This window comes from Roseiconus lacunae (assembly GCF_008312935.1).
GTDB classification, from domain to species: Bacteria; Planctomycetota; Planctomycetia; order Pirellulales; family Pirellulaceae; genus Stieleria; species Stieleria lacunae.
On the sequence record NZ_VSZO01000009.1, the window covers coordinates 346,028 to 403,698 of the forward strand.

General features: G+C 55.4%; 36 protein-coding genes (2 of these 36 running past the window's edge). 17 read left to right on the forward strand and 19 right to left on the reverse strand.

Going from position 1 to position 57,671, the window contains the following annotated elements:
* From FYC48_RS13995 to FYC48_RS14030, 8 genes are all read left to right on the forward strand, one after another.
* Positions 1-669 carry the 3' portion of a hypothetical protein gene (locus FYC48_RS13995; protein WP_149497319.1) on the forward strand. 660 nt of this gene lie to the left of the window's left edge, so 669 of the gene's 1,329 nt are visible here — the last part of the coding sequence; its start codon lies off the left edge, out of view; the stop codon is at positions 667-669.
* Positions 670-721: 52 nt separating this feature from the next.
* The gene (locus tag FYC48_RS14000; RefSeq protein ID WP_149497320.1) at positions 722-2,854 is read left to right on the forward strand and encodes a GAP1-N2 domain-containing protein; all 2,133 of its coding nucleotides are present in this window, start codon (positions 722-724) and stop codon (positions 2,852-2,854) included.
* Between the two features lie 7 nt (positions 2,855-2,861).
* Positions 2,862-5,735, forward strand: a complete 2,874-nt coding sequence (locus tag FYC48_RS14005) for a hypothetical protein (RefSeq protein ID WP_149497321.1) — start codon at positions 2,862-2,864, stop codon at positions 5,733-5,735.
* A 58-nt stretch (positions 5,736-5,793) separates the two neighbouring features.
* Positions 5,794-6,705 carry a DUF4339 domain-containing protein gene (locus FYC48_RS14010; protein WP_149497322.1) on the forward strand — a complete coding sequence of 304 codons (912 nt, stop codon included), beginning with the start codon at positions 5,794-5,796 and terminating at the stop codon, positions 6,703-6,705.
* 241 nt (positions 6,706-6,946) lie between these two features.
* Positions 6,947-9,655, forward strand: a complete 2,709-nt coding sequence (locus tag FYC48_RS14015; RefSeq protein WP_149497323.1) for a hypothetical protein — start codon at positions 6,947-6,949, stop codon at positions 9,653-9,655.
* Positions 9,652-10,731, forward strand: a complete 1,080-nt coding sequence (locus FYC48_RS14020; protein WP_160149518.1) for a lysylphosphatidylglycerol synthase transmembrane domain-containing protein — start codon at positions 9,652-9,654, stop codon at positions 10,729-10,731. Before FYC48_RS14015 ends, FYC48_RS14020 begins: the two co-directional genes overlap by 4 nt.
* Positions 10,732-10,987: 256 nt before the next feature.
* Entirely contained in the window at positions 10,988-11,650 is a 663-nt protein-coding gene (locus FYC48_RS14025) for an RNA polymerase sigma factor (RefSeq protein ID WP_230776818.1), read from the forward strand.
* Positions 11,643-13,238, forward strand: coding sequence for an anti-sigma factor family protein (locus FYC48_RS14030; RefSeq protein ID WP_149497325.1), 1,596 nt, complete (start codon positions 11,643-11,645; stop codon positions 13,236-13,238). Before FYC48_RS14025 ends, FYC48_RS14030 begins: the two co-directional genes overlap by 8 nt.
* A 123-nt stretch (positions 13,239-13,361) precedes the next feature.
* On the opposite strand, the gene FYC48_RS14035 is transcribed toward FYC48_RS14030, so the two are convergent.
* From FYC48_RS14035 to FYC48_RS14060, 6 genes are all read right to left on the reverse strand, one after another.
* A complete protein-coding gene (locus tag FYC48_RS14035) occupies positions 13,362-14,369 on the reverse strand; it encodes a PIN/TRAM domain-containing protein (RefSeq protein ID WP_149497326.1) in 1,008 nt (335 codons plus the stop codon).
* A 399-nt stretch (positions 14,370-14,768) separates the two neighbouring features.
* Positions 14,769-16,766 (reverse strand): c-type cytochrome domain-containing protein, encoded by a 1,998-nt coding sequence (locus FYC48_RS14040; protein WP_149497327.1) that lies wholly within the window; start codon positions 16,764-16,766, stop codon positions 14,769-14,771.
* A gap of 276 nt (positions 16,767-17,042) precedes the next feature.
* Positions 17,043-19,511, reverse strand: coding sequence for a DUF1549 and DUF1553 domain-containing protein (locus tag FYC48_RS14045; protein WP_149497328.1), 2,469 nt, complete (start codon positions 19,509-19,511; stop codon positions 17,043-17,045).
* Positions 19,512-19,590: 79 nt separating this feature from the next.
* Entirely contained in the window at positions 19,591-22,077 is a 2,487-nt protein-coding gene (locus FYC48_RS14050) for a pre-peptidase C-terminal domain-containing protein (RefSeq protein WP_235034252.1), read from the reverse strand.
* Positions 22,078-22,120: 43 nt separating this feature from the next.
* Positions 22,121-23,422, reverse strand: a complete 1,302-nt coding sequence (locus FYC48_RS14055) for a DUF1501 domain-containing protein (protein ID WP_149497329.1) — start codon at positions 23,420-23,422, stop codon at positions 22,121-22,123.
* A gap of 685 nt (positions 23,423-24,107) precedes the next feature.
* On the reverse strand, positions 24,108-25,001 hold the full coding sequence (locus tag FYC48_RS14060) for a hypothetical protein (RefSeq protein WP_149497330.1): 894 nt from the start codon (positions 24,999-25,001) through the stop codon (positions 24,108-24,110).
* 367 nt (positions 25,002-25,368) lie between these two features.
* Between FYC48_RS14060 and FYC48_RS14065 the strand changes: the two genes are divergently transcribed.
* Positions 25,369-26,892, forward strand: coding sequence for an arylsulfatase (locus FYC48_RS14065; protein ID WP_149497331.1), 1,524 nt, complete (start codon positions 25,369-25,371; stop codon positions 26,890-26,892).
* Positions 26,893-26,946: 54 nt separating this feature from the next.
* Here FYC48_RS14065 and FYC48_RS14070 read toward each other — a convergent pair whose 3' ends face one another.
* The 7 genes from FYC48_RS14070 to FYC48_RS14100 form a co-directional block, all read right to left on the reverse strand.
* Positions 26,947-27,240, reverse strand: a complete 294-nt coding sequence (locus FYC48_RS14070; protein ID WP_149497332.1) for a hypothetical protein — start codon at positions 27,238-27,240, stop codon at positions 26,947-26,949.
* A gap of 47 nt (positions 27,241-27,287) precedes the next feature.
* Complete coding sequence (locus tag FYC48_RS14075; RefSeq protein ID WP_149497333.1) at positions 27,288-30,389, reverse strand: valine--tRNA ligase; 3,102 nt, start codon at positions 30,387-30,389, stop codon at positions 27,288-27,290.
* Entirely contained in the window at positions 30,386-31,981 is a 1,596-nt protein-coding gene (cimA, locus tag FYC48_RS14080; RefSeq protein WP_149497334.1) for a citramalate synthase, read from the reverse strand. Before cimA ends, FYC48_RS14075 begins: the two co-directional genes overlap by 4 nt.
* 308 nt (positions 31,982-32,289) lie before the next feature.
* Positions 32,290-32,679 carry a hypothetical protein gene (locus tag FYC48_RS14085; RefSeq protein ID WP_149497335.1) on the reverse strand — a complete coding sequence of 130 codons (390 nt, stop codon included), beginning with the start codon at positions 32,677-32,679 and terminating at the stop codon, positions 32,290-32,292.
* A gap of 331 nt (positions 32,680-33,010) precedes the next feature.
* A complete protein-coding gene (locus FYC48_RS14090) occupies positions 33,011-34,660 on the reverse strand; it encodes a tetratricopeptide repeat protein (RefSeq protein WP_149497336.1) in 1,650 nt (549 codons plus the stop codon).
* Position 34,661: 1 nt separating this feature from the next.
* Positions 34,662-36,527 (reverse strand): exosortase U, encoded by a 1,866-nt coding sequence (xrtU, locus tag FYC48_RS14095; RefSeq protein WP_149497337.1) that lies wholly within the window; start codon positions 36,525-36,527, stop codon positions 34,662-34,664.
* A 95-nt stretch (positions 36,528-36,622) separates the two neighbouring features.
* Positions 36,623-39,151: a polysaccharide biosynthesis tyrosine autokinase gene (locus FYC48_RS14100; protein WP_149497338.1), complete on the reverse strand. Its 2,529-nt coding sequence runs from the start codon at positions 39,149-39,151 to the stop codon at positions 36,623-36,625.
* Between the two features lie 634 nt (positions 39,152-39,785).
* Between FYC48_RS14100 and FYC48_RS14105 the strand changes: the two genes are divergently transcribed.
* The 3 genes from FYC48_RS14105 to FYC48_RS14115 all read left to right on the forward strand — a co-directional run bounded on the left by FYC48_RS14105 (position 39,786) and on the right by FYC48_RS14115 (position 42,584).
* The gene (locus FYC48_RS14105; protein ID WP_149497339.1) at positions 39,786-40,781 is read left to right on the forward strand and encodes an NAD-dependent epimerase/dehydratase family protein; all 996 of its coding nucleotides are present in this window, start codon (positions 39,786-39,788) and stop codon (positions 40,779-40,781) included.
* Positions 40,782-40,973: 192 nt separating this feature from the next.
* Positions 40,974-41,633 carry a hypothetical protein gene (locus FYC48_RS14110; protein WP_149497340.1) on the forward strand — a complete coding sequence of 220 codons (660 nt, stop codon included), beginning with the start codon at positions 40,974-40,976 and terminating at the stop codon, positions 41,631-41,633.
* A gap of 6 nt (positions 41,634-41,639) precedes the next feature.
* Positions 41,640-42,584: a putative 2-dehydropantoate 2-reductase gene (locus FYC48_RS14115; protein ID WP_149497341.1), complete on the forward strand. Its 945-nt coding sequence runs from the start codon at positions 41,640-41,642 to the stop codon at positions 42,582-42,584.
* Between the two features lie 140 nt (positions 42,585-42,724).
* On the opposite strand, the gene FYC48_RS14120 is transcribed toward FYC48_RS14115, so the two are convergent.
* Positions 42,725-46,951: a beta strand repeat-containing protein gene (locus tag FYC48_RS14120; protein ID WP_149497342.1), complete on the reverse strand. Its 4,227-nt coding sequence runs from the start codon at positions 46,949-46,951 to the stop codon at positions 42,725-42,727.
* A 187-nt stretch (positions 46,952-47,138) separates the two neighbouring features.
* The gene (locus tag FYC48_RS14125) at positions 47,139-48,740 is read right to left on the reverse strand and encodes a BBP7 family outer membrane beta-barrel protein (protein WP_149497343.1); all 1,602 of its coding nucleotides are present in this window, start codon (positions 48,738-48,740) and stop codon (positions 47,139-47,141) included.
* 520 nt (positions 48,741-49,260) lie between these two features.
* On the opposite strand from FYC48_RS14125, the gene FYC48_RS14130 reads away from it, so the two are divergent.
* Both FYC48_RS14130 and FYC48_RS14135 read left to right on the forward strand, forming a co-directional pair.
* On the forward strand, positions 49,261-50,463 hold the full coding sequence (locus FYC48_RS14130) for a hypothetical protein (protein ID WP_149497344.1): 1,203 nt from the start codon (positions 49,261-49,263) through the stop codon (positions 50,461-50,463).
* Positions 50,464-50,566: 103 nt separating this feature from the next.
* Positions 50,567-51,829, forward strand: a complete 1,263-nt coding sequence (locus FYC48_RS14135; RefSeq protein WP_149497345.1) for a DEAD/DEAH box helicase — start codon at positions 50,567-50,569, stop codon at positions 51,827-51,829.
* On the opposite strand, the gene FYC48_RS14140 is transcribed toward FYC48_RS14135, so the two are convergent.
* Positions 51,792-52,571 carry a HisA/HisF-related TIM barrel protein gene (locus FYC48_RS14140; protein WP_149497346.1) on the reverse strand — a complete coding sequence of 260 codons (780 nt, stop codon included), beginning with the start codon at positions 52,569-52,571 and terminating at the stop codon, positions 51,792-51,794. The two genes, FYC48_RS14135 and FYC48_RS14140, sit on opposite strands and share 38 nt — an antisense overlap.
* 21 nt (positions 52,572-52,592) lie before the next feature.
* Positions 52,593-53,141: a DUF2617 family protein gene (locus FYC48_RS14145; RefSeq protein WP_149497347.1), complete on the reverse strand. Its 549-nt coding sequence runs from the start codon at positions 53,139-53,141 to the stop codon at positions 52,593-52,595.
* Positions 53,142-53,404: 263 nt separating this feature from the next.
* Here FYC48_RS14145 and FYC48_RS14150 point away from each other — a divergent pair, with 263 nt between their 5' ends.
* Positions 53,405-53,983, forward strand: coding sequence for an anthranilate synthase component II (locus tag FYC48_RS14150; RefSeq protein WP_149497348.1), 579 nt, complete (start codon positions 53,405-53,407; stop codon positions 53,981-53,983).
* A gap of 88 nt (positions 53,984-54,071) precedes the next feature.
* A complete protein-coding gene (locus FYC48_RS14155; RefSeq protein WP_149497349.1) occupies positions 54,072-54,896 on the forward strand; it encodes a hypothetical protein in 825 nt (274 codons plus the stop codon).
* A 69-nt stretch (positions 54,897-54,965) separates the two neighbouring features.
* Here the strand turns inward: FYC48_RS14155 and FYC48_RS14160 are convergent, their stop codons facing one another.
* A complete protein-coding gene (locus FYC48_RS14160) occupies positions 54,966-55,478 on the reverse strand; it encodes a hypothetical protein (RefSeq protein WP_149497350.1) in 513 nt (170 codons plus the stop codon).
* A gap of 222 nt (positions 55,479-55,700) precedes the next feature.
* The gene (locus FYC48_RS14165; RefSeq protein ID WP_149497351.1) at positions 55,701-56,237 is read right to left on the reverse strand and encodes a hypothetical protein; all 537 of its coding nucleotides are present in this window, start codon (positions 56,235-56,237) and stop codon (positions 55,701-55,703) included.
* A gap of 625 nt (positions 56,238-56,862) precedes the next feature.
* Here FYC48_RS14165 and FYC48_RS14170 point away from each other — a divergent pair.
* Positions 56,863-57,671: the beginning of a cytochrome c family protein gene (locus tag FYC48_RS14170; protein ID WP_235034253.1), read on the forward strand. The gene runs 1,375 nt beyond the window's last position; the window shows 809 of its 2,184 coding nt (coding positions 1-809); it begins with the start codon at positions 56,863-56,865; its stop codon lies off the right edge, out of view.

The following is a 57,671-nucleotide window of genomic DNA, read 5'->3' on the forward strand; positions in this document are numbered from 1 at the left end:
GGAGCCGACAAGACGGTCAGTCCAGTCACACGGCACCTCGCGAAATCAAAGTGCCTGTTCTTCTGTTTTGATCCAACGCAAGACACTCGGTTTCGCCGTGCTTGCGAAGGTAAATCTGAAGATCCCCAGATGGCTTCGCGAACGAGCCGCCTGGCTCGAGAAACGACCATCCGCCAGGACACGATCTTGCTCGAAGCGATCCAGCGGGTTCGTCGACACGCGGGCTTGCGCGACGACGAACTACATCAACGCCCGTTGATCATCATCGTGACGAAGTGGGACGCTTGGAAAAATTTGCTTCCGGATGTTTCAACCGACGAACCCTATTTGGCGATCGAAGGCTCAAAGCTGTGTTCGCTTGATAGTCAACGCATCAAGTACACGAGCGAACGTGTGGGTGAACTGATGGCAGACATTTGTCCTGAGATCGTCGCCGCGGCCGAAGGTTTCTCGACAAGTCTGACGTTCATTCCCGTCAGTGCCAGCGGTACCCATCCGACACTTGACCCGGCGACAGGGGCGTTGGGGATTCGGCCGCGAGATATGCAACCGTTTTGGGTGGAAATCCCGATGCTGATGGCACTCCACAACTGGGCGGGCGGATTAGTCGGAGCAACGGCACCGGGGTCTGGGATGGAAGACGGTCGCTGGATGCAAGAAAAGCTATAGCGCGCCGGGGTCAGGAAATTCCGGTGTCAAGAATTCACAGCGATCGCAATTGATGAGTACCGAGCTACTTTACACATCCGCTCCACATGGTCTGCGTCACGGCGCCAAAGGTTTCTGTACGGTGTTATCCACCGCCGGAATGTCGATCAACGTGATCAGCAAGCTAGAATCGATCTCCGGTTACCGCCAGTTTTTTTCTGCGGATCATCCACGCTATGCCGAAAACCCAATCGCATACGCCCATCAGATTTTCAGCGTCGGCGGGATCCAGGCGTCGGTCATCTCTCGGATCGGCCCCTACGGGATCGACTACACCGGACGGCCGAGTAACAAGATCGCTCATCATGTTGTGGTTGAACCGAACGAGATGCCCGCCGCCGGACCGGCGTGGCTGTTAGGGCAGTCGGTGATCCGATCGCAATGGCTCGGTCATTGCGAAACGCCTTCCTCCGGACCGGACATCCCGTCCGGCAATCAATCGTCGCGGATTTGCACCCAATGGAGAAACCTAGCCGGCGATGCGGGCTGGGGAGGAGTCGTTGCCGAAGCGGTGGCTTCGGCTGACCAAACGCCGCTTTGGATCATCTATTCACTCAGCCAGCGTGATCGACTGCTGGAGCTGATGGACGAATCAATCGCCTTGCTCCCGGTATCACTTCGCTGGCGAGCGACGTTTAATACGTTTGCGGTGAAGGTCCCACCGGATGTGCAATGCAAAATTCGCTTCGTGCCCGAGGGCACCGAAGAAGCCAAACTTGCGGCATCGGGAAAAAAAGCGATCGACCTGACAAAACCGCCCCGCATTACAACGGCGTCTCGCTGGGTCGAACTTGCGCGCGGTACCGCCAAACCGGATCCGGTCGCCCCGATTCAGGTCGCACCAACAGAAGAAACCCTTGAGGCACCGGCGGAAATCGAGACGGCTTGGAGCGACCCCGATGATGGGATGGGATCGCACCAGCCGCCACCAACCCCGGGACCGCCAGAACTCCCGCCGGAAGCGAGCATCGACAAGGGATCGAAGAAAAACATTTTGATCGCCGTTGGTGTCATCGGATTTTTGGGGCTCGCCCTAACGACATGGTTAGTCGCGACACAATTGTCGGACACCAACGCAGCCAAGCTGCCGCAACCGATTCCGCCCCCGATGGAGCCGGACGAACCGATCGAGACACCTGCCCCATCAATTATCGCACTCGAAACCGTTCAGCTAGACGTTCGCTACGATCAAAAACAAGCGGTGCGATTGATCCTAGCCGGTCTTGAGCCAGCTCGAACCGATGCAGCTCCAACAGAGTTACCGACCGCGATCGAGATGCGAGGCGTGGCAAGGCTGCCATCGTCGCGACGAGTGCCCGCCGATGACCAATCAGAGTCAACGGTGAACCCAACGATGTCGGATCCTGACGAAGACTCCGCAGAACTAAATCGCGTCGTCCCGTCTGCCCCCGACTCCATTGCCGATGATCAAGTGGAAAACGATTCGGCGGACACTATGATTCCGGCCGCCTTTGTTGCTTGGGGGGCCGATCCGTTTAGTCTTCCCGAAGCCGAATCGTACTTGGTCAATTCCACCAAACTTGTCAACGCACAACGCACGCTAGATGCCCATCCGCTGCCGACCGTTCCGCCGCAAGTATCATCGATCAAATTTTTCTGGGAACCAAAAACGCGGTACCTGATCGCGGACGCGTCATTAAGTTTGAAATCACCGCCCGAAAAATTTGCGGACCAAATCGCCGCCTACCAACGTTACGTTCGTTCGTTTTCCGTCTTGATGACCAAAATCGACACGATCCGTAAAGCAAACGCCGAGTTGCCGAACCGCTTGAAAATGATCGGCGATGACTTTCTGTTTCAAATGAAACAACCGAACGAGACACTGCGGCACCTTTGGCAAGAAATTCCCAGCGGCAACCGGTTTCCCGAACGCGTCAACGCCTTTCGTCAACAACTACAAGATCGATTGGACCAGTTGCGAGATCCTTTGACCAAACAACAGCAAGCGGCAACGATCTCAATCGTCTCTGTTTGTGGCGAAATCGTTTTGACTTCGAAAGACGCTCGAGAAGCATTTAGTATTTTGAAATCCGGACAGACGATCGACGTTCCTGAGTTAGTCTTCTTTGATGCGGACCGTGCTGTGATCGATCGCATTCCGCTACGCATACATTTTTCTTGGTGACAGAGTCATGCCCACTACCGTTGACAAGATTCGACGCGCCCTCGAAAAGCGAGACGGAATCGCGGAAGAAGAAATGCGCCCCTTGGCGGACTCTTTCAAAGTCGAAGTTCAGGCGGTCAACCAGCGTCTCGATGAAGCGGTGATGCTGCTGCGCAAAGGCCTGCGCAGCGAAGCGATCCAACGGGTCGAGATGACTCCCAACACCCTCGAAAAAGCGGCAGAGCTGGAATTTCCCGAATGGGACGAGTGGAACGAGATCCTGCAGTTCTTGGCGATCCCGTTACCGCCCAAATTAAACGTCGACTATGTCGCTCAGATCAATGAAGCGATCATCGATAGCCTGCCGCTGGAAGCTTTGCTACGGCGGCATCGTCGACTGGCCATCGCAAAAGCTCCGCTATCGGTTCGTCTACGAACCCTCCGCCAAATCGCCCGCGTCGATCCAGCCAATTCTGTCTGGGGCGACGACGTCGAGACTTGGGAAAAGATCCGGTTACAACAAATCGACTCGGAACTGCGTCAAGCCTTGGAGCGTGAAGACTCTCGCCAGCTATACCTTCTCAATGAAGAACTAACGTCCGATCAGTGGCGGGTCAAACCATCGAGTCGCCTAATCGAACAAAGCCAGTTCGCCGCCGAAGCTCATGTTCGACAAAACATGGAACGCGAACTGGGATTAATCGCGCCACAATTGGCGGAGGCTTTTGAAAATCGCGACGAAGCGACCGCGCGTTCGCTTCGAACCCAGTGGCAAGCGAGTCGCAGCCATTACAGCATCGACGTACCGGCGTCGTTACAAACGCAGGTGATGCCGACGTTGCGTTGGTTGGAAGATCTTGATCGTCAATCGATGATGGAAAGTGAACGATCGATTGCGGTCGACAGGCTGGAGTCCTGCCTTGATGGAAATCATTCGCCAGAAGAGATCCAAGATGCCTACGAACAAGCGACTCGCTTTGGCGAACCCGTTCCCGACGCACTGGCCGCGCGAATGCAAACGCTCGCCGACGAACCGGTCAAGCGTGCGAAAAAGAAATGGACCCTGATCGCCGCCGCGGCAGGCTTGTTGGTCATCGTCGGAGCGGTCACGGCCTACTCATTGATCGCTTCGGCACGTCAAGCCAAACAACGTGACGATTACGTTCGCCTGATGGAAGGGTTTGTAAGCGAAAACCGATATGACGAAGCGCTTTCGTTCTTCGAATCGGTTCGCGCAAACGCCCCAGAAGTCACGTCGCTTCCCAAAATGGTGGCCTTGCATTCGCAAGCCCAAAAGGCGGTCGAATCAGAAACGAAACGCGAGGAGCGATTCGAAACGTTGCTCGTACAAGCCAACAGTGACGATCCGGCGTTGATCGACGAATCATTGATTCCGCAACTCGAAGAACTTGCCAAAACAGACGGCGAACGGGCGAGAATCGATGATATCCGGAAACGCAAACAATCCTACATGGATTCCCAAGCCGTCGCCCAGAGCGATGAGATGATCGAAAAGATCGGTGAATATTGGACGACCTTTGGTGAGCTACAGTCACGCGGGAATACCAACGCCAACCGAACCGCACTCGAACAACTTCGCACGTCGGTGATCCGTTTATCCAATTCCTACCCATTGCGATCCGATGCCGCAACGACCAAGCAAGAACAGCTACGCAGTTCATTAACGGCGACGATCGATCAAATGAAACGCACCATGCAAGCCGAACGACAGCTTGCCGACGCACTGGATTCCTTGTCCGCCGCTCGATCGCTTGAACAGTACGCCGATCGCCTGCGTGAGTTGTCGACCCGGACGGTTGCCGACAGTGACTTTATTGAATTCGATACCGTGATCGACGAAGAAGACCACTGGGGAAACGTTGATCGGACCAACGAGTGGCTTGAGCGACTTTCACAGCGACTCGAAAATGGCGTGACCAGTGGCGAAGCGACGGAGCTAGTCGAATCGGCTGAATTGTTGCGTAACCGTGTCGCTCCGAATCCGGTGTTTGACGCGATGCCCAAATTCTCGGACTCCATGGAAGAAATTCGGCGACGAAACGCAATTCTCAGTGAGACGTTTAACGTCTTTCAAAAACACCCGCTTCGTGAACTTGTCACACTTCCCGCCGAAGGCCAAGACTTCCTGATCACCAAAACGTACGCCGAAGACAACGCGGACCGGATGAAACGTAGCGGTGGCCTGGGTGTGATGGTCGTCTCCAGTTCGACCGGCACCGTTCGCAACCGTGGCTTTGACGGACCACTCGACGACATTAAGAACGAACCGATGGCATCGGTCAATTGGTTGATCGCCCAGCAGAACGCACGGGCGATTGACTTCGCATCGTTGTGGGAACAAACGTTTTTGCGATTGGTTGTCGAAGTGATGACCCAGCGACCCGATCTCGACGCCCGTGTCAAAGAGTGGATGATCTTTCGGTTGCTCGATGGTGCCACCCGAGGTAGCGAGCGGCTCGCCGCCGCGATCCCTCAGACGATGGCGATGCTTAACCGAAGGGCCGATACGTTTAACCGCTGGTATGAACCCCGACCGTTCAATGGCAAGCTTCCCACAGAAGTCGAATCGACGATCCGAGCCGAATTGGGTACGGCGTACCCACGATTTAAGGACCCGCTTAGCGACTATTCCAAGGTTGCCGCATCGCGTCTGTCATGGATTGGTTTCTTGACCAAAACCGAAGGCAATCAGATCAGCTATCATCTACGCAATGAGTTGCCCGAGGTCGATGGCTCAATCTTCGTTGCGGCACCGTCACGAGACAACGCCGTCGAAACCTCGCTCAACAAAATTGGGGAGCTGAATCAGGGACATGTCCAACTGACATCCAACCCGGTCGACTTGATCGGCGGACGCCCCCTGTTTTTGTTCCCCAACTAATCGCTCCCGATGCTCGGCGTTCCAACGCTCGCACGCCTCCTCGCATGAATCAACCTGCATGACTCCGATTGAACGCGTCTACATTCGATTTCGAGGCCGTACGATCGGTCCGCTCGCTCCGGACAAAGTCAAAGAGATGGTCCGCCGCGGACAGGTGACGCGCATGCACGAACTTTCCGCCGACGGACTCAGCTGGACGAAAGCGGAAGAGTTCGGCAATTTTTTCCCGCGTGCGGCCCCCGCAGGTTCTACCGCAGGGGACATGGCGGCAGACGGATCTGTCGTGCCTCCGGGGGAATCTGGTGGCGCCATCGCACCGAATGAAAATGCCACCGCCCAGTGGTATGCCCACGTGCAAGGTGAAAAACAAGGCCCTGTGTCGCTCGATCAAATGCGGCTTTATGCCGAAGCCAAAGTCCTTAAGAAGGATTCATTGGTTTGGAAAAACGGCATGGAAACGTGGAAGGCTGCTTCCGAAGTCCTGCCGGAGCTGTTCGGTGGGAAAGCGCCCGCCGGTGGATCGGCCGCCGTCTCAAGCCCTCCGTCGGACGATTCGGACACCTCCGGACCGACCGGCACCGCCCTGTCGAAAGAAATCGCAGAAAACCATGGCTGGATCCTCGCCCTGGGGATCAGTCTACTGATCGGCTGTGCCGTGTTCTTTGTCGTCCAGATTTTGAAACTGAACGAAGGCGGTCAGAAACTACGCTCGGATTACCTCTCCGCCTCTCTATTCATTGTCACCGCGGGTGCCGGCAGCGCGGTCGGAATCTTGGCGATCCAAGTCTCGATGAAAATGAAAGCTGCGGCAGAATCTGGATCTCCCATTGCCACGATCGTGGGAGCGAAATCGCTCAGCCAATTCTGGATGGTCGGCGCGATCGCTAGCATCGTTTGGGTCGCTTTCGTACTCCTGATGCTCATCGCGGCGATCACCATGAGCTTGCCCCTGACCAAAGTTCTCGGATAGCGTTTTGTCAACTTCCGAAATCAGGACGAGCCGACTGGTGTTCGTTACGATTTCGATTGGACAAACCGAAACTTTCGCCGAGTGTCCGCTACCTTGAATTCTGATGGTAGCGTCGCGGCAATCGCCTCGCCGACTTTCATCTTTCTGAATTCTTTTAAAAAAATCGCACGGATCTTGGCGTTCGATGTCACTAACCATCAGACACCCCTCTTGCAAACAGCTCGCCCAAATGTGAACTGAAATGAGACTCACGCTACGCACCCTCCTGGCCTACCTCGACGACACGCTTGAACCACAAGACCGTGAAGTCTTGCGTGATAAACTCGAACGCAGCGGCCAGGCAACTCAGTTGGTCAAAGCGATAAAGATCTGTATTACTAACCCAAGTCTTTCCGCGCCGGCTCCCGATTCGGTTCACCCGATCGAAGACGCCAACATGATGAGCGACTACCTCGATAGCACGCTCTCGCCGGAACAGGTGGCCGAACTCGAAAAAGCTTGCTTGGATTCACTTCCCAGTCTTGGCGAGGCGGGGGCCTGCCATCAGATTTTGACGATGGTGCTCGGTCGCCCAGCCAAAGCGTCTGACGAGCTGAAAAATCGCATTTTTTCGATGGTCGACGTAAGTGGCAACATCACTCCCAGTGAAGGTCGTCTATTTGCCGATGGCGAGTCATCTTCCGCAGCGATCGCCGGTGAAATCGGCCCGCGTTACTCCGGGGTCGATCTCCCTGGCCCGGCGACACCGTCTCAGCCGGCTGGCCTAGAAAGCCCTGCGGTGACCGGCGCGACATCAGTATCGGAAGACATCGCCGCCCCAAACGAACTTGGCTCGCTTGATTCGGCTGCCCTCGAATCTTTGCCGCCAAGCGCAGAAACTGACTTGTCGAGTATCGACGTCTCGCCGGATGCCTTGACGAACATCCCGGCTAATCTGCCAGAACAAGCGACACAACTGCCCGGTGAAGTTCAACCGGTTGGTGTCGGCGATAGCGGTGTCTTTCAAGCGGCAACGAAGCTACGCGAACAATCCATCCAATTCGCCCAAGCCGGGAATTTCATGGACGATGGAAGCCCGATGGCCGGAGACCGCCCGCTGCGTGAACTCGAACGATCGGACTTCTATGAAGGAGACGTCCGGCCGTCTCGGATTACGCCTTGGTTGGTGTCTTTAGCATTGGTTGGCGTACTGCTTTTTGCGATCAGTCAGGTGTTCGCACCACTCGTTGGGCCGCAAGCTTCCAAAACAAGTGATGACGAAAACATGTCGGACGTCATCAGTGCCGATACCGATGCCCCCAAGTCCGTTTCGCCGACCACAGAAACAGAGACCGATCCAGCCGAATCGCCTTCGATTCCGTCGCCGACAGACCAAGCGCCTCCGGTTCCGGTTGATCGCGATGTCGACGAATCAGTACCTCCGGTTCCTTCATCGTTGGCCGAAGCTCCATCAAGCGATGAATCGCCTTCGCCGGTGGAAACCGAGACGATGGCAGACGCGCCTCCGGTACCGCCTTCTGATGTTCCCCCAGTTCCGGCAGGCGATTCACCTGATCCAAATGCACCGCCGATTCCGATCCCGAGCCAGACTCCGGATGTGATCGCCGCGGAAACTCCTGATGCATCGGTGGCAATGGCGGATGTCCGATCACCGACAGACGCCGCCTCGCCGGCAATGGAAACACCAGTCCCCGATCCGACGACGGTGGCACCTGATGCCACTGAAGATCCGGCCGATGCCCCTAAGATTCCGATCGCGACACTGAAATCCGATAACGCTTTGGTTGGCGTATTGTTTAAAAATGACTGGGTGCTATTGCCGCCTGACGCAACGATCAGCACAGGACAGACGATTGTCTGCGGCCCAGAATATCGAGCGGCCTTTCAGATCGGCGAAACCGAAGGTCGAAACTTGACGATGGTCGGCCCATCTGAAGTCACTTGGAAAAACAAAGCTCCCCTGACAATCGAAGCTCGATTCGGAAAAGGGCTGATCGAGTTGGGTTTGGCCGGTGACAGCGTTGTCTTGCAAGTCGGCGGAATCGCGTTGGTAGCGACCGCGGAATCAGGCCCGGTCACCTTCGGATACGAGATCATCCACCGGCGGCCGATCGGTCTGGATCCCTTAATTTCGACGAACCATCAAACAGCTTTGCAACTGGTCGGCTTGTCTGGAGACGTATCCGTGACCGGTCAAGCGGCGGTCGACACGGCCGACGGTGCGACAGGAGGTGACTGTATCGTTCCCGGAGCGTTCGTACTCTCGGAAGAAAACGCCGTGACATTGACGTTGTGCGATGAAAGCACTGCCGAACCGAAACCAGAGGTAGTGGAAGCCATGCCAACTTGGGTCGATGCCGAAGTTGACACCGGGTCGCTCGAAGCACAAGCGGCTTCGGATCTCTTGGAACTTGTCCGAGGAGAGAACTCCGATTCTTTGTTACTGTCGCTTCGCGTCGCACTGGGATTTCGCCGCAACGAAGTCGCCGCCTTAGCGGGCAAGACGATGCTCGCCTTTGGTGACGCGACCGCATTTTTTGGTGTCGATGGTTTGTTCAGCGTCGGTAAACAACGTCTCTATTGGTCATCGCATCTCGATGCGGTTCGTGATGTAATCGCGCGAGGCGCAGAAGACGCGGCCGCCGTTCGAACCTCGATCGCGGGACAGAACGAAGCGATTGACAACGCGGACGGTGACACGATCTTCCGGTTGCTCGTCGGGTATTCGCAAGATCAGTTGAAAACCGGTGGGGATGCGGAGTTGGTCAATGATTTGGAATCGGCGTCGGTTCCCGTACGGGTGCTCGCATCGGAGAACCTTCGCGACATCAGTGGAACAACGCTGTTCTTCCGCCCGGAAGAAATTGTTCAATCCAGACGCGACGAAGTCATCAAGAAATGGAAAGTGCGTCTGAAAAAGGAATCGATTCGATACCCGGAAACCGAATGAGATTGCCAGTCAAAGCGTTCGCGAAAGGAGCGATCGCGTTGGTCGTCATCGCCGGACTTGGTTTCGCGATCAAGAAGTCATTCGATTCGCTATCCGAACAACAACAGCGCACGGTCGATTTGATTACCCAGATCGATCGAAAGATTGAATCGGCGAAAATCGAATCAGAGCGACAACGGCTTCGACAAGAACGTCAAGACGTCATCGATCAGCAACCGTCATTTGCCAATGTCCACTGGTCAACGTTGGCCGCCGCCGCGTTGGTCTATGCGGTCGGCTTGATCCCGGGAGGCTTGGTATTGAAAGAGGCAAGCGGCTTGCTCGGTAAACCGATCTCGGTGCGGGACGCTGTCTCGATTCAAACCGTCGGACACCTTGGAAAGTATGTTCCTGGGAAAGCGATGGTGGTTGTGATTCGTGCGGGACGCCTACGTGAACTCGGTGCTTCGTGGCTGATCGGATCGACCGCAGTCTTTTTGGAAACGATCATGATGATGGCTGTCGGGGCTGCGCTCGCGGGTGGGCTAATTTTCTTTTTACCGGTCCCTCGCTGGATCGCTTGGATTTCGCTACTCGGTGGAATGTCTGCGGCGATGATAAGCGCGCCACCGATTCTCAGCCGGTTGCTTCAAAAGGCCAATATCCTCAAATCGGATTCGTCCCTAACGGATACCACTGTTTCGCCGACGCGGCACCTGTGTGATGGTTGGCGTTTCTTCTCGTTGGCATGGTGTTGGCATGTATCGGGATGGTTTTTGATTGGCGGCTCGTTTGCATTGGTGGTGCGCAGCCTCCCCGGATCCATTCAAACGGTCTCCGACGCGACGTTGATTATCGCTTCGGTCGCAGCGATGTCATTGGCGATGGTCGTCGGATTTGCCTCGTTGCTGCCGGGCGGAGCCGGTGTCCGTGAACTGACACTCACGATTGTCTTGGCGCCCGTTGCCGGACCGGCGGTCGCGTTGATGTCGGCCATCGTCATTCGGCTTGTCTTTATCGCCGTCGAAGTGTCACTCGCCGGATTGTTGGGCGGATGGCGAAACCGCCCCGAAAAAAGACCGCAATTGTCAAACTGAGATCACGCCGGACGGTTTACCAAACGTCCTCGTCGGATTTCTTTTTGAGAACGCGATTCGGCGAAACTCGATCGAAGTTTTGGGTTTCAACGTGATAGATTAGAATTCAGGTTGTGGGCCGCCTGCGGCATCCACGAATCAACGTGATCAAACATGCGACGTTCAGCGTTGACCGAAATCGAATGGGTCGAGTCTACGGATTTCGGCTGGAATCGTGGAGGGTCAGCCCTATTTCCTCTAGAGTTGCGTTTCTCGGTTGTCTGTCAGCGAATCCACTGCCCTGCGTTATCGCCAATCGGATCCCGATGTGCGATTGATGCTGCGCGTCAAGAACGATGACGCCGCCGCCTATGAGGAACTACTACGAAAATATCATCCGCGTCTGGTGCGATTGCTTCGTGCGATGGGACCGAGAGCTGACATGGCCGAAGATTTGGCCCAAGAAACATTCATGCGGGTATGGCGCGCCCGTGTACGTTACGAACCCGGTGCCAAGTTTTCGACTTGGTTATTCACCATTGCCGCCAACGTTGCCCGCAATGCAACCCGAAGCCAGGGGCGGCGACAAGAGGTCAACGAGGTCGACGCACCGACGGGCGGAGACGGTTCGCGCGCCGTTGGAATCGTGACCGCGACCGCACTGGAAGCCAGCAGTTTGATGCCGACTCGCGTGGTCGAGGGCGCCGAACGAGGCGACATCGTACTGAACGCCGTCAAAACACTTGGCGAGCGGCAACGGACGGCATTGATGCTGTCGCGATTCGAAAACTTAAGTTATGCCGAGATTGCCGAAACGATGGGTCTGAGCACGAAAGCGGTGAAGTCTCTGTTGAGTCGCGCTCGGGTCAACTTGCGCGAACTGTTACAGCCCTACATCGAAGCGGGGCTGATTCCAAAAACGGGGGACGATCATGAGTGAAAGTGTCCTGCTGACTGACGACCACCCGGTCGATCCCGATGACGAATTGCTTGTCGCTTATCTCGACAACGAATTGCTTGAAGAAGAACGTCAATCGGTCGAAAAAAGGTTGGTCGCCGAACCTGACTTTCGTCAACGTCTGCAACTGCTGCAAACCGGATGGGACTGGCTAGACGAAATCCCAGGGGAATCGATCGACGAAAAACTGGTTGAGTCAACCATTGAATTGGTCGTGTCCGACATTGCGCCCGGCCAGAGCGAACAAGCGAATTGGTTCACGCAAAATCGCCGGCTGATCATCACGGTCGTCGCCATCACGATTGCTTTCCTTGTCGGACTTGTCGCGACAAACTACGTCCGCCGCGTCGCCCTCGAACGGCAATTTGATGACCTTGCCGTCGCACAGGAACTGGAAGCGTACAGCCTCGGTCCCGACTTCAAGTTTTTCAATGAGCTAGCTACCAACCCACGGTGGCAAGCGATGGCTTCGGCCATTGAACAGATCAACGAACGGTCCATGCAACCCGAACGGACCGTCGAATCACTTCCCAGGGAAAGCATCACTTCGGCGCTGCAATCTCTGCCAAGCGATCAACGAGAGAAATTACTCGTCAAGTGGAAGCGGTTCCAGGAATACGATGAACCGACCAAGCACGAGTTGCGGCAAACGGCAACGAAAGTCAACGCCCGCGAGGAACGCGACTCCCTGGTTAAAACGATGAAAATCGCATCGGTCTGGCTCGAAGGCCTGTCAGATGAAATGCGTGATTCTGTCCGCAGCGAAGATGCTTCGATTCGCAAGCCAGCGATCGAAGAAGCGATTCAATACACGATGGCGGAACTATCGTTCGAATCCGGAAAGCTGATCAGCGAAACGACGTCCGAGCAAATCTTCTCCTGGCTGGAGGTTTTGTTTCTGAAACGTGTCGACGAATTGCCACCAGAATTATCCAGACACATCCAAAAGACTTTGTCATCCGGGTCCAATAATCCCGAGATTTTCAAAATGTTTGCGATGTATCAAATGCTCGACGACCCGGAGCAGCGGGGCCGCCGACGGTTCGGATTCCGGAGCTTCCCGATGGGCTTCCGGCCCGGACCACCGCCACCGGACGGTCCGCCGCCGGGACCCCCGAAAGAACGCGACGGGAAGGGTCTGGGGAAAGGCAATGACGACGGTCCCCGGAACGATCACCGAGTGGATAGTGATGCCGAGCGAGGTGATTCAGACCGCGGTGGGCGGTCGGGTCCCCAACGTCTTCGCAGTGTGACCAACGAAGAATACGACGAACTCAGAAGCGTACTAGACGACGAAGCGCTCAGAACTCTGGACGCACTGACCAGCTACTCCACCCAATTTGCCGGTGAAGCGGCAGTCTACGCGACGCTACGAACCTGGGCTCGCGAATCGGTCGAACGACACATCGCCGCGCTTCGCAACCGTGATGAAAAAACGGCTCTCGAACGTTATCAGCAGTACGATGACGAAAGGCGATTTGGTGTGAACCGAGATACGCTGGACTTACAGCCACCGTCTGAAATTAGAGACGAAATCTTTAATCGTCGTCGGCACGATTCGAGAAGGTAATCTGGCGACGATGGCGTCAACGTGTGTTTCTTTAGCCTTTTTCATTGACATGCCGCGTCTATGTCACGATTTCCGTCACGCAGGCTGCGGCGAGACGGCCCACGAGCAACCGACTCGCTCGCGTTAGTTCGTGTCGTATTTGGCGAAGATCATCTTACCCGCGTTCGTCTGAAGCGTACTGGTAACACGGACATCGAGTTCTTGACCGATGCGATTGCGAGCGCCTTCGACGACCACCATTGTGCCGTCATCCAGGTAGCCTACGCCTTGCTCGGCACCTTCGCCCGGTTTAATGATCCGTACCTTGAACGTCTCGTCAGGCAGATAGACGGGGCGTAGCGAGTTGCTGATTTCGTTCAGGTTAATTACCGGAACGTTGTGTAACTTCGCCACCTTGTTCAAGTTGTAGTCGCCGGTGACGACCTTCCCCTCCAGGTGTTTGGCGAGTAGCACCAGTTTCAAATCAACCGTCTGTCCGGCGAGTTCCGGGAGGTCACGATCGAAGATCATCAGATCGACGTTGTCGTCGGCACGCATTCGGTTCAATACATCCAGCCCACGTCGACCACGCACCCGCCGCAATTTGTCACTGCTGTCTGCGATCGCCTGCAGTTCGCTCAATGCAAATCGAGGCATGATCAACTGATTGTCGAAAACACCGGTGTTGACCAAGTCGGCAATTCGACCGTCGATCACCACGCTGGTGTCAAGGATCAAAGGTTTGAACCCCTTCACTTCACGGACAAATTCGACATACGGAATCAGAAAACGAAAGTCATCCTTGGTCTGAATCAGAATGCTCGTACAGATGTAGCAAAGCAACATCCCCAAAATCAGTTTGACCGCGTTACCGAGCAATAACGACTGTGCAAAAAGCGGTGCAAGCGCAATCCACAAGACATACGTCAGCAGGAATCCGATCAAGACGCCAAAGTACACCGCCGAGATCGAATCAATCCGTTTGCTGGAGATAAAGATATCACCCATGATCGCCACAACGGCGATTCCCATGATCCCAACAAACACCAAATACGGATTGATATCCGCATCACTTGGTAAAGCCGTGTTGATAATCCAAGACACTCCGCCCGCGCACAACAAGAATACGCATCGGAGAATGATTAGTTCCATCGGATAATCGGCGAATCACGAGTGGGGAAACGGACCTCTGGTTCAAGAGTCTTCCACAGTTTAGATGAGACGTCTCGATAATCCCAAGGGGCCGACTGCAAGTCTGGCACGACAGAGGGGGAAAAACCCGGATTAGGTCGACAGAGTTGGCATAATCGGCATCCAACGCGACTCTAAACAATTGAGGGATGTCCGTCTCACTCGCACGTTCCGACCGCAGTCGGTCACGATTTCAACGAACGATGCCAGTAACCTTCGATGTCGGTGCTTCGTCAGAACTCTTATCATTGCAATCACTCATTGGCCGCAGGCGTTAGCGATGGTCAACAAATCGACACCGCCGATTGCGTGAAAGTACTGCCGTATTGAATTTTGACGAAGCGTTCATTTGGCAAATGTCTAATTGACGTTCGCCATCATCCGATTGATCTTCGCTTGAACTTCCGCAGCTTCTGCCGCGATCTGGTCATACGATTTTTTGGTCGAGTCGACAAGTTGCTGGGCCTGCTGAATCTTTTGCTCTAGGGGACCTCGCGTCGTGGCCAATTTTTCAGCCTCCGCCATATGTGCGGCTGACTGCTGTCGGTGCGAACCGATCGCCGCCTGCTCACTGATACGTTGACGCCTCAGCTTTGCGATCTCGACTAGCTTTGCCGCAAATTTCTCTTCGGCGTCTGCGAGTGCTGACATTTTTGCCGGATCCGCCTTCAGGGCAACGCGAAGGGCGGTGACTTCGTCTTGCAGGTCGCGAGTCAGGCTCGATGCGCCAGGAAGTTTGCCATCAAGGTCAGCAACTTGAGCCTCGGAAGCTTTCGCGGCAGCTTCCTTCTCGGCCGAAAGTTTCTTCAGAGACGCAATTTTCTGGTCGAGTTCAGCCAGAGGTTTCTTGGCTGCCTCCAAACCAGCGATTGCTTTTTCAAGTTCAGCTTTGACAGGAGCAAGTTTTTGCTGAACCGAAGCAAGGTTTGTCTTTGCCGATTCCAAGCGAACTTCGGTCGCGGGAGGATTCGGTCGCAAGCTGACCAAATTTTTGGGGTCATCGACAGACGTGTTGAAGACATCGCCGTTCCAATTGCCATAAACCAGACGCTTGCCGTCGTGGGTAATCGCAACTTCCAACATCGCTTCGCTACCCTGCTGAAGGTTCTTCAACTCTTTTCCGTCGGCGGCCCACAGTTTGGCTCGACCGTCGACACCCGCGGTAGCGAGACGCCCCTGATGATCAAACTTCACACTGGTGACACCGCCACCATGAGCATTGATGGATCGGAGCGTCTTGCCACCTTCCATTTCCCAAAGTTTGACGGTCCCGTCGCCGCTGGCACTGGCCAATACGTTTGAGTCATCACGCCAAGCGACCGAATGAATCGCCCCTTTGTGCCCAGCCAGATCCAAATACAGCCGACCGGTATCTGCTTCCCAGACACAAAGACCACCGGAGCGATCTCCCGATGCGATCAGAATTCCGTCTGGGCTGTAGGAAACCGTGTAGATCCAATCGGTGTGCTTTTTCAAATCAAAAAGCATGTCTCCGTTGGCGACATCGAAGATCCGCAGCATCTTTTGCGGCCCTCCCAAGGCGACACGGCTCATCGAATCATTCACGTCGGCACCAAAGACAGTGTCTAATTCATCGCCCACGCTTGCCACACGCTCACCGGTTTTGACATCGTAGATTGCGACGAGTCCCTGGAACGAATGCTCCCCGCCGCCAGCGATTAGATAACTACCGTCTCGACTAAACTTCAGGTCCTGCGCAATTCCTTCTTCAAACGGCAAGATTCCAAGTAGCTCTCCGCTCTCGCTGTGATAGAGCACGATTTGCTTTTGCCCCGCGACGGCCACCAGGGGTGCCCACGGGCTGGCAGCGATCGCGGTGACCGCACTCGCACGTTCGGTCACGACGGGTGTTGCCAAAGGAACCGATTCGGGCATCGCGACTGGCCCATCGGGTTTACCGCCAGTCGAAGCAACATAAGCAAGCGCGTTCGCCTTTTTCTTCTTTGCTTTCGACCCTGAATTCTCCAGAATCCCGCCTTCGATCCAGGCCTTAATGATCGCCAACTGAGGCTCCGGCAACTTGTCCTGATTCGGTGGCATGATCGGTGTATCGGCATGGCTGACCAATTGCCAAAGTCGACTGCCTTCCAAGTCGCCATCATCGTAGACGACTTCGCCACTGCCACCGCCTTCGATGACGGACCCAAATGTGTCAAGCGCCAGGCCACCCTTCTTGTCGCCTTGGTGATGGCAATTCAAGCAGTGTTGCCGGAAGATAGGCTTGACGTGTTCCTCGAAGGTGACCTTGTCGGGAACGTCTTTTGCGAAGCCTGTCGTCGCTACGCACGCCCCCGCCGCCAACAGCACAAATCGTTTCAGCATTGTTTGATTGATCATTGATAGCATGTCGAAGATTCGAGCTAGTGGTTGGTCAAAATCTGCAATCGGGATTAGCCGCATGGCGTCAGCCACGGTTGCCGGCAATAAACGAAGTCAACGCCCGTCGGCCAATGAGCCGAACTCAAATATTAATTCGAGACGAAGCACGAGTGCTTCATCGACATCTGAAATCAGGATTGGCCGGATGGTGTTAGCCATGGTTGCCGGCCAATAGCCGAAGTTAATGCCCGTCGGCTAATGAGCCGAACTGAAACATTAATTCGAGACGAAGCACTAGTGGTTGAAGACAAATTCGCGACTATTGAGAACAGCCCAGTACATGTCTTCCAGTGCGGCGACCTTGTCTTCTGATTGCTCCAACATCCCCTTCAATTGTGCGACTTCGTCGGCAGTCGGCTTCCGCGAAAGACAACGCACATAGATCCGCTCCATCACCTGTTCATGCGATAGTTTCTCACTTTCGATCCATTTCTTAACCTTGGCTCCCTGGGAAACCTTTTGGCTGACACTGCTACCGTTGAGCAGATGCAAGGCTTGCGATAGCGACGGATCAGTCGACGCCTCACACTCGCACACGGTCGTTCGAGGAGACCGGCCGAAGGTAGTCAAGAAATAGTTGGTCGTTCCGCCATCGGCGATTTGTACCGCACGCGCACCGATTGGTAGACCGCGGAACTTGTCCGGCGACTCGGTGGCCTGGCAGATGCAATCCAATAAGCTTTCCGCAGGAATTCGTCGCGTCAATGCGTAAGCGTAGTTGCGGGTATCGTGAGCGTTTGTGGGATTGGTAGCACTGCTGCGTTGGTACGCTTGGCTATTGCAGATGTCACGAACGAGCTGCCGAAAGTCGAATTTGTACTCGACGAGTTTCTCACCCAATTCATCGAACAATTCAGGATTACTAGGTGGATTACTGACTCGAATGTCATCAACTTGGTCAACCAATCCAACGCCCATATAGTGAGCCCATACGCGGTTGGCGATTGATTTGGCGAAGAATGGATTCTCCGGACTGGTCAACCAGTTGGCCAACACCTCACGTCGGTCTTTGCCACGCGTATCAGGCGACGCGCCGCCCAAGAAGGTTGGCGGAACCGGTTTCTTGGTCACCAAATGATTGACCTCACCGCCACCTCGGTTGTAGATAATCCGCTCGCGATAATCTTCGGCGCCCTTGCGTCCGATCTGTGAAAAGAACGAGGCGAATCCGTAGTAATCATTCATCGTCCAGCGATCGAACGGATGGTTATGACACTGTGCACACTGGGTCCGGATCCCCATGAAGACCTGAGCGACATTTTCTGCCGTCTTCAACGTGTCACGTTCGATTTCGTAAAAGTTGGTCCCCGGTGAAGAGAACGTGCCACCGGTGCTGGTTAACAGTTCACGGACCATTTGGTCGACAGGAACGTTCTTAGCAAACTTGTCTGTCAACCAGTTCGCATACAGGTAAGCGGACTTATAACTGACCTGGTTGGTGCTCTTGATCATCAGCAGTTGAGCGAATTTCATCGCCCAGATTTCACTGAACTCTTTTTGATCGAGCAATTGATCGATTAAGCGAGCCCTTTTGTCCTCGGCTGGATCGTTAATGAATCGTTCGTACTGTTCTTCTGTCGGGAGCAACCCGGTGATATCGATCGTCACGCGACGCAAGAACTCTTCGTCGCTGCACAAACCGCTCGGCAGGATTCGAAGCTGTTGTAGTTTCTTACCGACCAACTGGTCGATGTAATTGCCGGTGACCTTTGGAGGTTCGTATTCCAGTCCTACCGGCAACGCCAGAACCTGACTGCCGACGGTGTGGGTATCGAACCGAGCCATCACGAAAGCTTCGCCGCGACGGCCCGCGGTCACCATTCCAATGTTATCGATCGCGGCAGTGCCGGAATTATTCGACGTAAACGCGGCCAAGGTTGTGACGTCTCTCGTCGAGCCATCGCTGTACGTCGCGACGGCAACGAAACGTTGCTGAGTCCCTTCCCCTTCGATGACCGCTTGAGGAGGATAAATCGCAACAGAATCGACCGTTGGTGGTTGTTTGTCTTTCGGATCGATCTTCGCTCCGTCAGACAACCACTCTAAGATCGTCGCATAGTATTCCGAATCGGTGTCAAAAAGTTTACCGCCGCTATGGGGCACACTCCCGATCGCTTTTTTGACAAACAAACTTTCTTCGGGGATTGCCAAGTTGATGCGGCGGAAACCAATTTCGCGTGTGATCCGGTTGTAATCACCGACTGGGTCGAACCCGAACAAGCTCAGCTGAAACCCGTCTTTCCCGCGAGCCGCCCCGTGACAGGATCCGGTGTTACACCCGGCACGGGTCAAGACCGGCATCACGTCATTGGTGAAACTGATCGGCGGTTTCTTGCCCGCCCCTGAAACCGTCACGGGGATCTTGACCGTCGATCCCAGGTATTCGGCGACCAATTCGGTGCTCCCGTCGGCAATCGGCAGCAACTTGAATCCGTCACGCTTGACCAATGACTCATCAGCAACCTTCCACGCGACACGGTCACTGGCATCTTCGGTGATCCCGTCGCCACGTCGAATGACGGCAACAAAGGTTTGGAAATCACGGTCCGAATTCAACTTGATTTCAGGAGGATAAACCGACAGGTCAGGCCGTTGCGCCGACTGGTTCGGTTGGCTCGCCGCTTCCTCGGCCGGGGTCACTGCCAATGCGGAACTGGCAACAATCGCTGCCATCAACACTGGGAATACCATTCGAATGGTCATTTGGACTTGCGCTCGGTGGGATAGAACTTCTTGCGTAATTCCGATTAGTCAAAACTGTCGATCACATCACACGCTGATGCTACTGCTTCTTTTCTTGCCGGAGTTGCTCCAGCCGACTGAGTGGCTTTGGCGCGGCGGGTTTCTTCTCGGCCGGCTTGGCTTCCGGCTTTTTGGGTGCGTCAACCTTGGGCGGCAATGGCTTGTCGATTCGCAATTCGCCGGTGCCCTCCGTTTGAATGATCGTTTCACCATCAACGTGAACACGGCTCTGCGTATTGATTGTTTTATGCCGTCCGACCTTCGCCTTGTCGGTGATCTTCAGTTGAAACGTCACCGCTTCGGTATCGTCAGCGATTTTCTGTGTGGGTGCTTCGCAGGTCACTCCGGCCGGTAGACCGACCAACTGGACCTCCGCTTCACCTTCGAAATCGCGTAGTTTTTCGACTGGCAATACGTAAGCGACATCGGCCCCTAGTTCACCAGCAGATTTCGGAAACTCATACTTGAACAGTTGGCTTTCGACGACCAAGTTGATCGGCGGTGTGACTTCGACCGCCTGTCCGTTCTTGGTGTTGTAGTACGCGCGGAAAATGATTGGCCATTCGCCAACGCCGGCACCACTGTTAGCGGTGATCGGAATGCTAACTTCGTTTTTTCCCTTGGGAATCGAACGGCTATTGTTGATCCCGATCCCCGGCGGGTTGTAAAGCGTTCGCAGCGAAACGGTTTCCTCAAATCCTTCGTCACGTTTGATCCGCACCAAAAGTTCCTTGCTTCCGTTGCGAACGATGGGCGTCTTCGGCTGCACGACTTCGATTTCAAAGGGCACCGGATCGGTAACAGCCATGGCCGCACGTTCGGTGTCATACCCCCACATCCAACGGCGGTTTTGGCCCAAAACCAATTTGTGTGTTTGACTCAGCTTCCCACCAACCAACGGGTTCTTCTCGTCGCCTTTGCCGTAAATCGTGAACAGCGAAGCGTTGTGCTTGGCGTCCGCAGCGGCCGTCAAAACGATCGGCGCCTCCGGACGTCCGGCGGGCACCGGAAACGTGGTTGCAGTCACGCCTTCGGGCAGACCATCAAGATTAAAATTCACTTCCCCGCTGTATCGATCTCGGCTGACAGTCACCATCATCGCCCCGCGACCACCGATCGGAACGCTGACGACTTCGGCCTCATCACGACGCAACTCTTTCAAAGTCAAACCAACACCGGGTGCCGGCGTGGTGACTTCGATTCGATAGTTATAGGTCGGGCCACCACCACGAAGGTGGTCGTAGACACGGACCTTGTGAAGCCCGTCTTCCTTGGCATCAAATTCGATAAACGGGTCGGTCTTTCCACGGCTGTCATCGCTCGAAGAAAGCGTCGAATTGTTAGGCGCGAATACGTTCAAGACGGCATCGAGGGGCGAACGCAAAACGTTGCGAGAGAACACTTCGACGCGATACCGCGTTCCCTTCTTTGCTTCAAACGCGAAGCAATCGAAATCGCCTGGCTGGGAAATAATCCCACAATAGGCGCCGGGAACCTGAGCGACGGGCGCTTTGGCCCGGTCATCATTTGGTTCCTGTTCCATCACGACGGGCAGGTCGTTGACACGAATCCAGTTCGGCGAAGGCGTGACGCCGGTTTCGTCTTGCGTGACCACTCCCCACTGTTCGTACGTTTCACTCGGCAACGGGATGGTTGCGGTTCGCTCGGAACCATCTGACATGACCAACTTCGCGTTCAGTTCGGTCGATGGCTGGCCGCCGGCTGGGATGACCGTGACGGGACGAGGGAACGTCCCCACGTGCAAGCGATATCCGCCGAGGTTGCTGCCCTGGAACGAGCTATCGCGAACCAAGATGGTATACGTACCGTCCTCGGGGGCGGTGAAACTGCACAAACCATCTTGCTGCAGCAGCGCGCTGTCGTCACTCGATGCGACCTCAAAACGCCCGGAATCTAGGATCGCAATGTAAGGGTCTAAGATGTCGCGATTGCGGAGCGAATAAGCAATCCGAATCCCCTCGACTTCGACGTTCAGCGTTTGGCCTTTTTTCAAATCGACTTGATAGTGATCGATGTCCTCGCGGGTGACGACTCCATCGACCGTGCTGTTGAGTTCAATTTTCTGTGGCGCATCAAACTCGTTATTTGGCTCGGCTTCTTTAACGATCGGCATCGCCCCGACGCCAAGCAAACGAAGATTCGCGATTCCGCTTTTGGTGATCAATCGCAACGGGTACAGCCCAGGCGTCAAATCCGCGGCCGCCTTGACCTTGACATCGACCTGAGAATTGTTGACCGCTTTGACTTCTAAGATCTCAATCCCTGGCAAGTCGCACAACACTTCGGAGGCGTCACTAAGGCGAGACCCCTTGAACTGAATCACCGTTTCTTCACCGCGGACCACGCCCCTCGGTTCAAGCTGAGTGACGACAGGAATCGTCGCCATCGCGGACGAAGTCGTGAAGACTGCCAGAACAGCCATCATGGTGGAATGAAGCGCGCGGCGTGCGTTTGTATTCAACATCGCTTGTTTGCTAACGATTGAGTCACCGGTCGTGAAAGACAAAGCCGCCCGTCGAAACGGGCGGCTATCCAAATTCCTGCTCGAATTACACCATCAGTGGCGAGATCAGCTTGCCACCGTCGACAATCTCGATCGGCCGATCACCGGGAGCCATCAACTCTTTGTCGGCGACGATTCCCATCAATCGGTACATCGTGGTGGCAAGGTCCGCCGGCGATACGGCATCCAATTCTGGCTCAGCCGCGGTCGAATCCGAAGCACCATGAATCATGCCGCCCTTAATTCCACCTCCGGCCAGCATCACGCTAAACACCTTCGGCCAGTGATCGCGTCCGGCATCGGTGTTGATCTTCGGCGTACGACCGAATTCACTGCTGACCATGACGAGCGTTTCATCCAGCAGTCCGCGGTCACTCAAATCGTCCAACAGCACTGCCAAACCCTGATCAAGGGAAGGCATTTGACTGCGGAAACCTTGGGTGATGTTCTGGTGCATGTCCCAACCGCCGTAGGTCAGCGTCACCAAACGTGTTCCGGCTTCGACCAGTCGGCGGGCCATCAACAGACGCTGACCGGCTTGATTGCGACCGTAACGATCACGCAATTTGGCGTCTTCCTTTTCGATGTCAAAGGCTTCTTTGGCCGCTGGCGTGTCGAGCAGGCTGTACGCTCGCTCATAGAAGGTGTTCATCGCACCGACATTGTCCGCCGCAGTCGCGGAAACGAAGTTGCTGTTCACCATCTGTAGGGCCTGCTTGCGACGAACGAATCGCTCCGCATCGACGCCGCCGGCCAGATCCAAGTCGCGGACCTTAAAACCGTCACGGGCGGGATCGGCCCCGAGTGCGAATCCGCCATAACTGCTCGGCAGGTATCCGGTGCCGGCGAATTCGTTCGGCACGTTCGGGATGCAAATGTATGGAGGCAAATTGTTTCGCGGGCCATACTCGTGACTGACCACAGAGCCAAAACACGGGTACTGAAGCGCCGGGCTGGGTTTGTACCCGGTGAACATGTTGTGAGTCCCGCGCTCATGTGCCGCCTCGCCGTGCGTCATCGAGCGAATGATGCTGAACTTGTCGGCTCGCTTGGCCAATTGTGGAACCGTTTCTGCGAAAACCTCGCCCGTGTTTGTTTTAATCGTCCGCATCTCGCCTCGATACTCCAGCGGACTGTACGGCTTGGGATCGAACGACTCTTGGTGGGCCAAACCACCAGGCAAATAGACGTGAATGACGCTCTTCGCTTTGGCTTCAACAAAGTCATAGGACTTTTGCTCTGCCATCGCTTCCCGCATCAGCAGTTCGGGCAAGGACAACCCCAGCCCTCCCAAAGCTCCGGCTGTCAAAAAACCGCGCCGACTAAATGGATTTCCTTCACAACGCATCGAACGACTCCGTAATCAATGTTGAAGTGCTTTGAGATCTGTGCAGACTAATCCCGACGCGGAGGCTTTCTCCTCGGCGAACGAGATGCGAAGCAGGTCATCGTGTGAACTGCGACGAGATCTTGGTTGGGCGGGAACATGCCAGTGTCATCAAGACGCCGGCTTGTCGTAGGTGGGATTGGGTGGGGTGTGTTTGGGGTGCCAACATTTCCAGCTGGTTCACCACTTTAGTACGCGACGACCGAGACGGACGATCGTCGTGAGTTCAACGAACGCCTCTTGGTGGTGAACTCTTGAAAACGCCAACAGCAATAAACTTTTCAGACATTTACACTGAACGCATTTCCCCTAACACCCGCTTAGAGTAGCGAAAGTCTTCCCATCCGTCAAACACCGCACCCCCTACACGAGCGAGTGGTAACGCTGGGTTTTCGAGATCATCGCCATTTTTTGCGACGCCAGATGTCAAAAAACGAAATGGCTTGATACGTGTCTGGTTCCTGGATCACCTGAAAAAACCGGACTCAATCGGATCACACCGGCCAGGGAGATTCCAAACCAACCGGACCTCATGTCCGATATTGCATTTTTCTGAAAAAGTTGTCCTCTCCGGAAAACTCGGGAGGACATACCTTCACAGCCAGACAGTCATCCGGGCGACGGCTCCGCCGATCGAAGCATTCAATCAGGGAATTTGTCGGGTCAGAGTTGTCATGTACGGAGCTGACTGGCGCGACTGATCGCGTTCGTAAAATTCTGCCTGCTCCCAAATCCGCTTTTGATCGAGTGACGCGTTGACGGCACGGTAGGTGAATCGCATCGGCTGATACGCCCATCGCGCCTCGTCGCCGCTGCCGATCAGCTCAATCCGCAACAAGACTTCGGGGTCAGTCCCGGTATCCCAGACGAACGCAAACAAAGCACCGTCGAATTCTTCCGTTGAGTTCTGATATCGATAGAGAGGCTGAGGCAACAGACGTAAAGTGTTGGTCTGCCCCGCGTTAATCATCTCCGCCGAGAAACGTCGTGCGAGCCCTCGCATCTGACGCAAGCGTGTCCCTGCTTGTGCTGCGACCGCGGGAGCATCGGGGATGGGCTTCAACGCAAGGGTATCGACATTTGGCTCCCAAACCTTGGGCCCCAATTTGCCGATCCGCAATGGCTCAATCGGCGATGGATTCATCAGATGAAACTCGACAAATTCAAAATCGTCCCCAGAGATGGGAATCGAACCGATCGTCCCCACCAACGCCAAGTGCCCCTTCGGATCGGTCCAGACGTAGACGCTGCCAAAGTTCATCCCTTCAGCCGAAAAACGAAACAGCGGATCGGATTGCCATTGGTACACCTGCCCGTCTTTGGTTTTGAAGTCGAGCGATTTTCCGGTCCGATCAAATTCCGCGTAGAGACGATCGCTTCGCGTTGCCCCTTTGGCGTTTTCAATTTTTCCCGAGCTAGCCGAGTCGGCGTCTTGTGCCAAAACACTCTCCGTCAGCAGTCCCGCAGGTACCGCTGCCCCGAACAGGACGGCGTTGCATAAACCTACCAGCAACCGTCGCCGCAAACACGCTACCATCACGATTCCCCTATTCGAACAGACAGGCAATGACTCGGACAGACTGGCGATCGGGCTGAGATTTCAATTCGGTCAACAAGCAGTCGTCAATCGCCACAAACTACATCCAGCTGCTAACAACATAGCAGAGAACAGACAACCTGTCTATCTTGAGCGATCGCAACCAACGTCGCCCTTTCGCCGGTGGGCCTCGCAAGCCTTTATAATCGTCGCTGGGATCTCCTTCGCTACGCAGATGATTGACTAACACCTCATCACAAGTAACGCACCAATCGACACCTCTGCCAACGAGTTTCGACCCTGCCTCCCGATCGAACGCGTGTCTCCGCTAATTTCTCCTGTCGTCGTTAGCCCCCTTAAGAATCTCGATATGAATCACTCAGTTCTCCTGCGCGGTTCCGGTACCGTCGCCGCGTTGCTAGTCGCTAGCTTACTTTGGACCGGCAAGTCTACAGCCGAGGATCGCCCCAACATTTTGCTGATCATGTGCGATGATATGGGATGGAGCGATATCGGATGTTACGGGGGCGAAATCGAAACGCCGAATCTCGATCAACTCGCCCGAGGCGGCATGCGATTTCGTGCGTTTTACAACAACGCGAAATGCGAACACACTCGTGCGTCTCTGTTGACGGGGCGTTGGTGGCACCACGTCGGTGCCTCCGCGTCGGTCCACTACAAGGAACCGACGTTTGGCGAACGGATGCGTGAAGCGGGCTACAGAACACTGATGACTGGTAAATGGCACGCCGGCCAAACACCCTTCCAACGCGGATTCGACCGCCACTACGGGCTGACGGATGGGTGCTGCAATTTCTGGAACCCGGGTCACGCGCGCCCGGGTGAAGCAGAACCGGCAAAGAAGAAGGTCCGGCGCTGGGCAGACGATGACCAGGAATTCGAACCCTTCACGCCTAACTCGAATGACTTCTACACAACGGACGCTTTTACCGACAAAGCGATCGAGTACCTAAAGCAGTACCGCAACGAAACGAATCCGTTCCTGTTGTATGTTGCCTTCACGGCGCCACACTACCCCATGCATGCGTCCGAAGAAGATGTCGCAAAGTACCGCGGAAAATACGCCTCCGTTGGCTGGGACAAACTTCGAGAGCAACGTTTCGCCCGGCAGCAGTCACTCGGCATCTTGCCCGACGGTGCCACGCTTTCGCCACGTGACCCACGACTGCCCGCTTGGGAAGACATCCCCGAAACCGATCGTGATTGGTGGGACCTCAGGATGGCGACCTACGCGGCGATGATCGATCGCATGGATCGCAATATCGGCAAACTTCTCGGCACCCTCGATGACCTCGGAAAAGGTGAAAACACTATCGTTTTCTTCTTATCCGACAACGGGGCGTGTGAGGACTCTGCTGACCGATCAACCGTCAAAGGTTCGATGCCATGGGAAGTGACAAGCTATCTGACCCAAGGCCGTCACTGGGCGAACGCTTCGAATACACCATTCCGCAAGTACAAAACGACTGACTATGAGGGCGGAACACGGACTCCGATGATCGCTTACTGGAAAGGCAAGATCGCCCCCAATTCGAAAACCGATCATGTGGGGCACTTAATCGACTTTTTGCCAACGATGCTAGACCTAGCAAACGCAGAGATCACCGGGGAACTGCCGGGACATTCGATCGTTCCTGTCCTGAAAGGCAAAAAGATCGATCGCCCTTGGCCGATCTACTGGCAGTTCGGAAAAGCAAAAGCGATCCGTGATGAAGCATTCAAGCTTGTTCAATACGGCAAAACCGACTGGGAGCTTTACAACCTTCAGGATGACCCTTGCGAACTCGACAATCTTGCCGATCGGATGCCCCAAAAAGCACTCCAACTTGAGCAACAGTGGAAACAGTGGTGGAACGACAAACCACAACCGTAGTCGCTGATCATCCTTCGCAAAGCATTTCATGATCCCTGCCGACGTTAACGCCGGCTACCACTGCAGGCCCCAGGTGCTGGGGTCTTTTTCCAAGTCATACCAGCCATCGAAGTCTTCGGCGCGATCAGTTTCAGACAGCTCAATGGCGCCTTGATCGGCTAGCTGATAGACGAACTTTCCAAGGTCGCCACTGTTCCCGAATTCCCAAGCGATCAATTCGTCTTTGCCGGCTTCGGCAAAGTGATCGACGGCAAGTTCGAGCAGCACGCGGCAAACGCCTTCGGCACCGACGTGGCCACGCCGCGTCAGCTTGCGATCTTTCAGCGCAACGCGGATTGTGTGGCGCACAAACTCGGTGCGTTCCGGTTGGCCGTTGTCAAATTTGGGATCTCGAATCAGTCGGATGATGCTTTCTCCCGTAGTTTTTGGATATCCGCTTCGACAGATGCCTGCCGAGCGATCAAATCACTCAGTGACGAGCGTTCCTTTTCGACGACGTCGGCGGGCGCACGAGAGACGAAGTTTTCGTTCGCCAACTTGGATTCCTTCCCCGCCACCTGCTTGATGATCTGGCCAAGCAACTTTTCGAGCCGAGATAATTCCGCTTCGACATCGATGAACTTTTCCAAGTCGACATGAACCTCGATTCCGATACCCGGAATCGCCAGGGGTGCGTCCGTTTCGAAGGCGTTCGTTTCTGGGCCGATCGCAATCACATCGGCCCCGGCAAGAGCACCGAAATAGGCGGTCATCGGCTCCAGAAGTTGCTGGCTCGATTCACTGCAAGTGATTGCCACGGGGACGGTTTCTTGCGGTTTGATCGATTGACTGGCGCGAATCTGGCGAATCGCAACGACGACTTGCTGAAACTCAGAAAACTGCCGCTCAATCGATGGGTCGTCATGGCTTGCATCATGCTGCGGCCATTCCGCTTGCATCAGTAGCTCGCTTGCCGGCTCGGGATCGAGCCCACGCTTTGGAGCGATTTCACCAAGGTATCCCCAAATCGATTCGGTGACGAAAGGGGTGATGGGGTGCAACAATCGCAGTAGCGTATCAAGCCCGTGAACGATCACGTTCTGGCTGATGCCACGCGTTTTCTCGTCAGACAATCGCGGCTTCGCGATCTCAACATAGAAGCTGCAGAACTCGTTCCACGCAAAATCGTAGATCACACCGCGTGCTTCGGCGAATTTGAACGTTTCAATCGCGTCGGTTACTTGTCGAGTCACGGTCGCCAAACGACTGAGCAACCAACGATCTTCAACCGGCAATGCGGCGACATCGATCTTCTGCGGCTCGAACCCGTCTAGGTTCATCAGTACGAATCGTGAAGCATTCCAAAACTTGTTCACAAAGTTTCGACTGTTTTCGAATTTCTCGCTGACGACGGCTGCTTTGGGGTGTTTTTTATCCGCATCCGATTCAGCCCACTGCGTCGAGAATGTTTTTTTGCAACCGGGACAATCGATCGTCGTAGCGGTACGGTTCTTCTTGGTTTGATCGACCAGCTTTTCGCAGTGCGGACACTCGTACTGCACCGGCATCCGAACGTCTTGCGTTTCGGTCGCGATCTCAGTCAAACCAAACCGCAGCGCATCAGGACCGAATTTCTCAATGACATCGATCGGATCAACACCGTTGCCCTTGCTCTTACTCATTCGTTCGCCATGTCCATCCAAAATCGTCGGATGGATATAGACTTGGTCGAACGGAATTTCACCCAGATTGTTCAGTCCCATCAGGACCATGCGAGCAACCCACAGTGTGATGATGTCACGCGACGTCGTGAGCGTCGACGTCGGATAGAAATACTCCAGTTCCGGAGTCTTTTGCGGCCAACCGAGAGTGCTGTGTGGCCATAACGCAGACGAGAACCAAGTATCCAAGACGTCCGGGTCGCGAACCAAACGCAAGGCTTCCAATTTGGGTTCCAGCGGCGAATCTTCTTCGCGCAAACAGACAAATACGCTGTAGGACTTGCCATCGGCGTCGGCTTGCAACGAGGCGGAGAGTTTATCGTCGCTCGCCAGCGCTCGAGTTTTTGTGACGATCGCTTCGGCTTGTTCTCGGTTTTCAAACGAAGCCGTCCAAATCGGAATCCGGTGTCCCCACCAAAGCTGTCGACTGACTGGCCAATCGCGTTTTTCCCCCAGCCAATCCAGATAGCCTTTGCGATAACGCGTCGGAAAAATCTTGACCCGTTCGTCGCTGACGGCGTCCATCGCCGACTGGGCCAAGTCGTCCATTTTGACGAACCATTGGTCGGCCAAATAAGGCTCGATCGGAGTCTTGCTGCGATCCGACAGTGGCATCTCGATTTCACGGTCTTCGATGTCTCCGAGCAAGCCGGCCTCTTCGAGGTCCGCGACGACTTTCTTTCGCGCTTGCGGGATCGTCAGACCTTGATAAGCAGGTACGACATCGTTGATCGTTCCGTCCGGGTTCATGATGTTGATCATGGGCAAGCTTTGCCGCTGACCGACTTCATAGTCATTGGGGTCGTGAGCCGGAGTGATCTTTACGCATCCAGAGCCGAGCCCCGGCTTGGCCCACTGATCGGCAACGAGCGGAATCGCGCGATCGGCCAACGGTAGTCTTAGCATTCGACCATCGGCTGCCATGTCTCGCAGCACCTCAAGCTTCGGCAGCATGCTGGCCCGTCGTTTTTCGATCGCTTCCATTTGCGCTTCGACGTCAGGTTTTTCTTTGGCACTACTGACGGCTAGTTTTTCCCGCAGCTCGTTTTCAAGTTCGTCAAGGGCGGCGGCCGGATCGGGGTGCACGGCGACGGCAGTGTCACCAAGCATCGTTTCCGGGCGTGTCGTCGCGATTTCGACGAACTCCGGCTCTCCCGGTTGGGGATCGATCACAGGATATCGGAAGTGATAGAAGTGTCCCTTCTTGGTGACATTTTCAACTTCGTCGTTACTGACTGCGGTTTGCAGAAACGTGTCCCAGTTGACCAGACGCTTGCCGCGATAGATCAACTGCTTGTTGAACAAGTCGAAAAACGTCGCCCGGACTGCGGCGGCACAGGTCGGGTCCAAGGTAAAACGCAAACGTTCCCAATCACAACTACACCCCATCCGCTTTAGCTGGCCGATGATGCGTTTTTCGTATTGGTCCTTCCAGTCCCAAATGCGTTTGACCAGTCCCTCACGACCGATGTCGTGGCGTGACAGGTTCTCCTGCTCTTTTAAACGCCGCTCGACGACAGCTTGGGTTGCGATCCCGGCGTGGTCGGTCCCTGGCATCCAAAGCGTCTCGAACCCCTGCATCCGCTTGGTGCGAATCAGGATGTCTTGCAAGGTGTTGTTCAGGCCATGCCCGAGGTGGAGCGCGCCGGTCACATTCGGCGGCGGAATCACGATCGTGTAGGGCTTCTTGTCGGGATTGACTTTCGCGTGGCTACATCCCGCGAGATCCCAACGCTGCGCGATTTCGTCGGCCGCGGTCGAGTGTTCGAACCGAATCGGAATGGAGTTTTCGTTCATGTCGCAGGAGTGATGTTGTCTTTGTGCAATTTGTATTCGACTGAATCGATCAACGCCTGGAAACTGGCTTCGATGATGTTGTCGCTAACACCGATGGTGCCCCAGCTTTCGTCGTGGTCAGCACTCTCGATATTGACCCGAGTTCCGGCCGCGGTCCCGCTGCCGTTATTAAAAATCCGGACCTTGTAATCGACCAGATGCATTTCTCGCAGCACCGGATAGAACGGCAGTAACACCTGTCGCAGTGCCGAATCAAGCGCATTGACTGGGCCGTGCCCCTCCGCGGCGGCAAAGCAATCCTGGTCACCGACTCGGATCTTCAAGATCGCTTCGGCATAAACATCCTTTTCATCGGCCGACGTTTCACCGGCGACCACTCGGTATTTGATCGGGCTGAAATGCGGTGCAAACGTTCCAACGGTGCGCTTGATCAGCAGATCGAACGACCCTCCGGCGTTCTCGAACTGAAACCCTTGGTTTTCCAGCCTGACGACTTCCGACAAAATCTTGTCTTGGATCTCACGATCATTTTCGATGCTATGCCGCGTCGCGATTGCGGCAATATTACTACGTCCGCTCAGTTCACTCACCAAGATCCGACGCTCATTGCCAACCAACTCTGGATTGATGTGCTCATAGGTTGACGCGGCTTTGTTGATCGCGTGGACGTGCATGCCGCCCTTGTGGGCGAACGCACTTTGGCCGACAAAAGGCTGGTTCGTCCGCCACTGCAAATTTGCTGTTTCATAGACAAAGCGGCTGAGCTCTGTCAGTGTTTGAAGCCCTCGTCCCCCGAGAACCGAATAGCCTTTCTTTTTGAGCGAAAGGTTGGCCATCACAGACAGCAGATCCGCATTTCCGCAACGCTCTCCGATACCGTTGATCGTGCCTTGGACTTGCGTCGCACCGACATCGACAGCGGCAAGCGAATTGGCGACGGCCAGTTCACTATCGTTATGGCAATGAATCCCAAAGATAACGTCAGGGTAGTCATTGAGGCCTTCCATCGCCGCTTGCGTGATTTCGGCAATCTGCTCCGGCAACGATCCACCGTTGGTATCACACAATGCCATCGTCGTCGCTCCGCCGGCTGCGGCAGCTCGCAAGGTTTCGATCGCGTACTTTGGATTGGCCCGGTAGCCATCGAAAAAATGCTCGGCGTCGTAAATTACGTCCGCCGACTTCTTCAAGAACGCGACGCTTTCGCCGATCATGTCGACGTTCTCTTCCAAAGTGACTCGCAAGACCTCGGTGGCATGGTAGTCCCAGGTTTTTCCGACCACCGTGATCACCGGCGTCTGGGCCGCGACCAGGGCTTGCATCCCTGGGTCGTCTTCGGCCTTCATCGAACGCCGACGGGTCATCCCGAACGCGCAAACTTTTGTATTGCCGAGGTCGTGCTTTCGAATCCCTTCAAAGAAAGCGACATCCTTTTCGTTACTGAGCGGATAGCCGCCTTCGATAAAGTCGACACCGGATTCGGCCAATCGCAGGGCAATCTGCAGCTTGTCGTTAAGCGAAAAACTAACGCCTTCGCCTTGCGAGCCGTCGCGAAGTGTCGTGTCGTAAATTTGAATCGATTTAGAAGTCATGACTACTTTGGTTTACAAAAAAACCCCCGAAGCGGGAATGCTACGGGGGTGCTGTGTGCGTGAACTACCGTGTTACCGGAAACCATGTCGGCAACTTGACAACGTCAGTCGACCAAGACGGTTGCTCCGGGGCCTCGCTTCCCCCGCGCCATCACTGGCAGATCAAGCCAGGGACGCGGCAAATAATGACTACGGTCGTTCTGGAGTGCATTTTCAATGGGGTTTTTGCGGATTTCGATTGGCGAAGAGGATACGCCTGAGTGGCAGGTTCGTCAATCGTGGAGCAATCATGCCCCGCAAGGTCAGGTCTAGCGGACGGAACTGCTACGCCGCAGCCTGAACCCTTCACCTCGAATCATCGTCCAGCAGTACCCGAAAACGAAGGCAATGCAAATCACGATCATCAGACAGACGATCCTCGTGAAGTGCATGTTCACGCTTCCTGCGTTCTTCCAAATCGCCAGAAAGTGAAACAAATGCCCACAACCAATCAGCAGCCCCAAACTGCCAACTCCAGCGGCAGTGGCGAGTGCTTGACGTTTGCGATGAGGGTTAAGTGCAACGACACCAAAAAACAGGATCGGTATTCCCAACATCATGGGAATGAACAACAACGGGACTTTCTCTATTGAACCGAACAGTGCCATCGCTGTGTCGATGCACAACAAGAGTCCGGAGACGATGCCAAAGCGTGCCATTGACCGACTATCTGAACCTAGGAGTACCGCCATGTAGGTAGATGACCGGGGCAACCGGTCCGCATCCAAATCCTACCTTTGATCAATCGGCAATGTCAGCCCAAAAGGATAAATCCCCCTTCCACCCGATTCGCGATCCCTGCAAACACTCGCTGCTCACGTAACGCTTATGCCGGTTGATCACCAAACGCCAATGGCGGGGAAACGTCAGCAGGTACGCCCCGACGAATGCACTCCAGATGACCTGCCGGCAGACGTTGGCTGACGAGATGATCCCAATCCAAACACTTCATTTACGCGGATCAGTAGCGACGCCCGACGACCAGACAGACTACTCGGCGGCAGATCCCCCCTCCGCAGGACCGGGAACCACATTTGACGATTCGGCGGAAGCTGAATCGTCGTCGTCCCCCTCAGCCGTCTCGCCGCCGTCAGCCTTGCTCGCGCTCCCCTGCGACTTCTTTTCTCCCGGAAGTTTGAAATCGAGCGTTCCGGCAGCCATCTCCCGTTCCATCCGAGAGACTGCGTCCCGGTGTTGCTCGGCAAGTTCTGGATCACCGACTTCGTCGTAGCACTTCGCGAGCATTTGGTGAGCCTTCAACGCCAGCGTGGGCGCCGCCAATGCCCTCTCGAGATCGCTGATCGCCTCGCGCAAACGCCCCAACCGATAAAGGATTTGACCGCGTGTTTCGTAGAAATGTGGGGTGGCGACGGGAATCGAGTTGATCGCCTCATTGGAGATTTCGAGCGCACGCTCAAGATCCGGCTCCTGCTTGGATGACAACGCGACGGCAAGATTGTTCAGCACTGCGGCGCTTTTTCCGTTTTGCTCGATGGCCAAGCCAAGGTGCAACTCGGCTCGCTTCATATCATCCTTCATCAGAGCTGCGGTGCCCTTGATGAAATGCGAAATCCACAGTGGCGCCCCGCGAACGAGCGCATTTCGGACGGTGACGACTTCTTGATTTTGTTCGTCCAAGCTCCCGAGTACATGATCGGCCAACATCGTGACCACGCGCGGGTTATTAGGTGCAATCTGAACCGCGGCTTCCAACATCTGCAAAACCTTCAGACGCTCACTGACCGTATTGGTGGGGGACTGCTCGATGAAGTTAACGTAGGCAACGATGGCATCGCCCAACGCCAACGTCAGCATCTGTTTCTGCTTGGGATCCTGCGAAATATCCAAGCTGCGTTTCAGCGTTCGAATCGCGTCGCTATGTCGATCGAGGAACAATTGGTTTCGCGCGACCATGAATGCCAGATTCGCATCCATTGGATCGTCTTTCTGCATTTCCTGGACGATTTCCAGGGTCTTCGCCGCGTACAGTTCTGCTTGATCATGTTCGCCAAGCCGTCGCGACAACTCTGCCGCCTTGAGTCCCAACAACGGCTCTGTTTCGGAAAGCTCTAGCAGCAACTCAACTGCGGTCGAATACCGATGCCGAAAGATTGCATAGTCGGTGTACATTTTTTTGACGCTGACATCTTTGGGGTCAGCATCACTGATCAATTCCAAGATCAGCCCGCATTCATCAAGCTGCTGTTCGTCAAAGTCAGACCACTTCTTTCCGATCATGTCGTTCTGCAATAGCCATCTCGCTGCCGGCGCGTGACCATGGTGCAGCAACTTTCGCATGATCGCTTTCGCCTCGTCGGGATGTGACTGTGCGTCACGAATCCAAGCGAATCGGTGCAAGAGTTCCAAATTCTCGGGATCCGCCTCCAACTGTCGGCGGATCACAATTTCTGCCGTCGGAAAATCATCCCGCTCCAGTGATACCATTAGCTGGCGTTCCAAGCGGCGGTTCCGCCAACCCGTTCCACCGCTGAAGGCAATGAAGCCGGTGACAAAAAGCACGATCGATAGCACAATCGCCGGTATCGCCTTGGGTGCATCTTGCCACGGAATGCCGACGAACCAGCCGCGCACGAACTCGGAGCACCATCGAATCCAAACCAGGGGATTTAACGCTTCCATCTCAGTGCACCTCCGCCGGTTGGTTGGTATTACCCGCGACGACTTCGGAGCGATCGTCTAATTTGATCGACGTCGTACGCGCTCCCGTGTTTACCGGGGGTAAGTTGCGTCCCGCATTTCGGGCAATTTCGTCGGCGAACTTTGCTCGAATCGCGACAAAGTCTTTCTCCAGACTGTTCAAGTGTTTTGGATCCAGCTTGTCCGGGACAATCACCCACATTTGCAGCATCAAAACCTCGTCCTGATCCCACACGCCGGTCGAATCGATTCGATTCCAAACCCGGTGAGAAAACGCGGCCAAACTGTTAGGTGCGTCGATCAATGTTCCGTCGCTGCCGATGCCAGAAAACAGCAGATAGCCTCGAGCAGTTGGGCCCTGCTTAAAACGAGCAAAAACGTAAGTCGAATTCATCGCGTCTGGGTTACGAGTTTCGACTTCGAAGATCTCTAGGTCTTCCGGCGACTTGATATCACGATCGAGTAACAACCAATCCAAACGCTCATAGCAAGTACACAATTCATGCCACCCATTATGAGGCTGGCTAAGAACGATTTGAGCGGTAATGTCTCCCGACGAGCACTCCCAGACGTCCGAGTTGGCGCCAAGGTATGGCACTTCGTAGTTCCGATTGGACACGTGATTGACAACCGACAGTGTCTGCATCTCACCCATCAAATTCGACGGCGGGTCGAAGACCAAATCGGAATCACCTTCGACGCGATTCTCGGGTCGCCGCGATGTCACAACTTGAAAAACCGCCAACCCGGCGATCAGAACGATTACGGTCAAGAATCCGATCTGAGCATTGCGGTTTTGAATCCAACGCTGTGCGGTCGCGAACAGCACACCTTGCCGATCGGTCTCCAATTGATCGATCGTTTCACGCTGCGTGGTTCTTTCTCCGTCGTCTTCGCCTCTGCGAATTGCGATCTGATTCCATCCAGAAACGAGCGGGTTAAATTCCGATTCGCTGGGAACTTCATGAAAGATCGTGGTCATCAAGAAATCAAACGACAACAAAAAGGCGAACGCCAATCCCAGAGCGACGTATCCGAGCAATTCGTGAGACCAGCCTTCGGCAAGGTCTATCTCGTATAGACTCGCAGCCAACGCAACAACGGTGACACGAACGACATTGGAAAACACAGCCAATAGACAAGCGATCGCAAGATAAATCGGCGCGGTCCAAACGCGACGGCGTTTCCAAGCGACCACTGACAGTGCTAAAAAGCCAAGCGTGAAGACCGACTGAATTCCGCTACACGCTTCGGCAACGAACAACTCCCGGTCGGCGAGTTGAATGACGTTGTTCGCTACGGCGTGAGGAATCGCCAAGCCGTCTAACAGAACGCTCGAAAACCACGTGGTAATCCGTTGCAATCGAATCACCAATAGCGTGTCCAGTCGGACAAGTTGAATCACCGTAAACAGCGGTAGCGCGGTCACCAAAAGCGTCCGGTCATACGGACCACGCATCGCTCGAAGCATCGCGGTGGCAAAGAAGACCGCCGCCACGGCACCGAACCAAGGAAACTTAAAAACCGCACCGAATGCGATAAAGAACAGCCCCAGGCCAATTGCCGCCCAACTGATCATCCCCCGCGGTGGGTAAAACCGTCCGTCGCTCCGCTGATAGGCCAACCACGCCACCACCCCGATCGCAAAAGGGAAGTACTGATAGGTAGGTTTGGACCAAAGCTTCACGAAATACGGCACCAGCAACGGAGCCGAGACGATCGCAAGTGCCAGCCAAAACCAGCGCCAATTACTGTGTGGTGCTAGACGAACCTCGCTTTCAGTAGGCGGGTTGGTCAGTGGCGCATCCACTGCCGTTTCCCCGACTCCTGCTGAATCCGCAGACGACATTGTGTTGGGTGTATTTTAGAGTGAATGACGGATAAACATGGGCCGCCTCCCTACCCGAGAAAGAGGCGGCCGGAGAGCTGACTTCGCGAGACCGATTATTGTCCCAAGTCGTCCCGCGACTCGGTCGACAATTCGATTTGCTTGGTCTTCGGAAGCGTCGTTGTCGATGCACCGTTGCCGCTTGAGATCACCGACGCAAACCCGTTGGATTTGGACGATTCGGGCTTCTTGATCGTGCGATCGTTAGTCACCGTTACGTTCTTGCCATCGGTTTGACCATTTCGGCGGTAGTACTGCCCGCCCTGACGACCATAACGGTAATACGAGTACCCGGAGTAACCATCCGCACCGGCGGCCTCACTTGAGTTATTGATCACGACTCCGAGTACGTTCGCGCCAACACCGTTAAGAATATTCAAGGCCTCGCGGGCGTTAGGTTTACTCTTGCGGCGAATTCGCAGTGTCAAGATCACCGCGTCGGCCATGCTGGCTGTGATGCTCGGGTCGGTGACCACCAACAGCGGAGGCGTATCGAGGATGATGTAATCGAATTGCTCGCGAAGATACTCGAGCAGTTCATTCATCATCGGCAACGTCAACGCTTCGGCCGGATTTGATGGGATCGGACCAGATGGCATCACATGCAATTTCGGCAGCGGTGTCGCATGAGCCGCATCAAGTGGATCGCACTCGCCGTCGAGCACGTTGCTCAGTCCGAGCTTGTCCTCACACGCAAAGTTGTCGGTCAATTGTGGCCGCCGAAGGTCACAGTCGATCACCAAGACGCGTTTACCGCTTTGAGCGATCGAGCACGCCAGATTCGAAGCGATGGTGCTCTTTCCGTCTCCGGGCAATGGACTGGTCACCTGAATGATTCGCCCACGCTCAAAGTTACTCATGTCAAAGAACGTTGCCGTTCGTAGCGATCGGATCGCTTCGGCGGTCATGCTGGCCGGTTGATGCACGACGGCCAGATCGGTGGACAACGACTTGTACGGATCCAACTCTCCCTTTTTCAGTTTTCGGCGTTTGCCGCGGAAGTAAGGAATGTGCGTCAAGATGGCCACGCCCAAGGTCGCACTGATTTCGTCCGGATCGCGGAACGTATTGGCGTTTTTCTCGAGCAGGATTGCCAAGCCGCTACCGAGTAGCAAGCCGAGCACCGATCCCAATCCAACCGTCTTAAGTAAGCTCGGGCCGACCAGGAACGCCTTCGTAGGTTTCCATAACTCGACGACCTGGGTCACGCTGTCTTCATCGCTCAATTGAGCACGACGCATGTTTTCTTCAAGCTGACGGAGCAAGTCACGGTTCTGCTCGATCTCACGAACCAACTGCTCGTTTTGCTGCTCGTATTGAGCCAGTTTTGACGCTTCAAGTTTTTCCGCAACGATTTGCTCATCCAGTTGTTTGATGTGCATTTCCTGCATCTTCACCATCGCTTTGTGCGAATAAAGAATCGCATCGACGGTTTCTTTGGCACGGGCGATCGGATCGCCGTACATGCTCTCGTACCACTTCTCTCGCAACTTTGTGATCCGCTCGGATTGTTGCTCGACTAACTTCAACAGTTCTTCACGAGTCGTCTCGAGTTGCTCATCGAATGCCTTGACCGTCGGGTGTGACTCGCCGAACTCCTTTGCATTCATGTTTCGTTCGACCATCAACGGCAATAACGTCTTTTGCACATCGAGGGCCGCCAAGGCGCTATCACCGACCAGCGGATCGGGATCGCGTTTTTCGCCGACAGAAGTGACCCGAACGCCCAGCAACTGACTCATCACGTTGAGAACGATTCGTGGATCATCCGATTGCTCGGCGACACTTTCCATTTGTGCGAGGGTCGTTTGCTGCGCCCGCAACTGCTGGTACTGCTTCGAACGGTCTTCGACAAGCGTCAGATGTCGTTCGCGGTGGGGGTTAATCGCTTGGCCTTCGCTATTCCAGTCCAACGGGGCGTCACGACGAAACTCGTTGTATTGGCGTTCGAGCTTGCTTAGCTTGGGTGAAAGCGTACCGATCGCCACGTTCAATAAGTGGGTCAATTGAGCTTGAGTGCTCTGGTGCCGCTCGTTGTAGTACGCCTGCAACGACTTGCTGAAGGCGCGAGTGGCCGCTTCGCAATGCTCCGGAATAGTGCTGTCAAAGTGCAACAAGGTGATCAGCGACTGAGCCGTCTTGACGTCCGTGACCTCGGGTTCAAGCACAAGAGTTAGCTGAACCGCCTTGGCAAACTGTTCGAGGTTGTTGTCATACAATTTCTTATAGGGCTGCATCACCGGCTGCTCGAAAGCCATCCCGACAACACGATCGCTATAAAGTTGAGCCTGCAAGACTTCGATGTCCGCGACGCCGCCGAGGACCTCGCCGGTAACCGCATCGAATGTTGGCGGACGATTTGATTCGACCATCAACCGAGTCGAGCTGCGATAGGTTTCTTCGAGCTGCAGGTAAACCAGGAATCCGACCACCCCAAAGAAGAGGCTCGGCAGGATCACCGCCCATCGATAACGCCACAAAGCGCCGGGCACGTCGAGCGTTTGCACCGATTGGGCGGAAGCTTTGTTACTGGAAACCTGGCGATTACGATAACTCGTTCGCTGATTCGGAGTTTCTGCGATCATGTGGGGAATTGCTTTGTTCGGCAGAGTTTGTTCGGCAGAGCTAGTCGAGAGACCGGGATTGTTCGCTTTCCGATCTTGTCGGGCAACCTTGTCGGGTAACCGGCGTTAGGATGCTGGGTGTGCGTCGGCAGTCTGGTCGCGTCAGCACCGGGACACAAGCATTCATCCAATGAATCAGCGTCGCTTAGGGAGATCCGTCACCTTAGACGCGTGAAAGGTCGACTTGTTCTGCTCAATTGTGAATTGGGGGCAGTCATTTTCGGACTCGTTTTCCCCAAGGCAGGTCATGCCGCACCTGATCAACTTCAGGGAAACCGTGCAGGTGTAGTTTAACCCTCAATTTGTGAGGTCCATAGCGGTTTTGAGTTTCACGGCCTGCAAAATCGGAGACAGGACATCAAATCTGCGCCGATCTGCAAATCGTCGGGCTTTTAGCGACATTTAGGCGTGTGAAGGTTTGGAGTGATCTCACCGGTAAAATCGTTAAGTCTCGCCGGAGCCCGAAATCACTCGTAAAAACACCTTCTCGATGGTGAAAACCTGTTCAAACTTAGCAACCGCTTGCATCATCCTACCGGGGCAGGAACAATCGCACTGATTACGCAGACGCCCCACCCAACAGAACCATTTGAGCATGTCCTCCACGTTCCAATTGCCAGAATCAGCCGCCTCGCTAAACGGATCTCGCTGCCTCGTCACCGGCGGAGCGGGTTTCATAGGCTCTCATGTCGTCGATGCGATACTTGATCAGGGCGCGAGTGTGCGAATCTTGGACAATTTCAGCACCGGATTTAAAACGAATCTGCAACACCGCGCCGCCGACGCCCCGGTCGAAGTGATCGACGGAGATGCCGCATGTGCCGATACGGTCGATCAAGCTGCCCGGGGCTGCGATACGATCTTTCATCTCGCCGCAATGGCAAGTGTTCCCCGCAGCATGCGAGAACCGCAACTCTGCCACGCCTGGTGTGCGACGAGCACAGTGAACCTGTTGGCGGCTGCCGAAAAACACAACGTGCGTCGAATGGTGTTGGCCAGCACCAGTGCAATTTACGGGAACTCCACTTGGGTCAGTAAACGTGAATCCGACCCTCCGGCACCACTGTCGCCCTACGCGGCGGCGAAGCTTTCTGCCGAGTCATACCTGCAGTCCTTTGCCCGCACCACCGACGTCGAAACGGTGATCCTGCGTTACTTCAACGTCTACGGACCTCGCCAAGATCCGAAAAGCGAATACAGTGCGGTGATCCCACGATTTGTTTCGATGATCCTGACCGGCGAGCGCCCGATCATCTATGGCGACGGCGAACAATCCCGTGACTTCGTCTATGTCGGTGATGTGGCTCGAGCAAACCTGCTCGCCGCGACCGTTCCGAACCTTTCGGGACGCACGTTTAACATCGCCTGCGGTCGCCGGACGACGCTGCTGGAATTGCTAGTCACGCTCCGCGAGATTTTAGGCCAGGAAATCGAACCCATCCATGAGCCCCCTCGCATCGGTGACGTCAAAGACTCCTTAGCGGACATCACCGAAGCACGAACCAAACTGCTATTTGAACCCGCGGTGACGATCGGGGACGGCCTACGTGATAGTGTGGAATACTATCGCTCCCTATGTAGCCCTACGTAGCAACAACCATCCAGCGCAGCGACAACAGACCTGCTTCGCGGATGCAACCCAACTAAGAGCTTCGCTCAAATCGCTTCAAAGTTTGCGAGTGAACCGTTGGCGAGCGAATTGAGTCCACTTCGCCGCAACCGATTCTCTCGTCATCGCCCCCCGCTTCCCGATCACCCCACGCCGTACAAGACTTCCGAATCAATGATCCGCGCCAACGTTCACCAACCGTTCTTTCGTAAGTTTTTGTTTGTCTTTTTAGGTTGTTTGGCGTTCGGTGCGTATTGCCTGTATGACGGCTTGGTTGCCTATCCCAAAAAATTAACGATGGCGGCCGCCTACGAAGAACTGCCCGAAGAAGGTCGGCAGGAAGCGTGGCAGGCGCTGGCGACCGAAAAGGGCTGGCCGACACGAACGCCTGCTAATTCAGCCGAGGAAATGCAGCACAAGATCGGAACCCAGTTCATGATGGCGATCCTGTGTGGCCTATTCGCGATTCCGGCGTTGATGATGTTCATGTCAGGGCAGGGGACATGGGTCGAAGGCGACGAAACCGTCATCCGCAACAGCAAAGGAAAAGAAGTCCCGGTTGATGCGATCACGCAGATCGATAAACGTAAGTGGGCGGACAAGGGCATCGCAAAAATCTACTACGATGTCGATGGAAAGAAACAAAAGTTCGTGATGGATGATTTCAAATACGAACGCGAACCGATGGGTGAAATCATGATGTTCGCCGAAGCTAACTTGAATGAGGATCAAGTCATCGGAGATGATCTAGAACGGGATAAGAAAGCGCTCCGCGATTTAGAGGCACGCGAATCGAGTCCCGGCACAGAAACACCTGAATCCGACGTCAGCTAAATCGACATGTCAAAACTGAGTTATGCCATCATCGGAAGCGGTGCGGTCGGTGGCCTGTATGGTGCAATGCTTGCTCGCGCCGGCCACGACGTTCACTTCCTCTGTCGCAGTGACTACGAGCACATTCGTCAGCACGGATGGAATATCGAAAGCCATTGGGGTGATTTTCAGCTCACCGACGTCAATGTCTATCGCTCGGCCGATGATCTACCGCCGTGCGATGTGACGATCCTCGCGCTGAAGACAGTCAAGAATCACTTGCTCAGTGGCCTACTGCCCAAGCCGATGGGACAATCCGGCGTCGTTTTGGTGCTTCAAAATGGTCTAGGAGTCGAAGCGTCCCTGTCCGAACACGTCGGCGTCGAACGAGTGTTCGGTGGATGTTGTTTCCTGTGCAGCAATAAAGTCGGCCCGGGTCACATCCGGCACATTGACTACGGACGCATCGTCTTTGGTCCTTATTCAAATTCTGATGCTCGATTGGATCTTGCCGCGAAGATCGGTGATGAACTGAACGCGGCAGGGATCGAAGCACAATGTTCCGACGATTTGAACCTAGTCCGCTGGCGGAAACTGATGTGGAACATCCCCTTCAACGGGCTTTCAGTCGCTTTGGACGCATCAACTGACAAGATGATCGGAGATGACAACTGCGTCGACTTGGTCCGCGACATCATCACCGAAGTCCACCGCGCCGCAACAGCGTGCGGCGCAACGATTGACGCATCGTGGATCGAAAAGACGATCGATCACACGCGGTCGATGGTCCCATATGACAGCAGCATGCGACTGGACTTTTTGGCCGGTCGCGAGATGGAACTTCAAGCGATCCTTGCCAACCCGATCGCGGCGGCAAAGCGAGCCGGCGTCTCGATGCCCAAGACTGAGATGCTATACCAGACGTTGCGGTTCATGCAAAACCGCTCGAACAAAGAAGGTTCGAAGAAATAAAAAAACGCACGGCCTTCCCCCCGAAAGGCCGTGCGTTACCGTTTTCCTCAAGTTCCTGAGTCGCTTGCTGCCACATTCACCACCGGCTCCCGTTGGCAGCAGATCAATCATGTTGCGTTTAGCGAATCATGAGAGCGTTGTCAGGATGATGCGAGGAAACGTCTTTTGGAGAGCACCGCGGCGACTTCGCCGAAGTTAAAGCCCGATGCGGTTCCCGGGCTGTCATCAAAGGTCAAATCGTTGAACGCGTTCTGGTTAATTGTCGCGGTCGCTCCGGTTCCGGCAGTCTCTTGACCATCGACGTAGTCTTCCGGCTGCGTCTGAGTGAGGTCATAGGTCCCGGCGCCGAGTTGCGAGAACAAGTACTCGCCGTCGTCGTTCGTCGTGACCACCCGGCTGACCGGCTGATTGAAGACATCGGTGCCTGTGAGGGTTATCGTAACCCCGGAGATCCCGGCTTCACCCGAATCTTGAACTCCGTTGTTGTTTGTATCCACATAGACGACGCCGCTGATCGAACTTTGGAATGCTTCGATCGTCGTTGCGGCGGTCGCAGAGTTATTCGTCAGATCGGTTTCACCGGTGGTAGTCTCCACCGACACGGAGTTGGTCACACTGCTCGGTGCCGCCGCATCGACGGTGGCATTGATCGTAAACGTGAATGAGCCACTGGCGGCAATATCGCCGATGTCAACCGTCACGTCCTGCCCGTTGTTGGTGACCGTTTCGCCACCCGGTGTATTCGCACTGACAAAGGTCAGTCCGGTCGGCAGGGTGTCTTCGGCGGTAACATTTTCCGCTGGTGAGACGCCGCTGTTAGTCACCGTGATGGTGTAGACCAACGTGTCACCGGCCTGAGCGGTCGAAAGATCAACCGACTTGGTGACCTCAAGATCCGCTTGGGGTGTCGCGGTGATGTCTTCGCTTGCGGTATTGTTCGACGTGTCAGTTTCACCCGTATCTGCGGCGACCGAAGCGGTATTGGTGATCGTGCCGTTGGCGGACGCGTCGACGGTGAACACCAGCGTCGCCGAGATGGTTTCGTCGTCGTCAAGCGTGATCGCCGGGAACGTCACCGTCGTTCCATCAGAAGTCGCCGCCTGACCATCAAGTGTTCCGCTCACGAAGGTCATCCCCGCAGGGATGTCATCGGTCAGCACCACACCCGTCGCAGTGCTGGGACCGTCATTGGTCAGTTCGATCGTGTAGGTCACGTTGGTTCCCGAAGCCGGCGCCGTGTCATCGGCCGTCTTCGTCAACGTCACGTCGAATTCTGGCGACAGAGCTGTCTGAGCGTTGTCGGTGTCGTTGCTCGAGTCGATGTCGCCACCGGTTACCGAAATCGACCCGCTGTTGTCGATCGTTCCCGTCGCATCTTCGTCGACCGTGGCGGTAAACGTAAACGTTTCGGTCGAACCGATCGCAATCGGATCAAACACGATCGTGATCGTTCTCGATCCGCTGTCGTAGCCTTGCGAGGTCGCGTTCGGAGCTGAGATCTGCCCCAAGGTAAGTCCCGCGGGCAAGACATCCGTAAACGTCACCACCCCCGAATCACTGATACTGTCGGTGTCGTGCTCGATTTCAAAGCTGTACGTCAGCGTATCATCACCGGGGGTCGCGGTCGCCAAATCAACCGATTTCGTTAGGATCAGGTCGGTCGTCCGGTTGACCGTCACATCGATGTCATCACTGTCGTTACTCGAATCGATGTCCGTGTCTGTCGTTGTGATATCCGCCTGATTATTAAGCGTTCCAGTCGCCGAAGAAGCGATGTCGACCGTGATTGTGAACGTTTCTGATTGTCCGTCAGTCAACGTCCCGACATCGAACGTCAGGTCTTGTCCACTCTGGTTAATCGTCACACCGGACGTTCCCGCGTCGAACGAACTGAACGTCAAAGCGGTATCTAGCGTGTCGGTGACGGTCACACCGCGAGCATCGCCGGGACCGTCGTTGGTCACCGTGAAGGTGTAGGTGATGCTGCTTCCAGCGACCGCAGTGTCTGCGGTCGTCTTGGTAACACCGACATCGACGTTGCGGACCACGGGCGTGGTTTCGGTAGCCGTGTTATCGCTGTCATCAGGATCGATATCCGGTGCCCCAACCACCGTGGCCGTGTTGACAATCGATGCCCCCGCATCGGACGCCACCATGACAACGATATCGATCACCGCGGACGCTTGATCGGCCAAGTCATCGACATTGATCGTCAACTGACCACTCGACGCCGGAGTTTCGGTGATGGTCCCCGATCCGGTCGTGAACGAACCGCTGACGTAGGACAGATCGCTCGGCAAGTTATCGGTGACGACGATGCCCGTTGCCGTGTCTGGGCCGTCATTGGTGACCGTGATCGTATAAGTGAATTGTTCGCCGGCGACGACCGACGAAGCCGTGTTGTCGCTTTTGGTGATCGACAGATCGGCGATGTCGAGCGTTGCAACCGCACTATCAGAATTATTCGAGTCGTCCGTTTCGACTTGGTCACCGGCAATGGTCGCCGTGTTGGTCAGTGGGGCCGTTTGCCCCGCATCAATATCGACCGCGATCCGAATCGTGTCGGATGCCGAAACGGCCAGAGCGCCGATCGGTACCGTGATGTCTTGTCCGACGATCGTTGGAGTGTAGGTGCCAAAGTTAGATGACGCTTGATCGATCGTCATTCCGGCCGGAATCGAATCACTGATCACAACATTGGTCGCATCCAACGGCCCATTGTTGGTAAACGTGATGTCGAAGAACGCTTGTCCCCCGGCGTTTAATGTCGAAGCGGCCGCGTCGAGCGTTTTGGTGATTTCCAAATCGATCGTCGGAGTGACTCCGATATCCAACGTGAAGTTCGTATTGACGTCCGTATCACCGTCGTTGTTGGGCTCGCTTCCCGCGACGAGAGTGATTTCCTGCGTCACGATCCCGACGCCCGCCGACAGCGATCCGTTGTCGTCGCTATCGACATCGTCATCTGGATCCGGAGCGGGATCATTGCCGGTGCTTGTCGCATAGCCAAACAAGGGTTGACCACCTGCGAACTGACCGTCAGGAATCACGACCAAATAATTGCCAGCGTCGAGGTCGGTAAACACATAGTTTCCGCTTCCGTCGGTCGTCGTGGTGGCGACTGCGACCTGCGTTGAAGGATCGATCGCCCCGCCCCCGCCGGGCTCTTCATAAAGATCAACGGTGATCCCCGCCAACCCGCTTTCGGTTCCGTCGAGCGTACCATTGTTCGAATCGGCACCCCCGCCAAGATCTTCGAACACGGTGCCGCCTAGCTGAAGCAACTGGGTGTTCGACAAGTTGACTTCGATCGGATCCGGGCCACGTGATTCAACGACGGAAAAGAAGATGTCATTATCCGCCAGCGTTACGGTCGCGGTCGCACGAATCGCAATCACGCTGTTGAAGTCAGCCGGGTTGGTGACCCCGGCAAATCCCGAGGTGCCCCAGCCAACATCGGTAAAGTCAACGAAAACGGTTTGCAGCGTTGGATCCTGTGGAATCGTGATATCGATTTCCGAGGCTTCGGTTGCCGACGAGAACACGATCACCGTCATCGTTTCCGGCTGATTCTCTGCCCGACCTAAGATTTCGATGCCGGTGTTGGTCGGCACCGCGCCGCCTGCCGTTCCGCCGGCCAAGGAAGCGATCGGAGAAAATCCTGGTGGGACATTCAATCCGAACGTCCCATCGGCACCGTCATACTCGACCGTTGCTTGAGACGTCGCGCCACCACCAGTGCTTAAACTCAGCAATTCCGTCCCGTTATCGACTTGAAACGTCGTGTTGCCGCTACCGTTGGTGTGAATCAATTCGACGTCGCGTGAACCTCCGAGCGCATTGGCCGCCGACTGGCTTCCAAGTTCGGTTGCCCCGCCGGTGGCCGCAATCAACTGGGCACCGGTGGTGAAGTCATCGATCGTCACGATCGTATCGCCATCGGCGTCATCGGCGGTGACGGTCACCATTGATGCGTTCGGCGCCGTGATACTAGCGCCGGCGGATGCTTGGACAACGAAATACGTGCCAGCGGCTAGGTCATCAAATCGATATTGGCCCGGTACCGGATCAACCGCCGTATCGGTCGTGTCGGTGTCAACCAACGTATCGACACCGGCATCGTAGGTGTTGTTCGCGTTGGTATCGCTATACAGTTCAACCGTAACGCCTTCCAATCGAGGATCATCGGCGGTCAAGCCGTTCCCGGTCAAATCGGTGTAGGCAACCCCGGTGACCGCGCCGATGTCACTTGCCAGAAGTTGCCGCTTGGTCAGCGTTTCGAGTTTCAGAGTTCGTCGCCGCGAGCGTTCTTCTACTGCACGACGATTGCGACCGGTCAGCCGCTGAATCATTCGTTGCCAGACCATGGATTACTTCCTGTATTTTGGGTGACTTGGCGATTCGGTCACGCGAAATGGGGAAGCGTAACCTGATCCGCATCGGTTCAACTCAATCCGAACCTCTGCGATGCCGTCTTCTTCGGGGGGAGACAGTCTCTGATCGTGCTATCGGTCTACAGTCAACCAAAATTCAACACGCGGTAGGATTTAACGATTACCATCGATATTCCAGGCCATAGGTGATCCCATGAGCCCAGTAGTCAGTGGTGTTGAACGCAAAACCTGGATAAGCATCCGTACCGCTAACGGCCGGTGGCAAGAAGTCGGGGTTCACCGCCGTCGGAATATGCTCTCCCGGCCGGACGACGTTCGACCAGTAGATGCCGGTGTAGCCAACGCTGGCCTTCAAGTGATCGGTCAGTTGATACCCGAGTGTCAGATTGAACTCGGGCAGCACACCAAACTCGTCTTGTTCAAACGTGCCTTGATTAGTCAGAGCTAGTAGGCCTCCCGATTGCGCCGGGCCATCGTTGATCGATGTCGAGCCGTTGACTCGGACAATTTGATTGGTGTTGCCGACCGCAAGTCGAATCAGACTTTCAACCGTCCAATAGCCGCGGACGATCCGACGACTCCAACCAAGGTCCAAACCGTTGAACCGGTTCTCGGTGTCAAACGCGTCGTTGATGTCAAAGGTCCCTGGGTTGATCCCCGTGCTCAACAGATCCTCATGGATCGAAACGCCTTCGTTCAGCTCCATGAAGCGATAACCGATTCGAAACTCCGATCGTGTGCAGTAGTGATCCCGACATCCGCAGAACAACCATTGACGACAACCTTCGTCACAGTCGCGAAGGAATCGAACGTGCACGCTTCCGCCGACTAGTTCGGTGTAGGATTGCACCGAGACATTTCCCGTCAGCGCCGTCGAGCCGTCGTTAAACGCGACCAACTCTGAATCGTTCATCCCCGTCGTGACGTTGTAAAACGGTCGTGCCAAGATTGGATCGCCGGTGCTCGAAGCGGAAAACCCTTCCGAATCACGTTCAAGTTCCAAATACTCGGCGGCCAAGCCAACGGTATGACAACGATCCAACCAGAATCCGAATCGCAGTCGTCCGCCGGCGCGGGAGTCATCCAAAATGTCACCCCCACCATAAAGCACCGTCGCCCCGGGCAGCACGCCGGCTTCCGATCGACCACTGATCGCACCGGGCAGCGACTGCGTGACGAGCGCGGGAACATTCATCCCGTCTGTCCAAAGGTGCAACGCTTCGAAAGACACGAAACCGTCTTGAGGAAGGCTAAGCGTTACCGCGGGGCGCCATGCGCGACCGCCGGAAAGCTCGCCGCACAAGCTGCATCCACAATTCGGCCCGCAGCTTCCCATCGAGTCACACCCCATCGAATCGCAACCCGCTCCGCCGCAGTCGCAACTTGTCCCCATCGCATCACAAGCCATGCCAACACCGGCAGGCTCGTAGACCACCGACTCGCCTTCATAGACAATCGTCTCGCCATAAGGTGGCGGCGACGGGAGTTCGTGAGATGCCTGCGTCACCATGCCTTGTGGGGCAGCCGAATCGGTTGGCTTCAGTACCGGCTTACGAGTCGTCGCGGTTCGTGTCGTTCCTTTGGGCGACGGCTGACGAGAACGGGTCGAAGTTTGCTTTCCACGGACCGGGGTCCATTGGGCTCGCGCCTGCTGTTCACGATCTTTGGTTTGCGTTTGAGCGTCGGCGTGAATGCCGGGTAATAACGCGAACACGGCAACCAGTGCGATTGCCAATCGGCGGGAGGTGTTGAAGTTTGTCACGATCGTCACCACTAAAGACACGGGGAGGAAAACCGATCGATGGGGGGCCGTCAAAGTCAGACGGATTCGTTCGGTTCATTGGTGTACCGACGAGCCATTCGCTCGCTCGGCACGATCTGTCACTTGGCGTATCGTCGGCCGCACTTCTCACCCTGCATGAAAAATCGGAAAAATCCTCAAAATCGATACAGTCACCACAATCGGCACAAATTAACACTGCCAGGAAACGCGCTTCGCATCGCGCCGGGCATGGTTTTCCCCAGGATGATCCCCCAATAGCCCGGCTGACCGTGGGAAACACCGGCAAATTCTGGCAGGCAATCTTGACCCCGGCCGCCGCGAATTGCTACTGGCAGGTATTCGACCGGGCGATGTCGGTCGTCACCCTGCTGAACTTGAGACAATTTGTGGTATCTCGTTGATTCGACACGCGTTCCTTTCCCGACTTGCAATCTCGCCGAAGACGTTCCGGCCCGTAGCCTTAGCCAAATTTCCGATTGGCAAGTCGTTCGGCTTGATCGTGGCCACCGGAACGGTTGCGCTGATTGGATGCCGGGGACGGGCCCAGGACGACTACTACCGCCAAAAACTGACCAATCAAATCCGCGTGCTCGAGGACCAGCTCTACGACGCGGACTATCAGAATCGCGTGCTCCGCGACAAACTGGAACAGTCGCGATCTCCAGCGCCTCCCGTTTCACTCGGCGCGGACGAACTGCCACCCGAACACTCGTTTGATACCGAGCGGCACAGACGAGTCCCAGAGCCCGTCCCCGACTACGATGTGATGGACCTGGACTCGCCCACCGCCGATGATCCTCCCGCCAGCGATCGTCCCTCCGACAACAGCGATCTGCGGACAACCGATCCGCCACGTTCTTCGCCAGCCCTGCCGATGCCTCCGGTGGAAACACCCCAGAGCACACAGCCACTGCAAGATCCCGATCCGATCGCGGTACCCGAAGAAGACGCCGTTCCGCTTTCGCCACTGGACGATTCCGGCAAGGCTCCGGCAGACGAAAACACAGCTCCGGATAGCGGATTAGGGATGCCGTTAGAGAACGTCCCCGTGCCCGTTCCGGATGCCGATCCCAACGCCGTTCCCAATGAAAGCGGATCACTTCCACCGCCGACGTCACCGCGTGAACAGCTGCTGCCACCGACTCCGGATCAATTGCCCGATGACCAAATCATCCCGGGCGACCCCAAGCCTCCTTCAGAAGATCCTTCGGCGCCAGGAAAAATTGTCCTGCCTCCGACGATCAAGACCATGTCGTATGAAACCGACGAGACGGTCTCGATTGCGATCCCCGATCGACTGGAGTTGCACCCCCAGCTTTCCGGTGTTCACCAAACTGATCAAGAGGACGGCGTTGACGGACTCTATCTTGTCGTGACCGCCGTCGATCGGGCCGGGAACGTTCTTTCGCTCGACGACTACGAAATTGACGCGGAACTTAATGTGGTGGTGATCGATCCGCTTGATGATTCATCCGATCCGCGAATCGGACGCTGGGACTTCACCCCTGCCGAGGTTCGAGAGCTCGTCAAGGCAACACCGATTGATGGCTTTCACCTGCCGATCGCTTGGCAAGATCGCATCCCCGAATGTGAAGAAGTCCTTGTCCACGTGCGACTCAAGGCCGCCGACGAAGAAATGCGTTGCCAGGGAAGAGTCAGTCTTCACAAAACTGTCGCCGTTTCCCAATGGTTGCCACGGTGAACAATCGCTGTAGCTGATCCGATTGACGTGGCTTTGACCGCAATTCGATCACAGTGTTGGGACCGTCATAGTGGAAACGGCAAACTGCGGTTATGCTAGCCGCATGAATAGAAAGAAGAAGGAACGTCAACCGAAAAACACCGGACAGGAGAGCTTCGATGCGCTCGATCTGTCCCCGATCATGCGTCGTGCCCTCAAGAAGGCGGGGTTCGAAAAACCATCACCGATCCAGGCGGAACTCATCCCGCTGGCTTTGGACGGACTGGACGTCATCGGACAAGCTCGTACCGGAACCGGCAAAACAGCCGCATTCTCCATTCCGATTCTCGAGCAACTCGATTCACTTGAAGACTGTCGTGATCCGCAAGCGATCATTGTGGTCCCCACCCGCGAACTTGCTGATCAAGTCGGGCGCGAAGCACAACGCCTTGCGGCGGGTGTCCCGACCGAAATCGCCGTCTTGGCGGGCGGACGCAATATTCGCCAACAACTTCGGCAACTCGAAAACGGTGCTCAAATTGTCGTCGGTACGCCAGGCCGATTGCATGATCACCTGCAACGCCGGTCACTGCGAACCAAGGACGTTTGGTGCGTCGTGCTGGACGAGGCCGATCGGATGTTAGACATCGGATTCCGTCCGCAGATCGAGCGAATCCTGCGACGTTGCCCGAAAGACCGTCAAACGCTGCTACTCTCAGCGACGCTGCCGGACACGGTGAGGCGACTCGCCGAATCGTATATGCAGGATCCCGAAGTGATCGATTGCTGCAAGAACGAAATGTCGGTCGACACGATCGAACAGCATTACTTCACCGTCGATCAAGATCGCAAGCTGGAACTACTCCTCACGCTTCTTGACCGTGAAGAACCAGAACAAGCAATTGTGTTCTGTCGCACACGACGCGGCACCGACCGCTTGTGGCGAGCGCTCAGCAAAAAGCACAAGCACTGCGCGGCGATGCACGGAGACATGGCTCAGCGTGAACGCGACCGAACACTACAGAACCTTCGCGATGGCACGCTTAAGATCTTGGTGGCTACCGACGTCGTTGGCCGAGGAATTGACATCAGCACGATCTCGCACATCATCAACTTCGATGTTCCCGAAGATAGCGATGACTACGTTCACCGCGTCGGTCGAACCGGGCGAATGGGTCGCGATGGCGTCGCGTTCACATTCATCGTCCCAGGCCAAGGTGACTTCTTGACCGGTATCGAACAGCGGATCAACAAGCTGCTCATCCGCGACTCGATCGAAGGCCTAGAGCCGAAGAAGAAAGAGATCGTATCGGAAGACGACGCGGGTACAAAAGCGAAACGGAACTTGATCAATCCGATGCGGCGAAAGGTGACCCGTCGCCGGTAAATAAACTGGCAACCATCACTTCGTCGGCTCCGGCGTCACGCAAACGCCGTGCGTCCGGTTCGGTGCGGACCCCACCGCCGCTCGTCAACTGCACTTGCGGAAGGTCACCGCGAACACGCTTGATCAAATCGATCGTGCGTCTCGGATCGCCGCTGCCGACAGACGTCAAATCAAGTGCGATGACGGCTTCAATCTCCAGCGCGTTGATCGCTTCGATCCATCGACGTGGTGTGGTTCGCGGTGACAGCCATTGACCGGCGGCAAAATCCAAGCTGACACCGACGTGCGACTTTCCAAGCACATCGGTCAGTGTTTCCAGGACGGACGTGTCAACAGCCGCTTCGGTTGCTACGAAGACCCGCCAGTTGGAAACACCTGCCAACAGCACCGCCAAACGCTCGGCTTTAATCTGATCATCGGCTTGTCCAAGCCCCGCGTCGATTCGATAGGACACGCCGCTCGAAGACATGCGACTAACCGCGGTGATGATTTCTTCGAGCGTGTTGTCTTGAAGAGCACCGCCGCAGATGGCATCCAGGTCTGCGACGTAGATCGCGGCGATTCCGACGCGACAATACTGCTGGGCAAGAAGCGCCGCATCGCCATCGATCGAAACCTTGTTTCCGTCGGGGTAATAAAACTGCCGAGTCGGTTGATAGCGATCACGTCGCCCGGCGACGGCGTGAACCGCTTGGCCACGCTTCAGATCAATGACACCGACCAGACCGTCCCAGCGGGCCATATCGATCTGCCTTTTGCGCGACTATTCCGGCAACGAAAACAGCGACTCGACTTTGACGATCGCGTAATCATCGGGAAACGTGTGAACGGCTTGGACCAGCATCGATCGTTGCCGACATTCCACGTTGATATAGCTGAGCGCACCGAACGACATTCGTCCGCTCGAGTCAAAGGTATGCATCAACCCCTCGACTGGCTGCTTGCTTAACTGTTGCCCGACCATAAAAAACAAATCGGGGCTAACCGGCTCGAGCTGAAAGTGAGTCCGGTAAGAAACACCGGATTGGCAACTGACCTTCTCGGTGCGACTCCCTTTAAGTGGCTGAGAGATCACGCGGCGCTTCGTCGGCAGCGGCTGGTGGGCCCCCGTTGCGACTTCGCAAATGGTCACGGGTCCGTCACCGCAGCGATTCCATGTGATCACATGGCCACAATTAGTGATACTGATTTGGGCCTGATACGCCGACCGTTCGATCCGCCGCGTCCGATGAACGTTGTAAAGTTCCGGGTGCAGCGACCGGCTGAACACGTGAAACGAAAGTTCGGCGACTTTTGGGCGAACCGAGAGCACGATAAATCAATCCGAATGAATGGAGTAGGAAACAGTCGATGTTAAACACGACGGATGCGATCGCAAAGCGCCGAGCGTTTCGTTCCTTTTCCATTGCGAAGTGACACGGCAGGCTCTCGGCAAGTGGCCTGGTAGATGTCATTATAGGTTGGATCCCGATTTGGAAAGAAGAGCGTTTGCGGACTTCGCGGTCAAAGAACCGTTTTTTGTCAAAGCGTCCAAAATTTCATTGACAACCGGCTTCGATTCTCACAAGTAACGCCATGGTCATCGTCATCGATAATTACGACTCCTTTACCTATAACCTCGTCCAACGCCTTGGCGAGATCGACCCGAGTGTCCAGCTCCGGGTCTTTCGAAATGACGAAGTCTCGGTCGACGACCTGGACGCCCTGTCCCCCGATCGGATCCTGATTTCCCCCGGCCCCTGCACTCCCAACGAAGCCGGAATCAGCGTCGATTGTGTTCGACACTTTGCCGGGAAAATTCCGTTACTAGGTGTTTGCCTGGGACATCAATCAATCGGCCAAGCGTTCGGGGCAACGATCATCCGCGCCCCCCAGTTGATGCACGGAAAAACGGACGAAATTTTTCACGACGATGGCGGGCTCTTTCATGGGTTGGCCCAACCGTTCATCGCGACACGGTATCATAGCCTGGTGATCGCTCCGGAAACGGTTCCCGATTGTTTGCAGGTCGGTGCCTGGACCGACACCGGCGGAACCCGCCAAATCATGTGCGTTCGCCATAAGACTTATCCAATCGAAGGCTGGCAGTTTCACCCGGAGAGCTTCTTGACCGAACCAGGCATCGATATGCTGACTCGGTTCTTGAAGTGGTGACAACGCCCGCGAAGGACTCGCCGAACGACATCGACGTCCTCGCACCGCGCCCGTTCGCAGCCTTCCGTCGCAACGGTTGACCTGACGAATGACTTTCTATTTACAACACGGCATTCCTATCGCGGTTGCCTGGATCGTTGCGGTCGCCTTGGTTGCCCATTCATCGACCATTGCTGATGAAGCGACTGATGAACCTACCGAGCAACCAGCCAATGACAATGCGACCAAACAGCCGATCAGCCCGCAGCGAAGACCAACCGACGCGGTTGAAATCCTGCTGACCGAACTACCGCCCCCGCCGCCTCCGATCAAACGGCTGATCGATCAAGGCGACGTTCGATTGATCACCGGCGGCGAAGCGCAAACAACCATGACCGCATTTCCTGGTGGCGGACGACTCGCCGGCGAAACTCGCTTCAAGTTCAAGTATCGCTATCACAGCAACGCACGCTGGCGAGTGATCGATGACCGATCCACATCGGAGACCAACCCAACAGGAAGGTCGGTTCGAATTGCGATGAACCTCCGCAACGTTCGCTTAATTCAATCTCATGATGTTTGGTTGCGATCGCCACCGACGGCAGAGCGTTTTTGGGACGCGGCGATTGTCAAACATGAATTCGATCACGTCGCGATCTCATCGCATCCAAAGATCGAACAATTGTTTCGCGATCGCTTAAAACGACTCCGCAATTTCATCGTCCCCTTAAGCGATGTGCAAAACTCACGGGGACGCGTTGATCGAACCCGCGTTAGCACGCTGATCGATGCAAAACTGAACGAAGCGTTGAAAGCGACTACGGATTTCGTCAGCGTCCGCTACAAAGAACTTGACTACCAAACGAGACATGGCATCCTTCCGCTTCCGCCAGACTGGCAACCGCTACCGAACGTTAACTCGGCGGACGAGTGATGCGAATCAACCAAAGGGCGCCACGCAAGGTCGCGTTCTGCTCTCAATCGGGCGAGTCTCTGCAAAGCGTTAACGGAACGCGGGTGGCGAAGGCTGACCGGGAATGACTTGAGCATTTAGTTGCTCCTCCCGGAATCGCTTCAGTCGCTCCTGAAATTCTTCGTCGGTCTCTTCTTCGAACTTGGGAATAATCGTCTCGGGCTCTTCGTCTTGCGGCGACGACGAAGGCCGATCTTGCCCACCCTGTTGCGGCGGAATGATCTGACTCCGTGAGTCTTCCTCGCCCAAATCTACGGTTTTCGATTCCAAGCTGCCGACCTTCGCACCGGCCGGATCGTTTAGACTCCCGACTCGACCGGAGTTGCGGTCCAGCCGCTGCCAAGCACCACCGTACGCGGCGAACGCAGCATCCTCGCGATCGCAACATAGCCGGCAACCGCCGAATGAAATCACGCAGATGGCGACCACGATGACAGTCGTGATCGCGGCTGGGATTGAGTTGGCTGATCGTTGATTGACGAAGAACATGGTGCGTCGGCCGATCGATTCGCGTTGCAAGTTCGTTTCCCCGGCAACCGACATGGGCCGGCGTGCGCAAAAAGAAACGGTGCCCGAACTTCGGGACACCCTCTTTATCGGTTATGCCGGCCAGTGACTTTAGGAAAGATTTAACGGCTACCGATCCGTTCGCTCGGCGACGTCGACGCAACGCAATCGAATGCATGCAGTGCGTGAAACTCGGCGGCGACGAGCAAGTCGAGCCCACCTTGTGTAGGCAAGTTCGCGCTGCCACGTCAAACCGTCTTATCCTCGAAACGATTCGAAGACATCACCGAAATTGCGCGCCATAATATTGAGTGCAGCTTCGATTCGAGGTGCCGTCCCCAATTTGTCGCCGACCCCCGGTAAAGCCATCACGCAGAACAACACCAGCACGAATCCGCCGTACGCGGCCGTGCTGCCAATGGTGCCTTCGTGCTTGACGATTCGCTGGCCTTTACTGAACGGTAATCGAAATGCCCAGCGCTTTTTTGGCTCGTACTCGCGCACCGTCAGCACTTGCAGTCTCGGTTCACCCTGAACCGCTTGAGTAAAAACTTCCGGTGCAACCAACAACCGTCGATCGTCGTAGTGCATCTCGTAACGTGCCCCCAACCTGATCTTCTTGACTTGTTTGGGGTCTAAGCCGAGCGTGAATCCGCCACCGCAAGTCTCGCGGACTTGCACGTTTAGCTTTCTCGCCCCGACATGTAGCGTTGCCGCCGCATCACCGACAACCTTGCAACGGTAGACCTTTTCTTGGGCGGTGCTTGGGACAACCTTGTACTTGTGTTCGGACATGACACTTTAATCCAAATGCCAAAAAAGCATTAGCTAACGGAAGAAACAACAGAGCACCAGTGAACTCGTCGCCTGAGGGATTCCCCTCACCGGCACAAAAACTGGAGACATCCTTTGAATGCTAGCTCTCAATGGCGGATCCGGTCCCCTGTTCACTATCCCGTCCACTGAAGATTTCTCGGCAAGGTGTATCGATTAGGAAGAATGTTCCACCGATAACAACTTCGCCGAATGCAACGGTCCTGGCAGGTCGAATCCAGACCTAAGAGTGCTTGGCTCCTGCAATAGCCTTTGCCCGTCCCGATCGATCTCATGTCGTTCGCCCCGGCAGTGCCGGGGGGGATTTGGACCGGCTGCCAAGTCACGGCATCCGCGAACAGCGGGCCGCTACGATTTGCTCGAGTTCCAGCACGACTGGTTCGCTCTGAATTCTGTCGACCCGCCGATGAAACTTCCCTTCGTGTCGAATTCGTTCCTGCCATGCGGATCGCTCGGCTTTCTGCCGATCGCGTCCCTGGTCCGCGCGCTGGTTTTGGCGTTCATAGTCGTTCCGTTCTCACGTTGCTGCGCGCAATCGCTTCCTCGGTTTCCTTCGCCGCAGCCTGACGGTGTTTCGATCAGGACAATGGAAAGCGAACCCCTCTGCGCCGCCGCAGCTGAATTCTTTGCCTCGACAGAGCAGACGAACCAACGTCGCGCCTACGCACAGCCGACATACCAGAGCCAACGCGGCGGTGACCTTGATCAGCAATCCAATGGCTGGAAAGCACCACTTCAGCCGCACCAATGGCAATCCGGTACGTTACCTAGCCAAAGCAGCTTTCACCGCGCGACTTCGACCTCGCATCAGTCCGGAGTTCGTCGCATCGGAAACCGCGAAAGCGCCCCGAACGCTTCCTCTCAACTGCGATGGTCATCCCCCGAACATGCGCGTACCCAGTTGCGTCAAGCGTACCGCATGGCGTTCCGCCCGGCCCCAACGCCAGAATCAAGTGGCTCCGGCGATGACTTACTCGGTGGCGATGACTTACTCGGTGACGATGACTTACTCGGTGGCGATGACTTACTTAGCGGCGATGACCAATTGGATCCGCTTAGCGCCCTCGCCGCCGACCCCGATCCGATCGACGAGCGAGACGATTCTGAATCGAACTCCGGCGAGAAAGATCCCCACGAAGACCTCTGGACGGAAGACTGTTATCCATCCGCCGAAACCTGCCGCAAGTGCCACCCCGGACAATACGAACAATGGCGATCAAGTGGTCATGCCTACGCTGCTGTTTCGCCCATGTTCAATCGCTTCGAACAAGCGATGACAGAACTGACTGAAGGCACCGTTGGCAGTTTTTGTGTTCGTTGCCATTCACCGGTTGGGACACAACTAAAACTACCTCGTGCGGCTAGCATTCTTGACGCGCCGCCAGTCGTCCGCGA

What these genes read in the sequence shown, in the direction of transcription:
- FYC48_RS14000 (WP_149497320.1), top strand. Translation starts at nt 722, where the DNA reads ATGAGTACCGAGCTACTTTACACATCCGCTCCACATGGTCTGCGTCAC.
- FYC48_RS14005 (WP_149497321.1), top strand. Translation starts at nt 2,862, where the DNA reads ATGCCCACTACCGTTGACAAGATTCGACGCGCCCTCGAAAAGCGAGAC.
- FYC48_RS14010 (WP_149497322.1), top strand. Translation starts at nt 5,794, where the DNA reads ATGACTCCGATTGAACGCGTCTACATTCGATTTCGAGGCCGTACGATC.
- FYC48_RS14015 (WP_149497323.1), top strand. Translation starts at nt 6,947, where the DNA reads ATGAGACTCACGCTACGCACCCTCCTGGCCTACCTCGACGACACGCTT.
- FYC48_RS14020 (WP_160149518.1), top strand. Translation starts at nt 9,652, where the DNA reads ATGAGATTGCCAGTCAAAGCGTTCGCGAAAGGAGCGATCGCGTTGGTC.
- FYC48_RS14030 (WP_149497325.1), top strand. Translation starts at nt 11,643, where the DNA reads ATGAGTGAAAGTGTCCTGCTGACTGACGACCACCCGGTCGATCCCGAT.
- FYC48_RS14035 (WP_149497326.1), bottom strand. Translation starts at nt 14,369, where the DNA reads ATGGAACTAATCATTCTCCGATGCGTATTCTTGTTGTGCGCGGGCGGA.
- FYC48_RS14040 (WP_149497327.1), bottom strand. Translation starts at nt 16,766, where the DNA reads ATGATCAATCAAACAATGCTGAAACGATTTGTGCTGTTGGCGGCGGGG.
- FYC48_RS14045 (WP_149497328.1), bottom strand. Translation starts at nt 19,511, where the DNA reads ATGACCATTCGAATGGTATTCCCAGTGTTGATGGCAGCGATTGTTGCC.
- FYC48_RS14055 (WP_149497329.1), bottom strand. Translation starts at nt 23,422, where the DNA reads ATGCGTTGTGAAGGAAATCCATTTAGTCGGCGCGGTTTTTTGACAGCC.
- FYC48_RS14065 (WP_149497331.1), top strand. Translation starts at nt 25,369, where the DNA reads ATGAATCACTCAGTTCTCCTGCGCGGTTCCGGTACCGTCGCCGCGTTG.
- FYC48_RS14075 (WP_149497333.1), bottom strand. Translation starts at nt 30,389, where the DNA reads ATGAACGAAAACTCCATTCCGATTCGGTTCGAACACTCGACCGCGGCC.
- cimA (WP_149497334.1), bottom strand. Translation starts at nt 31,981, where the DNA reads ATGACTTCTAAATCGATTCAAATTTACGACACGACACTTCGCGACGGC.
- FYC48_RS14085 (WP_149497335.1), bottom strand. Translation starts at nt 32,679, where the DNA reads ATGGCACGCTTTGGCATCGTCTCCGGACTCTTGTTGTGCATCGACACA.
- FYC48_RS14090 (WP_149497336.1), bottom strand. Translation starts at nt 34,660, where the DNA reads ATGGAAGCGTTAAATCCCCTGGTTTGGATTCGATGGTGCTCCGAGTTC.
- xrtU (WP_149497337.1), bottom strand. Translation starts at nt 36,527, where the DNA reads ATGTCGTCTGCGGATTCAGCAGGAGTCGGGGAAACGGCAGTGGATGCG.
- FYC48_RS14100 (WP_149497338.1), bottom strand. Translation starts at nt 39,151, where the DNA reads ATGATCGCAGAAACTCCGAATCAGCGAACGAGTTATCGTAATCGCCAG.
- FYC48_RS14105 (WP_149497339.1), top strand. Translation starts at nt 39,786, where the DNA reads ATGTCCTCCACGTTCCAATTGCCAGAATCAGCCGCCTCGCTAAACGGA.
- FYC48_RS14110 (WP_149497340.1), top strand. Translation starts at nt 40,974, where the DNA reads ATGATCCGCGCCAACGTTCACCAACCGTTCTTTCGTAAGTTTTTGTTT.
- FYC48_RS14115 (WP_149497341.1), top strand. Translation starts at nt 41,640, where the DNA reads ATGTCAAAACTGAGTTATGCCATCATCGGAAGCGGTGCGGTCGGTGGC.
- FYC48_RS14120 (WP_149497342.1), bottom strand. Translation starts at nt 46,951, where the DNA reads ATGGTCTGGCAACGAATGATTCAGCGGCTGACCGGTCGCAATCGTCGT.
- FYC48_RS14135 (WP_149497345.1), top strand. Translation starts at nt 50,567, where the DNA reads ATGAATAGAAAGAAGAAGGAACGTCAACCGAAAAACACCGGACAGGAG.
- FYC48_RS14140 (WP_149497346.1), bottom strand. Translation starts at nt 52,571, where the DNA reads ATGGCCCGCTGGGACGGTCTGGTCGGTGTCATTGATCTGAAGCGTGGC.
- FYC48_RS14150 (WP_149497348.1), top strand. Translation starts at nt 53,405, where the DNA reads ATGGTCATCGTCATCGATAATTACGACTCCTTTACCTATAACCTCGTC.
- FYC48_RS14155 (WP_149497349.1), top strand. Translation starts at nt 54,072, where the DNA reads ATGACTTTCTATTTACAACACGGCATTCCTATCGCGGTTGCCTGGATC.
- FYC48_RS14160 (WP_149497350.1), bottom strand. Translation starts at nt 55,478, where the DNA reads ATGTCGGTTGCCGGGGAAACGAACTTGCAACGCGAATCGATCGGCCGA.
- FYC48_RS14165 (WP_149497351.1), bottom strand. Translation starts at nt 56,237, where the DNA reads ATGTCCGAACACAAGTACAAGGTTGTCCCAAGCACCGCCCAAGAAAAG.